This is a genomic window from Hymenobacter sp. (assembly GCF_035709525.1).
GTDB lineage: Bacteria > Bacteroidota > Bacteroidia > Cytophagales > Hymenobacteraceae > Hymenobacter.
On the sequence record NZ_DASTEP010000021.1, the window covers coordinates 1 to 54,331 of the forward strand.

General features: G+C 61.7%; 51 protein-coding genes. 27 read left to right on the plus strand and 24 right to left on the minus strand.

Going from position 1 to position 54,331, the window contains the following annotated elements:
* Positions 1–176 precede the first annotated feature (176 nt).
* From VFO93_RS01745 to VFO93_RS01755, 3 genes are all read left to right on the plus strand, one after another.
* Complete coding sequence (locus VFO93_RS01745; protein ID WP_325132583.1) at positions 177–2,294, plus strand: peptidylprolyl isomerase; 2,118 nt, start codon at positions 177–179, stop codon at positions 2,292–2,294.
* Between the two features lie 189 nt (positions 2,295–2,483).
* Complete coding sequence (locus VFO93_RS01750) at positions 2,484–3,122, plus strand: Uma2 family endonuclease (protein WP_325132584.1); 639 nt, start codon at positions 2,484–2,486, stop codon at positions 3,120–3,122.
* A 178-nt stretch (positions 3,123–3,300) separates the two neighbouring features.
* A complete protein-coding gene (locus tag VFO93_RS01755) occupies positions 3,301–5,163 on the plus strand; it encodes a tetratricopeptide repeat protein (protein ID WP_325132585.1) in 1,863 nt (620 codons plus the stop codon).
* 62 nt (positions 5,164–5,225) lie between these two features.
* Here VFO93_RS01755 and VFO93_RS01760 read toward each other — a convergent pair whose 3' ends face one another.
* Positions 5,226–5,777: a hypothetical protein gene (locus tag VFO93_RS01760; RefSeq protein ID WP_325132586.1), complete on the minus strand. Its 552-nt coding sequence runs from the start codon at positions 5,775–5,777 to the stop codon at positions 5,226–5,228.
* Between the two features lie 223 nt (positions 5,778–6,000).
* Between VFO93_RS01760 and VFO93_RS01765 the strand changes: the two genes are divergently transcribed.
* Positions 6,001–6,366, plus strand: a complete 366-nt coding sequence (locus VFO93_RS01765; protein ID WP_325132587.1) for a T9SS type A sorting domain-containing protein — start codon at positions 6,001–6,003, stop codon at positions 6,364–6,366.
* 31 nt (positions 6,367–6,397) lie between these two features.
* On the opposite strand, the gene VFO93_RS01770 is transcribed toward VFO93_RS01765, so the two are convergent.
* Positions 6,398–7,510 (minus strand): type III polyketide synthase, encoded by a 1,113-nt coding sequence (locus VFO93_RS01770; protein ID WP_325132588.1) that lies wholly within the window; start codon positions 7,508–7,510, stop codon positions 6,398–6,400.
* 301 nt (positions 7,511–7,811) lie between these two features.
* Entirely contained in the window at positions 7,812–8,966 is a 1,155-nt protein-coding gene (locus tag VFO93_RS01775) for an NAD(P)/FAD-dependent oxidoreductase (protein ID WP_325132589.1), read from the minus strand.
* 145 nt (positions 8,967–9,111) lie between these two features.
* On the opposite strand from VFO93_RS01775, the gene VFO93_RS01780 reads away from it, so the two are divergent.
* Positions 9,112–9,489, plus strand: a complete 378-nt coding sequence (locus tag VFO93_RS01780; RefSeq protein ID WP_325132590.1) for a T9SS type A sorting domain-containing protein — start codon at positions 9,112–9,114, stop codon at positions 9,487–9,489.
* A gap of 364 nt (positions 9,490–9,853) precedes the next feature.
* On the opposite strand, the gene VFO93_RS01785 is transcribed toward VFO93_RS01780, so the two are convergent.
* The gene (locus VFO93_RS01785; protein ID WP_325132591.1) at positions 9,854–11,233 is read right to left on the minus strand and encodes a sigma-54 dependent transcriptional regulator; all 1,380 of its coding nucleotides are present in this window, start codon (positions 11,231–11,233) and stop codon (positions 9,854–9,856) included.
* Between the two features lie 337 nt (positions 11,234–11,570).
* Between VFO93_RS01785 and VFO93_RS01790 the strand changes: the two genes are divergently transcribed.
* Positions 11,571–13,697, plus strand: coding sequence for a T9SS type A sorting domain-containing protein (locus VFO93_RS01790; protein ID WP_325132592.1), 2,127 nt, complete (start codon positions 11,571–11,573; stop codon positions 13,695–13,697).
* Between the two features lie 125 nt (positions 13,698–13,822).
* On the opposite strand, the gene VFO93_RS01795 is transcribed toward VFO93_RS01790, so the two are convergent.
* The 3 genes from VFO93_RS01795 to VFO93_RS01805 all read right to left on the minus strand — a co-directional run bounded on the left by VFO93_RS01795 (position 13,823) and on the right by VFO93_RS01805 (position 15,511).
* A complete protein-coding gene (locus tag VFO93_RS01795; protein ID WP_325132593.1) occupies positions 13,823–14,602 on the minus strand; it encodes an exodeoxyribonuclease III in 780 nt (259 codons plus the stop codon).
* 140 nt (positions 14,603–14,742) lie between these two features.
* A complete protein-coding gene (locus VFO93_RS01800) occupies positions 14,743–15,129 on the minus strand; it encodes a hypothetical protein (RefSeq protein ID WP_414653542.1) in 387 nt (128 codons plus the stop codon).
* Positions 15,119–15,511: a carboxymuconolactone decarboxylase family protein gene (locus VFO93_RS01805; RefSeq protein ID WP_325132594.1), complete on the minus strand. Its 393-nt coding sequence runs from the start codon at positions 15,509–15,511 to the stop codon at positions 15,119–15,121. The genes VFO93_RS01800 and VFO93_RS01805 overlap by 11 nt, the downstream gene beginning before the upstream one ends.
* A gap of 137 nt (positions 15,512–15,648) precedes the next feature.
* Between VFO93_RS01805 and VFO93_RS01810 the strand changes: the two genes are divergently transcribed.
* Positions 15,649–16,350, plus strand: a complete 702-nt coding sequence (locus VFO93_RS01810) for a ComF family protein (protein ID WP_325132595.1) — start codon at positions 15,649–15,651, stop codon at positions 16,348–16,350.
* Between the two features lie 293 nt (positions 16,351–16,643).
* On the opposite strand, the gene VFO93_RS01815 is transcribed toward VFO93_RS01810, so the two are convergent.
* The 3 genes from VFO93_RS01815 to VFO93_RS01825 all read right to left on the minus strand — a co-directional run bounded on the left by VFO93_RS01815 (position 16,644) and on the right by VFO93_RS01825 (position 21,282).
* Complete coding sequence (locus tag VFO93_RS01815) at positions 16,644–17,915, minus strand: SUMF1/EgtB/PvdO family nonheme iron enzyme (protein ID WP_325132596.1); 1,272 nt, start codon at positions 17,913–17,915, stop codon at positions 16,644–16,646.
* Positions 17,916–17,986: 71 nt separating this feature from the next.
* Positions 17,987–19,051, minus strand: a complete 1,065-nt coding sequence (locus VFO93_RS01820) for a PorP/SprF family type IX secretion system membrane protein (protein WP_325132597.1) — start codon at positions 19,049–19,051, stop codon at positions 17,987–17,989.
* 173 nt (positions 19,052–19,224) lie between these two features.
* On the minus strand, positions 19,225–21,282 hold the full coding sequence (locus VFO93_RS01825; RefSeq protein WP_325132598.1) for an OmpA family protein: 2,058 nt from the start codon (positions 21,280–21,282) through the stop codon (positions 19,225–19,227).
* A gap of 185 nt (positions 21,283–21,467) precedes the next feature.
* Here VFO93_RS01825 and VFO93_RS01830 point away from each other — a divergent pair, with 185 nt between their 5' ends.
* Entirely contained in the window at positions 21,468–22,670 is a 1,203-nt protein-coding gene (locus VFO93_RS01830) for an FAD-dependent oxidoreductase (RefSeq protein WP_325132599.1), read from the plus strand.
* Positions 22,671–22,808: 138 nt separating this feature from the next.
* Here VFO93_RS01830 and VFO93_RS01835 read toward each other — a convergent pair whose 3' ends face one another.
* Together VFO93_RS01835 and VFO93_RS01840 are read right to left on the minus strand one after the other, a co-directional pair.
* Positions 22,809–23,030: a DUF2795 domain-containing protein gene (locus VFO93_RS01835; RefSeq protein ID WP_068339058.1), complete on the minus strand. Its 222-nt coding sequence runs from the start codon at positions 23,028–23,030 to the stop codon at positions 22,809–22,811.
* 90 nt (positions 23,031–23,120) lie between these two features.
* The gene (locus tag VFO93_RS01840) at positions 23,121–24,443 is read right to left on the minus strand and encodes a DUF349 domain-containing protein (RefSeq protein WP_325132600.1); all 1,323 of its coding nucleotides are present in this window, start codon (positions 24,441–24,443) and stop codon (positions 23,121–23,123) included.
* A 258-nt stretch (positions 24,444–24,701) separates the two neighbouring features.
* Here VFO93_RS01840 and ettA point away from each other — a divergent pair, with 258 nt between their 5' ends.
* From ettA to VFO93_RS01865, 5 genes are all read left to right on the plus strand, one after another.
* The gene (gene ettA, locus VFO93_RS01845; protein ID WP_325132601.1) at positions 24,702–26,369 is read left to right on the plus strand and encodes an energy-dependent translational throttle protein EttA; all 1,668 of its coding nucleotides are present in this window, start codon (positions 24,702–24,704) and stop codon (positions 26,367–26,369) included.
* Positions 26,370–26,423: 54 nt separating this feature from the next.
* Positions 26,424–26,930 (plus strand): hypothetical protein, encoded by a 507-nt coding sequence (locus tag VFO93_RS01850; protein ID WP_325132602.1) that lies wholly within the window; start codon positions 26,424–26,426, stop codon positions 26,928–26,930.
* Positions 26,911–27,324: a helix-turn-helix transcriptional regulator gene (locus VFO93_RS01855; protein ID WP_325132603.1), complete on the plus strand. Its 414-nt coding sequence runs from the start codon at positions 26,911–26,913 to the stop codon at positions 27,322–27,324. Before VFO93_RS01850 ends, VFO93_RS01855 begins: the two co-directional genes overlap by 20 nt.
* Positions 27,324–27,818 (plus strand): hypothetical protein, encoded by a 495-nt coding sequence (locus VFO93_RS01860; RefSeq protein WP_325132604.1) that lies wholly within the window; start codon positions 27,324–27,326, stop codon positions 27,816–27,818. The genes VFO93_RS01855 and VFO93_RS01860 overlap by 1 nt, the downstream gene beginning before the upstream one ends.
* A gap of 186 nt (positions 27,819–28,004) precedes the next feature.
* Positions 28,005–28,910: a DUF6929 family protein gene (locus VFO93_RS01865; RefSeq protein ID WP_325132605.1), complete on the plus strand. Its 906-nt coding sequence runs from the start codon at positions 28,005–28,007 to the stop codon at positions 28,908–28,910.
* Positions 28,911–28,960: 50 nt separating this feature from the next.
* Here VFO93_RS01865 and VFO93_RS01870 read toward each other — a convergent pair whose 3' ends face one another.
* The 7 genes from VFO93_RS01870 to VFO93_RS01900 form a co-directional block, all read right to left on the minus strand.
* On the minus strand, positions 28,961–29,626 hold the full coding sequence (locus VFO93_RS01870) for a hypothetical protein (RefSeq protein WP_325132606.1): 666 nt from the start codon (positions 29,624–29,626) through the stop codon (positions 28,961–28,963).
* 72 nt (positions 29,627–29,698) lie between these two features.
* Positions 29,699–30,298 carry a response regulator transcription factor gene (locus VFO93_RS01875; protein WP_325132607.1) on the minus strand — a complete coding sequence of 200 codons (600 nt, stop codon included), beginning with the start codon at positions 30,296–30,298 and terminating at the stop codon, positions 29,699–29,701.
* Between the two features lie 206 nt (positions 30,299–30,504).
* Positions 30,505–30,810 carry a hypothetical protein gene (locus VFO93_RS01880; protein ID WP_325132608.1) on the minus strand — a complete coding sequence of 102 codons (306 nt, stop codon included), beginning with the start codon at positions 30,808–30,810 and terminating at the stop codon, positions 30,505–30,507.
* A 31-nt stretch (positions 30,811–30,841) separates the two neighbouring features.
* Positions 30,842–31,258: a carboxypeptidase-like regulatory domain-containing protein gene (locus tag VFO93_RS01885; RefSeq protein ID WP_325132609.1), complete on the minus strand. Its 417-nt coding sequence runs from the start codon at positions 31,256–31,258 to the stop codon at positions 30,842–30,844.
* A gap of 144 nt (positions 31,259–31,402) precedes the next feature.
* A complete protein-coding gene (locus VFO93_RS01890; RefSeq protein ID WP_325132610.1) occupies positions 31,403–31,906 on the minus strand; it encodes a GNAT family N-acetyltransferase in 504 nt (167 codons plus the stop codon).
* A 142-nt stretch (positions 31,907–32,048) separates the two neighbouring features.
* Complete coding sequence (locus VFO93_RS01895; protein ID WP_325132611.1) at positions 32,049–32,294, minus strand: hypothetical protein; 246 nt, start codon at positions 32,292–32,294, stop codon at positions 32,049–32,051.
* A 153-nt stretch (positions 32,295–32,447) separates the two neighbouring features.
* Entirely contained in the window at positions 32,448–32,891 is a 444-nt protein-coding gene (locus tag VFO93_RS01900) for a hypothetical protein (RefSeq protein ID WP_325132612.1), read from the minus strand.
* Between the two features lie 248 nt (positions 32,892–33,139).
* On the opposite strand from VFO93_RS01900, the gene VFO93_RS01905 reads away from it, so the two are divergent.
* The 4 genes from VFO93_RS01905 (at position 33,140) to pyrF (ending at position 37,449) form a co-directional block, all read left to right on the plus strand.
* Positions 33,140–34,468 (plus strand): carbohydrate porin, encoded by a 1,329-nt coding sequence (locus VFO93_RS01905; RefSeq protein WP_325132613.1) that lies wholly within the window; start codon positions 33,140–33,142, stop codon positions 34,466–34,468.
* Between the two features lie 44 nt (positions 34,469–34,512).
* Positions 34,513–35,109 carry a Uma2 family endonuclease gene (locus tag VFO93_RS01910; RefSeq protein ID WP_325132614.1) on the plus strand — a complete coding sequence of 199 codons (597 nt, stop codon included), beginning with the start codon at positions 34,513–34,515 and terminating at the stop codon, positions 35,107–35,109.
* Between the two features lie 79 nt (positions 35,110–35,188).
* Positions 35,189–35,977, plus strand: a complete 789-nt coding sequence (locus tag VFO93_RS01915) for a S1/P1 nuclease (RefSeq protein ID WP_325132615.1) — start codon at positions 35,189–35,191, stop codon at positions 35,975–35,977.
* Between the two features lie 716 nt (positions 35,978–36,693).
* A complete protein-coding gene (pyrF, locus tag VFO93_RS01920) occupies positions 36,694–37,449 on the plus strand; it encodes an orotidine-5'-phosphate decarboxylase (protein ID WP_325132616.1) in 756 nt (251 codons plus the stop codon).
* Positions 37,450–37,464: 15 nt separating this feature from the next.
* Here the strand turns inward: pyrF and VFO93_RS01925 are convergent, their stop codons facing one another.
* The gene (locus VFO93_RS01925) at positions 37,465–37,758 is read right to left on the minus strand and encodes a DUF7677 family protein (protein WP_325132617.1); all 294 of its coding nucleotides are present in this window, start codon (positions 37,756–37,758) and stop codon (positions 37,465–37,467) included.
* A gap of 85 nt (positions 37,759–37,843) precedes the next feature.
* Here VFO93_RS01925 and pyrE point away from each other — a divergent pair, with 85 nt between their 5' ends.
* From pyrE to VFO93_RS01975, 10 genes are all read left to right on the plus strand, one after another.
* Positions 37,844–38,467, plus strand: a complete 624-nt coding sequence (pyrE, locus tag VFO93_RS01930) for an orotate phosphoribosyltransferase (protein WP_325132618.1) — start codon at positions 37,844–37,846, stop codon at positions 38,465–38,467.
* A gap of 111 nt (positions 38,468–38,578) precedes the next feature.
* Positions 38,579–41,641, plus strand: a complete 3,063-nt coding sequence (locus tag VFO93_RS01935; RefSeq protein WP_325132619.1) for a phosphoribosylformylglycinamidine synthase subunit PurL — start codon at positions 38,579–38,581, stop codon at positions 41,639–41,641.
* 36 nt (positions 41,642–41,677) lie between these two features.
* The gene (locus VFO93_RS01940; protein WP_325132620.1) at positions 41,678–42,550 is read left to right on the plus strand and encodes a phosphoribosylformylglycinamidine synthase subunit PurQ; all 873 of its coding nucleotides are present in this window, start codon (positions 41,678–41,680) and stop codon (positions 42,548–42,550) included.
* 10 nt (positions 42,551–42,560) lie between these two features.
* Entirely contained in the window at positions 42,561–43,478 is a 918-nt protein-coding gene (locus VFO93_RS01945) for a phosphoribosylaminoimidazolesuccinocarboxamide synthase (RefSeq protein ID WP_325132621.1), read from the plus strand.
* Between the two features lie 7 nt (positions 43,479–43,485).
* On the plus strand, positions 43,486–43,956 hold the full coding sequence (locus VFO93_RS01950) for a DUF6985 domain-containing protein (protein ID WP_325132622.1): 471 nt from the start codon (positions 43,486–43,488) through the stop codon (positions 43,954–43,956).
* A 36-nt stretch (positions 43,957–43,992) separates the two neighbouring features.
* A complete protein-coding gene (gene purD / locus VFO93_RS01955) occupies positions 43,993–45,282 on the plus strand; it encodes a phosphoribosylamine--glycine ligase (RefSeq protein ID WP_325132623.1) in 1,290 nt (429 codons plus the stop codon).
* Positions 45,283–45,870 (plus strand): phosphoribosylglycinamide formyltransferase, encoded by a 588-nt coding sequence (gene purN / locus VFO93_RS01960; RefSeq protein ID WP_325132624.1) that lies wholly within the window; start codon positions 45,283–45,285, stop codon positions 45,868–45,870.
* 201 nt (positions 45,871–46,071) lie between these two features.
* Positions 46,072–47,568 (plus strand): amidophosphoribosyltransferase, encoded by a 1,497-nt coding sequence (gene purF / locus VFO93_RS01965; protein ID WP_325132625.1) that lies wholly within the window; start codon positions 46,072–46,074, stop codon positions 47,566–47,568.
* 150 nt (positions 47,569–47,718) lie between these two features.
* Positions 47,719–48,816 carry an AIR synthase-related protein gene (locus VFO93_RS01970; RefSeq protein ID WP_325132626.1) on the plus strand — a complete coding sequence of 366 codons (1,098 nt, stop codon included), beginning with the start codon at positions 47,719–47,721 and terminating at the stop codon, positions 48,814–48,816.
* A gap of 98 nt (positions 48,817–48,914) precedes the next feature.
* Positions 48,915–49,412, plus strand: coding sequence for a YrhB domain-containing protein (locus VFO93_RS01975; protein WP_325132627.1), 498 nt, complete (start codon positions 48,915–48,917; stop codon positions 49,410–49,412).
* A gap of 120 nt (positions 49,413–49,532) precedes the next feature.
* Here VFO93_RS01975 and VFO93_RS01980 read toward each other — a convergent pair whose 3' ends face one another.
* The 4 genes from VFO93_RS01980 to VFO93_RS01995 form a co-directional block, all read right to left on the minus strand.
* Complete coding sequence (locus VFO93_RS01980) at positions 49,533–50,153, minus strand: hypothetical protein (protein ID WP_325132628.1); 621 nt, start codon at positions 50,151–50,153, stop codon at positions 49,533–49,535.
* Positions 50,154–50,189: 36 nt separating this feature from the next.
* Positions 50,190–51,311 carry a type VI secretion system tube protein TssD gene (gene tssD / locus VFO93_RS01985; protein ID WP_325132629.1) on the minus strand — a complete coding sequence of 374 codons (1,122 nt, stop codon included), beginning with the start codon at positions 51,309–51,311 and terminating at the stop codon, positions 50,190–50,192.
* 261 nt (positions 51,312–51,572) lie between these two features.
* The gene (locus VFO93_RS01990) at positions 51,573–52,556 is read right to left on the minus strand and encodes a T9SS type A sorting domain-containing protein (RefSeq protein WP_325132630.1); all 984 of its coding nucleotides are present in this window, start codon (positions 52,554–52,556) and stop codon (positions 51,573–51,575) included.
* Between the two features lie 190 nt (positions 52,557–52,746).
* On the minus strand, positions 52,747–54,243 hold the full coding sequence (locus VFO93_RS01995; protein ID WP_325132631.1) for a nicotinate phosphoribosyltransferase: 1,497 nt from the start codon (positions 54,241–54,243) through the stop codon (positions 52,747–52,749).
* Between the last annotated feature and the right edge of the window lie 88 nt (positions 54,244–54,331).

The window sequence follows — 54,331 nt, forward strand, 5'->3', positions numbered from 1 at the left end:
GTTTGGGTTTACTGCGCCACGCGAGATGCTTCGCTGCGCTCTGCATGACAGCCGCTCTTAGGCGTCGCTTTGTTTGTCAGAGCCTTCCGAATGGCGGCGCAGCTTGGCACTTTCGGCAAATTGTGGTTATTTTGCGCCTCATTTGACTTGGTGCGCTTACATTTTTGAGTTTATAAATGGCTTTAATTAACACGATTCGGGAAAAATCGGGGGTAGCCGTGGGCGCCGTCGCCATCGGCATGCTGCTTTTCATCGTGGGCGGCGACCTGATTGGGGGCCGCAACCGCCTCTTTGGCCGCAACGACCAAGTAGTGGGCGAGGTAAACGGCGAGAAAATCGAGCTGCCCGAGTTCACGGCCGCGCTCGAGCAAGCCAAGCAAAACTTCACCCAGCAGCAGGGCCGCCCGCCCGACGACCAGGCCCTGAACTACCTGCGCGAGCAAACCTGGAACCAACTGCTGGCCCGCCGCGCCTACCAGCCCGAGTTTGAGAAGCTGGGCCTCACCACCTCCGACGAAGAGTTGATAGATTTGGTGCAGGGCGACAACATCACGCCCAGCCTCAAGCAGGCCTTCACGGACCCCAAAACCGGGCAGTTCGACAAGGCGCGCCTGATTGACTACCTCAAGAATCTCGACAAGCTGCCGCCCGAGTCGCAGGCTGCCTACCACAACTTCGAAACGGCGCTGCGCGACTTCGACCGCCCGCTCCAGAAGTACAACGCCCTGCTCAAAAACTCGGTGTATGTGACTTCGGCCGAAGCCAAGCGCTTCGACGAGGCCCAGAATGCCAAGGCCAGCTTCCGCTACCTGTTTGTGCCCTACAGCAGCGTGTCGGACTCGACCGTGAAACCCACCGACGCCCAGCTGCAAGACTACCTCGACCGCCACAAGGGCCGCTACAAGGTAGAAGCCGGCCGCAGCATCGAGTACATCGTGGTGCCCGAAGTAGCCAGCAAGGAAGACAGCGCTGCCATCCGCCAGAGCATGGACGCGCTGGCTCAGCAGTTCCGCACCGCGCCCAACGACTCGCTGTTTGCCAAGCAAAACTCGGAGCAGCCCTACAGCGGCGCTTACCTGACCACCACCCAGCTGCCGCAGCAGCTCACCGGCCAGCCGCTGGCCGTGGGCCAGGTCTACGGCCCGTTTGCGGTAGCCAATACGCTGGCTATCTACAAGGTAACCGGCGAAAAGCCCAAGCCCACGGTGCAGGCCAGCCACATCCTGTTCAAGACCGAGCCCAACATGACGCCCGACGCCGAAGCCGCCGTGAAAAAGCAGGCCGAGGAAGTACTGGCTAAAATCAAGGCGGGGGCTGACTTCGCGGCGATGGCCAAGCAGTACGGCAGCGACGGCACCAAAGACAAGGGCGGCGACCTCGGCTACTTCGACAAAACCAGCATGGTGCCCGAGTTCAGCAAGGCCGCTTTTGGCGCGCCCGGCTTGGGCTTGCTGCCTACGCTGACCAAAACGAATTTCGGCTACCACATCATCAAGGTGACGGGCAAGAAGTCGGAGAATACCTACCAGGTGGCCTCGATTCTGAAGGCCGTGCAGCCCAGCGAAGCCACCCAGAATGCCACCTACGAGCGCGCCCAGCAGCTGAAAGCCGACGCGCCCGACCTGGAGGCTTTCCGCCAGCTAGCCGCCAAAGACAAGACCCTGCAAAAGCAGGAAGCCAAAAACCTCGACGCCAACGCCCGCTCGGTGGGCAACATCCAGAACGCCCGCGAAATCGTGCGCTGGGCCTTTGGCTACGGCCCGGACGGCGGCAAGACCAACGTCGGCGACGTGCAGCTGTTTGACATCGGCGACCAGCACATCCTGGCGGCCCTCGTGGACACCCGCGAGAAAGGCACCGCCACCGTGGCCAGCATCAAGCCTGAGCTGACTGCCGCCGTGCGCAACGAGCTGAAAGCGAAGGAAATTATCGCCAAGCTGCAAGGCAAAAACGCCTCGCTCGAAGAGCTGGCCAAAATCGCCGGCAACGGCGCGGTGGTGCAAAACGCCGAAGGCGTAAGCGAGAGCCAGAGCACCATTCCCGGCGTAGGCTTCGAGCCCGACGCCGTGGGCCGCGCCTTTATCCTGAAGCCGGGCCAGAAATCGGCCCCCATCCAGGGCGAGCAAGGCGTGCTGGTAGTGGAAGGCACGAGCATCACGCCCGGCGCGCCCGGCGACGTGAAGGCTACCCGCCTGCAACTGGCCCAGCAGCGCCAGCAGCGTCAGGATGGCCTGATTTACGAAGCCATCAAGGCCCACGCCAACGTAAAAGACGACCGCTCGAAGTTCTTCTAAGCGCGGTTGAGATAAAGTAGAAGGCGGCGGCTTCCGAGAGGAGGCCGCCGCTTTTTTGTGGTAGTAGTTGCCTGCAACGCACTGTCATTGCGAGCGTAGCGAAGCAATGACAGTGCGTTGAGCCGCGCCGAATAGGTGCGATTGCTTCGTTGCGCTCGCAATGACAGGCGTTTTCGTAACTTGTCCACTATGTCCGCGATAGCCCAACCCAGCCCCCGGCCGTGCCGCCCCAGCGCCGCCCGCCGCGACCTGCTGCGCGAGCGCCTCGTGCGCGAAACGCTCGATGGCCGCCCGCTCTACTATGCTGATTACCAAACCGTGCTGGCCGGCCGTAAAACTGCCGAAGAAATTATGGGTTCCAGCTCGTTGCAGTGGGTGATTGTCAGCTACTTCATGCGCATAATGATGCGGCAGCTGGATGATAAAAAATACTGGTTTGCTACCAACGAAGCGGGCGTGCATCTCGACCACCGCAATAACTTGGCGCACGACGTGGCCATTTACGAAAAAGCCGTGCTACCGCCCACCCAGATAAATGCCCGCTACGTGCAGGTGCCGGCCAAAGTGGTCATTGAAATCGACGTGCGGATAGACTTGCAGGACCAGCGCGACAGCAACTACGTGAACCGCAAAACCCGCAAGCTGCTTGATTTTGGGACCGGAAAAGTCATCTGGATTTTCACCGACTCGCAGCAGGTGCTGGTGGCTGAGCGCGGTGCCGATGCCTGGCTGACGATGGACTGGCACCGCCCGCTGGAGCTGCTCGACGGGCAGTTTTTCAACGTGGGCCAGTACCTCGCCGACGAAGGCATCGCGGCCAGCCAGTAGCGCGAACTTTGTAGTTCGCGTTCGTTGGGGGTTCGTCTGGCTGCCCGCCTGCAAACGCGAACTACAAAGTTCGCACTACTGGCCGCGCTAACTTAGCCGCCCGGCCAAGTGCCGTTTGAACGGTTAGGCGGCCGATTGCCGTTTAGCCCCCAAACGCCGCGTGGCACCCTGTTTCTCTATGGCTATTTCTTCGATGCGTCGCTTTTCGCTGTTGCTGCCGCTGGGCTGGGCGCTGGCCGCGCCCCTGCACGCGCAGCCCACGCAAGGCGGGCCGCCGCGCCCCGGCGCGTGGGCGCCCGTGAGCGGGGCCACGCTGGCCAAAGACTACGCCCGCCGGGGCGAGTACGACAAGGCCGTTTTTCTCTTCGGCCAGCTTAAGGAAGCCGAGCAAATCAGCCCCGATGTGCTGCCCGATTACCTGGCCGCGCTGCAAGCCAAAAAACAGTACAAGGAGGCCGAAAAGCTGCTCAAAAAAGCCATCAAGCAGCACCCCGAGGAGGGCGGCTACGGCGTGCTGCTGGGCGGCGTGCTGGCGGCTACCGGCGACACGCTGGCGGCCAAAAAGCAGTACCAGAAGGTAATCGGCCAGCTAACCCCGCCGCAGGTGGGGCCGGTAGCCGCCGAGTTTGGCCGCCGCGATATGCCGCAGTGGGCCGAGCGCACCTACCTGCGCGGCCGCGAGCTGGCCAAAAACAATTCGGAGTACGCCCCGCAGCTCATCCAGCTCTACACCCAGGGGCAGCAGCAAGACAAGCTGTTGGCCGAAACCCTGCGCCTGGTGCAGCAGGACGAGCAGCAGCTGCCCTTCGTGCGCAACATGCTCCAAAACGCCCTGCGCACCGAAAAAGACTTCGACACCCTCGACAAGCTACTGCTCACGGCCGTGCAGGAGCACCCCGAGCAGGCCGCCTACAGCGAGCTGCTGCTGTGGCTGCAAGTGCAGCGCCACGACTTTGCGGGCGCGCTCATTCAGGCGCGAGCGCTCGACCGGCGGGCCGGCACCAAGGGCGAGCGCGTGCTGCTGCTGGGCAGCATCGCCGAGCGCAACAAAGACTACGAAAGCGCCATCGCGGCCTACGACTACGTGGTGCGCGAGCAGCGCCAGGGGCCGTACTTCCAGGTGGCGCGGCAGCGCCTGCTGCAAGCCCGCGAGGCCCAGGTGCGCGACACCTACCCCGTGGACCAGGCCAAGGTGCGCGCCCTGGCCACCGAGTACGAAAGTCTGCTCGCCGAGCTGGGCCGCACGCCCGACACCGCGCCGGTGATGCGCAGCCTGGCCGACCTCTACGCCTTCGTGCTCGATGATAAAACCAAGGCCATGAGCATCTTGCAGGAAGTGGTGGCCATGCCCCGCGCCAGCGCCGACGTAGTGGACGCCGCCAAAACCACCCTCGGCGACCTGTACCTGCTAAAAGGCGAGCCCTGGGAAGCCACCCTGCTCTACTCGCAGGTGGAGAAGGCCCACCCCGAGGCCCCGCTCGGCTACGAGGCCAAGCTCCGCAACGCCCGCCTGAGCTACTTCGCCGGCGATTTCAAGCTGGCGCAGAGCCACTTGGATATTCTGAAGGAAGCCACCACCCGCGAAATCGCCAACGATGCCATGCAGCTCTCGCTGCTCATCCAGGAAAACACGGCCGAGGATACCCTCGGCCTGGGCCTCAAAGCCTACGCCGCCGTGGAGCAACAGGTCTTCCAAAACAAGCTCGCCGAGGCCCAAGCCGGCCTCAACAACCTGCTGCGCAACTACCCCGGCCACGCCCTCACCGACGATGCCCTGTACCTGAAAGCCCAGCTGCAACGCCGCACCGGCGACTACGCCGGGGCCACCGCCACCCTCAAGCTGCTCACCGAAAACCCCAAATTCGACGTGCTCAGCGACGATGCGCTGTTTTTGCTGGCCCGCATTCAGGAGGAGGACGTGAAGGACCGGGCGCAGGCCCAAACGCTGTATCAGCAGCTGCTCACCAAGTACCCCGGCAGCATCTACGTGGCCGAGGCGCGCAAGCGGTTCCGCAAGCTAAGAGGGGATGCGGTGCAGTAGGGGGGATATTACTAGTTCGCTCGCTTGTACATATTCATTGTCGATAAAAGAGAATGAACAAGCTATGGCTTTATCGTGAGGGAATCGAAGAACTGGTGGCGCTGGGCATGGTCAACTAAACCTAGGCTATCAGAGAGGTCCGCAGGACGAAAAATAAGATTATAGCCGACAGAATCCAAAACAAGGCTGCGCATATAGCGAACTCTCTGGTGGCCTGTGCGAGCATCCGACGCGGTGTACTTAATCTCGATACCACTGTAGCCAGCCGTTTGGAAAGAAGTGCGCTTGAGCAGGTGAGCCTGTTTCTCCTCTGCTAATGCTCCCTTAACAACATTGTCATAGAAAAGCCGACGCTGTGCAGTGTCGTCTTTTTTAATTACTTGAGCTTTTGCCGTCGGAACGCGCATTATTACGCATAGCCCTTCTGATGCTCGCGCTATCCATGTCTGCGTATGTGCTGGAGCTTGACCAGCGGGTAGCAACTGACCAACAACTAATGCTGTCGCTTTACTCGGTAACTGGACGGTGAATCTTTTATCTATTGCGAAGGACTGCCAGGTATTGGAAGCTGTGAAAGCAAGCAGCGGTAGTAATGAGAGGCGGGTGAGCTTCATGCTCGCGAAGATATGGCTATTCGTCAGGCTGTACACCCAGCCGCAACTAGGGCTACCAATGAAAAAACACGGAGGCAACCCGTGGATAAACTCCAGGAAACACTAGTTACGGAATTTTGTGGCCGCATTTCGCCTCTTCCTCTGCTGCGGGCCGACAGGCTGTAGCTGCCGCGCCCACCGGCCCCGAACTACTTAGCATAGCGTCTCGCCCGGCGAGAAATTGATGTACGTTACCTCACCCGCCGCCCGCCCCAGCCAGCTCCTGGCTCGTACCACTACCCACGCTGCTGAACTAGGTGCTATGGTCTCGCTGGCCGCGCCCAGCCCCCGCTACACGCTGGCCGACCTCACGGTGCATCCCAGCCCCGCCGCCACCGAGTTTACCATCGCCCTCACCCACAGCCGCACCGAAAAAGCCACGCTGCAAGTAGTCAACCTGCTGGGCACCACTGTAGCCCAGCAAGCCGCCAACCTGCGCCCCGGCACCAACCGCCTGCCGCTGCCCGTGGGCCAGCTCCGCGCCGGCCAGTACTTACTGCTGGTAAAAACGGCCGGCGAGCTGACTACCCGGCACTTCACGAAAAGCTAGCTCGGCGCGTTGGCTGCCGGCCTGCGGGTAGCTACCCGCACACTTCCAGTAACATCGCCTCCAGCGTCAGGCCCGGCCCGAAGGCGCAACTGAGCACCTTGGCCCCGGCGTCGGCGGGCGTGAGGGTGGCCAGCAGCTCGCGCAGCACAAAGAGCACCGTGGCCGACGACATGTTGCCGTAGTCGCGCAGCACCTGATAAGCCAGGCGGTTGTCGTGCGGGCTGAGGCCCAGCGCTTTCTCAATGGCTTCCAGAATCTTGCGGCCGCCGGGGTGCAGGGCAAAATGCCGGATATCGGCCAGCTCGACCGGCAGCTCGTGCAGCAGCCCGGCCACCAGCGGCCCGATGCCCCGCTCGATGAGCGCCGGCACGTAGCCCGAAAGCGTCATCTCGAAGCCCGTGTCGCCGATGTGCCAGGCCATGTCGCGGGTGCCCTCGGGGGCCAGGCCGCAGTGGAAGGCTTGCAGCGCCAGGCAAGGCGCGGGGCCGGGCAGCGGCTGCCCCAGCACCAGCGCCGCCGCCGCCCCATCGCTGAAGAGGGCGTTGCTTACGAGGTGGTCGGCATCGTGGCTTTTCTGGAAGTGCAGGGTGCACAGCTCCACGCTCACCACCAGCACCCGCGCCGCGGGCTCGGCCCGCACGATGGTATCGGCCAGCCGCAGGGCATTCACGGCCGCGTAGCAGCCCATAAAATTGACGCAAGTGCGCCGCACGCTCGGGCGCAACCCCAGCGCCGACACCAGCTCGATATCCAGCCCCGGCGCGTACATGCCCGTGCAGCTCACCGTGATGAGGTGCGTAAGGCTCTCGGCCGCGATGCCGGGGGCCAGCGCCAGCGAGGCTTGGGCCGCCGCCACGGCCAGCGGCAGCGCCTCGCGCCGGTAGGCGGCCATGCGCGCGCTCACCGTCGGGAAGGGCTCCAGGCCGGGCGTATTGGGGTAAAACTCGTAGTCGCCCGCCGCCCGGCCGTAGTCCGGCAGCACTGAGTGGCGGTGCCCGATGCCCGAAGCCCGGTAGAGCGCCCGCAGCTTGCGCGTGCCGTCCGCGTCCAGCTCCAGGGCCTGCGCCATAAAATCGGCAATGACGGGCTGCGCCAGGCGGTGGGGTGGGGTAGCGGTGCCGATGGCACCCAGGTAGCTGGGCATTCGTTGGTGATTAAGGAGTAGTGACTAATGAATAACTGGTTGATGGTGAAGCCGCAGAGCTTATTCATCAATAATTGTTCATCGTCGTAGCGTTACTTACGCAGCCCGGCCGGTTTCAGCGCGCCGATGCCCGGATTTTACTGCAGAAGCGGGCCCTTTTGATTAGGGTTCCCGCAGGGTTTCGCAGGGTTAAATCGCAGCGTTTCGCAGGGTGTTTGGCTGGGTGTAGAGACGCATATTTGCGTCTCACGTCTGGTGAGCCGAACAACGACGAGACGCAAATATGCGTCTCTACACCCGCCTAAAACGCCTGCCCGTGCGTCTGCCGCATCAGCGCGCGCACGGCGGCCGGCCAGTGGCGCAGGCCGCCCACTACCAGCTCGCTCAGCACCGGCCCGCCAAAAAGGCGCTGCACCGCCCGCCCCACGTGCAGCCGCGCCCCAAAGGTGCGCCGCCACGCCTGGGCGTAGGCGGCCTCCAGGGCCGGGCGCGGCAGCTGCCCGCGCAGGTACTGGCTGGCGAGTGGGGCGGCCAGCGCCGCGCCGTGCAGCGCCATTGCCATGCCATTGCCGCAGAGCGGCGTGATGAGGCCGGCCGCGTCGCCGAGCATCAAAATATGCTGCTCCACGGGCTGCTTGGAAGCAAAGGAAATCTCGTTGATAACCTTGGGCTGCGCATACAGCCGCTCAGCGTGGCGCAGAATGTCGGCCAGGTGCGGGTTTTGGGCCAATACCGCGCTTTCCAGCGCCGCGATGGTGCCGTGGGGCTTGAGATTGTCGCGGGTGGTGAGGTAGCAAAAGCACAGCTTATCTTCTTCAATGGCCGAAATGCCCGCGTAGCCGTCCCGAAAATTGTGCAGCGCGATGAGGTCGCGCGGGAAGCCTGGCAGCCGCAGGTGGTGCTTCACGCCGAGGTAGGGCGAGCGCCGCTCGAAAAACGGCCGCCCGAGCTGCCGGTCCAGCGCGCTACGCTTGCCGTAGCTGCCCAGCACCAGCCGGGCCGCCAGCTGCCGGCCATCGGCCAGCGTGAGCAGGTGGCGGTCGGCGGCGGGGTCGAAGGCCACGTCGGCCACCGTGGCGGGCAGCACGAACTGCACGCCCCGCGCCCGCGCCAGCTGATACAGAAAATCATCAAGCGCGTGGCGGCTCACGCCGAAGCCGCCCAGGTCGAGCGGGCTGTCGAGAACGCGCCCGCCCGGCGACGACAGTTGAAACCGGCTAATCGTGGCCGGCCCCAGCGGCGCGGGGTCGGCCCCCAGCCGGCGCAGGTAGGGCAGCACCTCGTGGCTCACGTACTCGCCGCACACCCGATGAAACGGGTACTGCTGCCGCTCGATTACCACTACCTGGTGCCCGCGCCCGGCCAAGTCGAGGGCGGCGGCCAGACCGGCCAGCCCGCCGCCAATAACGGCGACATCGGCTAACCCCGAAAAAATATTATCCGTAAAAGCTACCACTTTACCGGGCTAAAATTGACTTCTGCCATTATATTGCGATTTCGCTTAGTTTATGCCGGCTTGGTTTTGTACTTTTGTAAAACCAAAGTCATAGCTAGCCGTAACTTTAATCCCACCCAGCTAAGCTATTCTGGTTGACAGTAATATGAAACAACGCTTACTATTCTTCGTGTTGACCCTGGCGGGCCTGAGCATGCTGCGCAGCGGCCAGGCAACGCCGGCGGTGGCGCTGCCACCCGTGCATCACCAGGCAGTAGTGCGCGCCGGCGACGAGCGCACGCTCGTGGTCTACCCCAATCCTAGCACGGGCATCGTGCACCTTACCATCAACGGCCTCGAAGGCCGCCGCGCCGAAGTTACCGTGCTCAACGTAATCGGCACCGTACTGTACCGCGAAACCCTCACCGAGCTAAGCGAGCGCTCCACCAAAACCCTGGACCTGAGTAAGTTCGCCAACGGCCTGTACTATGTGAAGCTGGAAGCTGATAACTCCAGCCAACTCTGCAAGCTCATCATTCGCTAGGTAATACTAGTTCGTGCCAGCCCCTGCTGGCCCACACAAAAAAAGCAGCCCTTACTAGGCTGCTTTTTTTGTGCGCGGCGGGCGGCTAGCGAGCGGCCACCGGCGCGGGAGTTACCAGATTGCGCACGCGGCGCGCTGTTTCGAGAGCCATGATAACCGTAGCGGCAACGATACCTAAAAGCAAGAACCACATAATAAAAAGCAAAAAAGGGTGGGTAAAAGCAGGTCAGCGCGGCTGCGCCGCCCACTTATTACTTTAACCTGCCAATCGCGGCCAGGGTTATCATAAAATTAGGGCATTTTGCCCCGCACCGGGCACGGGGACGAGTAGCGGGGCCGAATAATCAAGCGTGCAGGCTAGCAGCTACTTGGGAAGGCTGAGCTCGCCGCTTTGCAGCAGGCGGTAAAGGGTAGAGCGGCCCACGCGTAGGCGGCCGGCGGCGGCCACCACGTCGCCCTGCGTGCTGAGCAGCGCGTTTTGCATGATGGCCAGCGTTTGCTCGCGCAGCGAGGGGCCGGCGGCGGGGCTACCGGGCGCGGCCGGCAGCTCGGGGCTGGCCGACGGGCTTTGCAGCGAGGGCAGGTCGGTGGCCCGGATGTGCTTGCCCTCGGCCAGCACGGCCGCCAGCTCTACCGTGGCCCGCAGCTCGCGCACGTTGCCCGGAAACGAGTATGCCAACAGGCGCTTGCGGGCCTCGGCGTCGAAGCCGCGCACGGGCAGGCGGTTTTCCTCGCTGAATTTGCGCACGAAAAAATCGGCCAGCAGCAGCTTGTCGTCGCCCCGGGCCCGCAGCGGCGGCAGCTCGATGGGCAAGCCCAGCAAGCGGTAGTACAGGTCTTCGCGGAAGCGGCCGGCGCGGGCCTCGGCGGCGATGTCGCGGTGGGTGGCTACTACCAGGCGCACATCGAAGGGCACGGGCTTGGAGCCGCCCACCCGCATCACTACCCGCTCTTGCAGCACGCGCAGCAGCTTGGCTTGCAGGGGCAGCTCCAGGTCGCCGATTTCATCTAAAAACAGCGTGCCGCCGCTGGCCGCCTCAAAGTGCCCGATGCGCCGGCTCGAAGCGCCCGTAAAAGCGCCCTTCTCGTGCCCGAATAACTCGCTCTCCAGCAGCTCGCGCGGAATAGCGGCCATGTTCACGGCCACAAACGGTTGCTCGGCCCGCTCCGACTGCTGGTGAATGGCGGCGGCCACCAGCTCCTTGCCGGTGCCGGTTTCGCCGGTTATCGATACCGTGATGGTGGTGCGGGCGGCCTTGGCCACCAGCTCGCGCACGCGGTGCATACTGGCGTGCTCGCCCAGCAGGCGGCTGCTGGCTTGCGGGCAGGTGGGCTTGGGCGCGCGGGCAGGCGCGGCCGGCTGCTGCCGCAGCTGCGCCAGCAGCTGCCAGAGGCGGTCGGGGGTGGTGGGGTCTTTGACGAGGTAGTTGGTGGCGCCGTGGCGCATCAGCTCCACGGCGGTGCCCACGTCGTTTTGGCTCGACACGAGCAGCAGGGCGGCTTGCGGCAGGTGCTCGCGCAATTGCTGCACCGCCCGAAACACCGCCAAATCGGGCTTGGGCCCGCAGTCGAACACGAGGGCGTCGGGCCGCTCATCGGCCCGCGCCTGGGCCAGGGCCTGTGCCACGGTAGCAAAGCGCCGCAGCTGGTGGTCAGGGTTGCGCCCGAGTTGGTAGTCTAGGGTATTGAGATAGGCTTCGTTATCGCCTAGCAGCCATACAGTAAGAGAATCAGTTGTCGTCATAGAAGATGGTCAGGCCGCCACTACGGATGAGTAGGCCGCCCAATGATAATAGATTATGAATAATATTGGAAAGGTTATAATAATTTAAATAAAAATCAGCTTTTCTTCTTATACAAAAGTAAGTCATTTTTAGGGCATTACCCAATAGGAATGTCTAGTTAATGGAAAGCTGTGCCAGGATGGGAAAAAACGAGCGTAAAGCCTTTTTTGATTTTTATTGATAATCAAATAATTAATTTCATGGCAACATCATTGGGGCGAAATGGGGGTACTCACCCTTCTTTTTCCTTCGGTTATGTTAATTCTTGCAAAAGTACTATTGGGTTCCAGGCTACGCATGAGCACCTTTTGCTTGGTCTTGCTGATTTGGGTAGCCAGCATGGCGGGGTCGACGGCCCGCGCCGCCGACCGCGTCTATTACTCTACCGGCGACAGCATCAGCGTATCGAGCGGCAGCGGCCGGGTCAGCATAGCTAGCAAAGTCCAGGCTGGGGTGCTAAGCCTAGCGGCCAGCGTGCGCGCCCCCAGCCTGCTGGGGCCGGCGGCCACGGTGCGCCTGCCGCTGAGCGGCGTGGCCCCGGCCGGCTACCGCGCCGGCGTGCTCGTATCGACCAACAACACCGGCCTGCTGAGCACCCGCCTGCTCGAAACCGTGACGCTGCGCACCTACCTGCGCAACGCCCTGCGCGAAACGCAGCCCGTGAGCGCTACCGTGCTGCAACTGGCGCTGCTGGCCGCCGCCGGGCAGCCGCAGCAGTTAGAATTTACGACCAGCCTGAGCTTCGATAGGGTAGAGGTGAGTTTCGACCCCGGTGCGCTGTCGCTGAACTTGCTGAGCTACCCGACTACTAACATCTTGTATGCCTACGCCGTGGCGCCGGGCGTGCCCAAGCTTGTGACGGGCTACCTGTCGCAATTCGGCAGCGCTACCAATGGCCTCTACAGCACCGCCAACAGCGCCAGCCTGCCGGTGGCCGTGTGCGCGGCCAGCACGGTAGTGAACCCGCAGCATGCCGTTGACAACAGCCTGACCAACTACGCTGCCTTCACTACGCTGGCGGGCCTGGGTTGCGCCAGCACGCTGCAAGTGAAGCTGGCGGGCACCGTGCCCGGCCAGGGCTACCGGGCGGGCTTTGTGGTGGGCAGCGCGGGCCTGCTCGACGTGGGTTTGCTCAACGGGCTGCGCCTGCGCACGTTTTTGGGCGGGGCCGAGCAAGAGGCCTCGGGCGCGGGCAGCCTGCTGAATGTGCAGCTGCTGGCCGACGACCAAGCGTTCGTGAGCTTTCCGGCTACTAAGGCGTTTGATGGCGTGAGCATCGAGCGCAGCGCTGCCGTGGCGCTGGCCAACGACCTGCGCCTGTACTACGGCTTTGGGCTGGCCGAAGATGCCTTCACGACCAGCCCCATCGTCACGTCGTTTGATTTCAGCCAAGGGCGCTACACCAGCCGCCAGGGCGGCGTGGTGTGCGCGGGCTGCGGCAGCAACCTGGCCACGGCCGGGGGCCAGACGTATTTGCGGCTTAGCCAGGGCATCGCGGCGGGCGGCACCAATTCGGCGCGGCTCGAGCTGAACGGCCCCGGCCTGGCCGGCAACCGGGCGGGCATCGTGCTGGGCCAAAACACGCTGCTGAACCTGGGCGCGCTCGCCAACGTGGTGCTGGCAACCTACGACGCGGCCGGCAACGTGCTCGAAACGGCCAGCTCGCCTAACCTATTAAACCTAAGCGTGCTGCCCGACAGTCGCCAGGAAATCAGCTTCCACACCACGCGCAATTTCGCGCAGGTCGGCCTCATCATCAACCAGACGCTGGCCGCTTCCGCCGATGTCAACGTGTACTCGGCCTTCGCCGACGACCTGGGCTTGCTGCAAGTACAACCCGCCGCCGGGCCGCTGCCCGTGGTGCTCACCAGCTTTGGGGTGCGCCGCGCACCCGGCGGCCCCGCCGCCGACGTGGCCTGGGCTACCGCCAGCGAGCAGCGCAGCGCCTACTTCGTGGTAGAGCGGGCCACCCAGCCGCAGGCCGGCTTCGTGGCCGTGGGGCAGGTAGCGGCGGCGGGCAGCAGCGTCGGCCCTCGCCGCTACACCCTGCGCGATGCCGCCGCGCCCACCCGCACCACCAGCTACTACCGCCTGCGCCAGGTCGATGCTGACGGCACCGAAAGCCTGTCGCCGGTAGTGGCGCTGGCCCCGCTCGACGGGGCCGGCGCGGGCTTCGCGCTTTACCCCAACCCGTCCCCGGCCGGCGCGGTCACGCTCAGCTTCGACGGCCCCGTGGCCGAAGGCACGACGGCCGTTATTTATTCGCCGGTGGGCCAGGTGCTGCGCCGGCAGCCGGTGCGGGCGGCGGCCGAGCAGCCAGCCACGGTGTCTACGGCCGGGCTGCCGGCGGGCATCTACCACGTGGTGCTGCGCGATGCCGCCGGCCAGCCGCTGGGCACGCAGCGGCTGGTAGTCAGCAATTAGTAAGCGCTTCCTCTATACTTGTCCTTCATCCTTGTTTCCTTGATTATTAGGTGAATTAGCTTTTAATTGAAAGAGCCGCCCCGTAGCACGGAGCGGCTCTTTTGGTTTGGGCGCTGTGGCTGATTTTAAGTAGCTGCCGATAGCTCGACCCAGGCCGGACAGTGGTCCGAATGCACGGCATCGGGCCAGAGGCCGGCATTGTGCAGGCGCGGTAGTAGCGCTTGGTCGAGCAGCAGGTGGTCGAGGCGCCAGCCTACGTTGCGCTGGCGCGAGCCGGCCCGGTAGCTCCACCACGAGTACTGGCCGGTGGCCTCGGGGTGCATCTCGCGGAAAGAGTCGCGGAAGCCGTCGGCCAAGAAGTCCCGGAACCACTGGCGTTCCTCGGGCGTGTAGCCGGGGCTGTTCTGGTTGGCCTTGGGGTTGTGCAGGTCGATGGGCGTCTGGCAGCAGTTGTAGTCGCCGCCGATGATGAGCGGCCCTACAGCGGGGTCTTGCCGCAGCCGCGCCACGTAGGCCCGGAAGTAGTGGAGCCACGCCACCTTGAAGGCCTGCCGCTCGGGCCCGCTCGTGCCCGAGGGCATGTAGGTGTTCAGCACCGAAAAGCCTTCAAAATCTAGCCGCAGCACGCGGCCTTCGTAGTCGTACAGGCTTTCGCCGCAGCCCGTTACCACGGCCTTGGGCACGGTGCGGCTGAAGGTAGCCACGCCGCTGTAGCCCGGCTTTTGGGCGGGGTGCAGGTAGGCGTGGTAGCCCAGCGCCTCAAAGCCGCTCACGTCGAGCGGTGTGGTGCCGGCCTTTATTTCTTGCAGACACAGCACGTCAGGCCGCTCGGCGGCTACCCAGTCGAGCAAGCCCTTGCTTAGGGCCGAGCGCAGGCCGTTGACGTTGTAGGAAACGATTTTCAAGATAAGGTGTGTAAAATGTGGGAAATGAGCAGAATGTGAGAAATATGTATAATGCGGGGATGTGCTACCTAAATGCCGTTAAATCAATAATTAAGCATTCTGCACCTCCTCGCATTTCCACATTCTACACATCCCGCACATTAACTATCCTCGTCTTCCAGGTCGTCGAAGTATTCCAGGATGTGCCATTTCAGCATGCGCTCCTGCTCTTTGAGGTTGGCGAAGGGCACGGGGTTCAGCAGCTTGTAGTGCGGCCAGCCGTCGGCGTCTACCCGCGCCAGCTCGTAGTGGCCGCTGAGGCTGAAGAGCTTGCAGGTGGCAATGTGCATGAGGTCCTGCTTTTGCTCCTTGGTAAACTCGGCCACGCCCTGCCCCAGCTCCTGCACGCCGATAAGCAGCAGCAGGGCGTTGAGGTCGGGCCGGCGGCCGAAGCGCGCGTGCAGGTCGGCCATCAGTGCTTCCCAGCGGGCGTTGAACTCGGCCTCGCTCTCGGTCGAGTGGGTGTCGGCTAGGTTATTAGTGGGCATGGGGCGGCTGAGTAGGCGAGTGGTGCGCCGCGCCCAGGGCGGCCTCGGCGCGCAGGGTTTCCCAGTACTCAACGGCCCGGCGGAAGTGCGGAATCACGATGCTGCCGCCGATGAGGTTGGCGATGGAGAATATCTCAAACACCTCGTCGTCGGAGAGGCCTTCCTCGTGGCACTTGCCGAGGTGGTACTTCACGCAGTCGTCGCAGCGCAGCACCAGCGAGCAGGCCAGGCCCAGCATTTCCTTCACCTTCACGGGCAGCGCGCCCTCGGCGTAGGCGTTGGTGTCGAGGTTGAAAAAGCGCTTGATAACCTTGTTGTCGTAGGACATCACCCGCTCGTTCATGCGCTGGCGGTAGTCGTTGAAATCGGTGGTAAGGGACATGAGAATGTAGGGTAAGCTTTAGCTTGCCAACGCGGGCCACAATTGGGTCCGGCCCGGCAGGAATTTCTACTACAAAGAACGCGCTGCGAGGTTCGGCGCGCGTGCTACCTTGCGGCAAGCTAAAGCTTACCCTCCAGATGATGCTGCGCCCGTTGCTCACCGATTTACTGGCCTTGTTTTTTCCACACGCCTGCCTGGCCTGCCAGCAGCCGCTGGTAGCCGGCGAGCACCACCTTTGCACCGCCTGCCGCGCCGAGCTGCCCTACACCGACTACCACCTGCTGCCGCCCGCCCAAAACCCGCTCGGCCGGCGCTTCTGGGGCAAGCTGCCGGTGGCGCACACGCTCAGCTACCTGCGCTTTTTGCGGCATGGCCGCGTGCAGCATCTGCTGCACCAGCTCAAGTACCAGGGCCAGCAGGGCGTAGGCAAGGCGCTGGGCCAACTCTACGGGGCCGAGCTGGCCTCGGCTGGCCTGGCCCCGGCCTTTGACCTCATCGTGCCCGTGCCGCTGCACCGCCGCAAGCTGGCGCGCCGGGGCTTCAACCAGGCCGATGCTTTTGCCGAGGGCCTCGCCGCCGCGCTGCCCTGCCTCTGGAGCGCCACCGCCCTGCGCCGCACCGAGCACACCGCCTCCCAAACCCGCAAGAGCCGCGCCGAGCGCTGGCAAAACGTGGCTACCGTCTTCGAAGTAGCCCGGCCTGAGGCCGTGGTGGGCCGCCGCATTTTGCTGGTCGATGACGTGCTGACCACCGGGGCCACGCTCGAAGCCTGCGGCGCGGCGCTGCTGGCGGCGGGGGCTAAGGAGCTCAGCATCGCTACCATAGCCTGTGCGGAGTAGGAACACAGATTGACCGCAGATTAAAACGGATTTTTAAGATTTAACGGATACGCCTGCTGCGCAGGCTGACTATGCAGGATAAAGTAAAGAGCAAAGGGTAGTTGAGAGATAATTAAAAGAAGCGACTATATTGAGGAAATGACTAATAGTGACAGCAAATAAGAAAGGCCGCCCAAATGGGCGGCCTTTCTTATTATTTAAAGCAAACGAAGAGCTTAAAACTTAACCCGTATAGCCAGCCTGCGCAGCAGGCGTATCCGTTAAATCTTAAAAATCCGTTTTAATCTGCGGTCTTACTTGTTCGAGCCGGCGTTAATCATCGCGCAGCGGAAGCCAATCGTGGCCGTAGCCGAGTCCTCGGCCATGAAGCGGCGGGTACCGGGCGAGAGGTAGTAGGCCACATCGCGCCACGAGCCGCCTTTGTACACGCGCACGTGGTCGTCAATCAGCGACTGGTAGCCCTTCTTGTCGTACTTCGACTCGGGGTCACCTACGCCGTTGCGGCGGAAGGGGTTCAGGTCTTCTACGTCCTGGTACGAGAGGGGGCGGTACACGTCCTGCACCCACTCGTTCACGTTGCCGGCCATGTTATACAGGCCGTAGTCGTTGGGCGGGTAGGCGTACACGTAGTCCGTAATCATGGCGCCGTCGTTCAGGCTGCCCGCGATACCGGCGTAGTCACCCCGGCCGCGCTTGAAGTTAGCCAGGAACTGGCCCTGCTTCTTGCCGTAGGGGTTGCGGGTCGAGCGGCCATCCCAGGGGTAAATGCGCTTCACTTCCTGGTTTTCGTTGCCTACTTCCTGCACGCCTACGAGGGCTTGGGCGGCAAATTCCCACTCGGCCTCGGTGGGCAGGCGGTAGTTGGGTAGCGAGGTGCCGGCTTCGATAGACGGCGCGCCTTTGCCATTGGCAAGGGCACCGGCGGCGGCACCAGTACCACCTTCGGCGGCAGTGCCAGTATCACCTTTTTTCTTCTTTTTGCCAAACAACCCTTTTTTCTCGCCGTCGCCGCCTTTGGCAGCGAGGCCTTCGTTTACCTTGGCCGTGCGCCAGGTGCAGTAGCGGTCAGCTTGCAGCCAGTTCACGCCCACTACCGGGAAGAAGCGGAAGCCGGGGTAGCGCAGGTAGTAGGTTACGTAGGGGTCGTTGAACGACAGGTCGCGGGCCCACACCGTGGTGTCGGGCAGGGCGGCCTTGTACTGCTCCTCAGTCGAGTCTTTGCGCAGATAGTGCAGATACTCAAGCCAGTGGATGTTGGCCACCTCCGCTTCGTCCATGTAAAACGAGGCGATGGTCACCGTGCGCTCCATGTTGTCGTGGGTGTTGGTCACGTCCTCTTCGGTCGTGCCCAGGATGGTGCGGCCACCCTCGATGTACACCAGGCCCGGGCCCACGGGGGCTTTCTTGAAGTCCGATACCTTCATGCCCTCGTCGGTGTTATACTCGAGGCCGGTGGTCGAAGAGCTTTTGCCGGGGTTGTCGGCCGTGCCGAGAGTCTTCTTGTTGCAGCTGGCCAGGGCCAGGGCTCCAACAGCCAGCAGACTCATAGTGGAGGTGAACTTCATATACAAACTGGATGCTGGGCTAAAGTGCTAAATATAGATAGGCCTAATTTGGCTACAATATTACAAAATAATCAGAATGCCGGGCAAGGGGGCATCGGATAATTTTTTCGGCGTAGCCGCCGATAGGCATTTTCTTGCTTGTCAAACGCGCGCAGGCTAAGACTTATTTCGTGGGCACCGCCCAAATCCTTAGCTAGTTGGCTCAGGCCGGCGTCGTAGCTGTAGCCCACGCGCAGGCTGCCAAATTCCACGCCCACAACAGTAGCGAGCACGTGTTGAGTGCCCGTTTTTTCACTGAAATTCAGGTTGCGATACGCCGCGCCCAGCGAGATAGGCTGCGCGATAAAGTACAATCCAGCCTCCGAGCGCGCCGAGCCGCCCTGGCGCGTGTAGGAGGCCACGGGGGCAAAACTTATCTCGCGGGCATCGTTGGAGCCCCGCCCAAGAGTAGGTTTTTGCAGGAATAATTTGTAGCCCGCGCTCACATTCAGGCGCATGGGCAGTACGGCCTGGGTGGCAAAGCCTAGGTCGGGCTGATTGAGGTTCTGGCCCGATAAGCTCAGCCAGGCCTGCTCGGCGTATAGCACCGCTCCGAGGCCCAAGCTCAAGTAGTTGCGCGGGGGTAGGCCAGTCAGGCTTTCGGCCGAGGGCCCGAGCGCCGAGCCATCAGCCCCGAGCTGGTCGCCAAACACGAAGTTGTCGTAGCCCACGCGCTGGCGGCCGTAGCCCACGCTGGCCCCGCCGCTAAGGGCGAACACTTTGGTCAGGCGCGTGTGGTAGGCGTACTGCGCCGCCGCCTCGAAGCGCGTGTAGCCGGCCTCGCCGGCCCGGTCCTGGCTTAGGCGCAAGCCCACGGCGTGGTGCTGGCCTGGCCCTTGCAGGCGCAGCTCGCCCGCGAGCTGGGTGGTGAGGAAAGCGCCAGCCAGCTGCGGATACTGGTTGCGAAAGCTGAGCGTGGCGCTGCGGTCGTCGAGCAGGCCCGCGAAGGCCGGATTCAAGGCCTGCCGGTTAGCCAACGGCTGCGAGAAATACACGTCCTGCGCCCGCGCCGCCGGGTGCGCCAGCGCCAGCAGGCTCGTGGCCAGCAGCGCAAAAGGCCAGCGGGCAGCCAGGTTAATAGACGTATACTTCAGCAAAGCAATAAATTAAGGCGGCGGGCGGCGCAGGTGGCCGTAGGATTATAGCAGTTATTCTTTGCAAGTATGCGGTGAATTACCCGAATGCGCAAGCTAACGCTACCGGCGCAAAAAAGTCGGGCGGGCCGCTTCGCAAAGCAGCCCGCCCGACCTGAACGCCGCAAGTGGCGCGTTTATTTCTTGGTAATCGTAAACTCTACGCGGCGGTTGAAGCGGCGCGTTTCCTCCTGCTCGTTGCTGGCGATGGGCTGCGCGCCGCCAAAGCCCTGCGTCTTGAGGCGGTCGGCCGAAATGCCCTTGCTCACCAAGTATTTCTTTACCTCGGCCACGCGGTCCTCGCTCAGCTTCACGTTCAGGGCCGGGTCGCCTTGGTTGTCAGTGTGCCCGCCGATGAGGATTTCCAGCGTCGGGTACTGCTTCATGGTTTTCACGAGGCGCAGCAGCTCGGGGAACGAACTGGGCTGCAAGTAGAACTTGCTTTGCGGGAAGAAGATGTTGTTGAGGCGCACCTTCTGGCCCACTTTGAAGGGCACGAGGTACAAATCCTGGCTTTTCTCCGAGTATTTCTCGCTGGCTGCTACGTCGAGGTTGGCGTTTTCGGCCAGGTACTCGGGGGCCTCGGCGCGCATGCCGTACTGCACGCCGGCGGGCAGCACGATGGTGTACGAGCCATCAATCGGCGAGCTTTCGGCCACGCCGATTTCCTCGCCCGTAATCAGGTTTTCGTAGTGAATGATGGCCCGAATCGGCTTCTTGGTCACGGCATCCAGTACTTTGCCCTGCACCAGCGTCACCACGTCGGGCTTGAAGGCGGGCGCGAGCGCGATGCGGAAAATGTCCTTCGAGTTATCAATGCCATTGCGCGACGATACCAGGTAGGCGTCTTCGCCGGCGGCCGAGAGCGTGTAGTAGGCGTCAAAATCGGGCGAATTCACCACCGGGCCCAGGTTGCGCGGGGTGCTCCACTTGGTCCAGGTGCTGTCGAGGCGCTTCGAGTAGAAAATGTCGCTCTTGCCGTAGCCGCCGTGCCCGTCCGAGGCGAAGTATAGCGTCTTGTCGTCGGCCGCCAGAAAGGGCGCGAAGTCCGAGCCCGGCGTGTTAATGGTTTTGCCCAGGTTCAGGGGCTTAGTCCAGGTGATGGGGCGGCCGGGGCTGTCCTGCTCGCCCACCGGGATGGGCTTCGGAAAGCTCACGTACAAATCCTGCCCGCCCACACCCTCGGGGCGCTGCACGGCCATCAGCAGGGCCTTGCCCGAGGTGGCGATGAAGCCGTCGATGTGCTCGGGGTCGTCGTTGCGGTAGTTGTCAATCTGCACCTTCACCGGCGCGCTCCACCCGCCCGGCGAGCGGCGGCTGGTGCTGAAGCCCTTAGGCTCCATAAAGCCATCGACATACACGCCAATGAGCAGCGCCTGCTGCCCGTTGGCCGACACCGAGGCCAGGCCGTTGGGGTCTTCGGGGCCGTTGGGCGGGGTGCCCAGGTTTTTGGCGATGCCCCAGGTTTTGCGCTGCCCGCTTTCCAGCTTCGAATACCAGATGTCCTGCGGGTCGCGGCTACCGCCGCGGTTGCCGGGGTGCCCCTGCCGGGCAAAAAACAGCGTGCGGCCATCGGGCGAGATAACCGGGTGCGTGTCCACGTACTTGCTGTTTACGTTGGGCCCCAGGTTTTTAAGGGTCGAGTCCATCTGCACGGTTTCGACCTCCGAGGCGGCATTTTTGAAGTCCTGCTTCACAATCTGCACGTCCACGTTGGCTACCCCGATGGCGTCAATCTGGTTCACACCCTGCACCTTGGCCGTGTTCATGGTCACGCGCGCCCCGATGGTGAGGTATTTCTCGGGTTTGAATTTTACCTGGAGCGTGCGAAACGCCACCGGAATAGGCCCGGGGTTGTCATTCTTATACACCTCGTGCTTGTTGCCTTGGGTGTCGATGAGCTCGATTTTGGTAACGGAGCCGGGGTTGAAGTTCTCGATTACCGTTACCTGCTGGGCCTTCAACGAGCGTGCAAAGCGCACCTCGATAAACTCATTGGAGCCGTCCTTGGCCGGAATCCAGGCCTCGTTGTTGACCTCGCCGAGCGGTAGCGCGTTGGGCGCGCTCAGCACTTTTTCGGGCGAGTAGGGCTCTTTGCCCTTGGCTTTCTGGGAAGAAACGTCGACCACTTTGGCCGCCCACAGCACGGTTTGGGCCTTGGCGGCCGAGGCGGCTAGCGAGAGGCCGGCAACCAAAAATAACTTAGAAAAAGAAAGAGAATACAATTTCATAACCCGTAATTAATCGTTTTTAAAGGCTAAAATAATGTTGCAAGATAATATAATCCTATAATTTGTACCTTTGCTGCCTTGCCACTACGAACGTACTACCAAACGGACTAGTCTGCAAATGACCAGCTTGGCCGCCGCATATTTGCGCTATGAACACCTCTGCCCCGCTTGCCGTTTCCCACTACGACTACTTAATCGTGGGCGGTGGGGCGGCCGGCCTCAGCCTGGCCTACCACCTGGCCCAGGAGCCGCGCCTGGCCGGGCAGCGGGTGCTACTCATCGAGCCCGAGGCCAAAGACCAGAACGACCGCACCTGGAGCTACTGGTCGGCCGAGGCCGGTCCATTCGACCACTTGGCCGTGGGCGAGTGGGATAAAATCGCCTTTCGCAGTCCGGGCTTTGAACAGGTGCTGCAACTGCACAATTACCGCTACCGCACCATCCGCGGACTGGACTTTTACCAGTTTGTGCAGCAGGCGCTGGCGGCCCGCCCGGCCCAGTTTACCGTAGTGCGCGGCGCCGTGGCCGAGCTTACCGAAACCGCCACCGACGTAGTGGCCCGCACGGCCGCTGGCCCCGAATACCGTGCCCGCTACGCCTTCGACAGCCGCCCGCCCGCCATAGCGCGCCGGCCCGATAAGTACCGCTACCTGCTTCAGCACTTCGTGGGCTGGGAAATCGAAACCGACCACGACGTGTTCAATCCCGACGCAATGGAGCTCATGGATTTTCGGGGGCCGCAGCACCACGAGGCGCGCTTTATCTACGTGCTACCCTTTGGCCCGCGCCGGGCGCTGGTCGAGTACACGCTGTTTTCGGGCGAGGTGCTGGCAAAGGCCGAGTATGAAGCGCACATCCTTGACTACCTGCAAAATACGCTTGGCCTGGCCAGCCACCAGTACCGCATCACGGCCGAAGAAATCGGGGCCATTCCGATGACGAACCACCCGCTACCGGCCCGCGCCGGGGCGCGCGTTATCAACCTCGGCACCCGCGCCGGGCGGGCCAAGCCCAGCACGGGCTACGCCTTCCAGCGCATTCAGGCGCAGTCGGCGCGGCTGGTGGCGGCGCTGGCTACTACCGGCCACCCGCCCGCCGACCCCACCGGCGACCAATGGCAGTTTCACTGGTTCGATACGCTGCTGCTCGACATCATGCAGCGCCAAGGCGAAACCACCCGCGACCTGTTTGCCCAGCTTTTCCGGCGCAACCCCGTGGAGCGAGTGCTGCGCTTTCTGGACGAGAAAACCAGTTGGACCGACAACCTGCGAATTATGAACTCAGTATCGGCCGGGCCGTTTCTGTATTCCATCGCGCAGGTGCTACGCGGGCGCGCCAGCCGGCGGCGCTAGTGGGTTTTGAAAAGTTGGGACAGTACCAAAAGCCTACAAAGCAAAAGCCGCTGCCACAGTCCGTTAGGACTGTAGCAGCGGCTGCTTATCAGCAGCAATGAGCAACGATTAATTGCTCATTGTCAATTGTTTGTTGAATTAATACTCGTCCTCGTTGAACATGAAGTCCTCCTTGGTCGGGTAGTCGGGCCACACCTCTTCGATGTTCTCGTAGGGCTGGCCGTCGTCTTCCAGGCCCTGGAGGTTTTCCACTACTTCCATCGGGGCACCCGAGCGGATAGAGAAGTCGATGAGTTCATCTTTGGTAGCCGGCCAGGGGGCATCTTCCAGGTAGGAAGCGAGTTCGAGAGTCCAGTACATAGTAAAAGAAAAGAGAGTGCGTGAAAAAAGGTACGTAAATGTAAGCCGCCGGGGCGACAACGGCGGAAACCCGCCCAGGGTTAGCGGCGGCTAAGCTGCCGCGGTGGCACTAAAGATGGCAATGAGCTCAGTCTTAGTTTGAATCTTGCGCTCGAAGGTGCGAATTTTTCCTTGCAGCAGCTGCCGAAACTGGTCGTTGGCGGCGGCCGGGCTCAGTTTTTCGAGGTTGTCGCGCAGGGTTTCGAGCTCCTGCTTGTCGCTTTCGATAAACTTGCGCAGGGCCGTGGTGGCGGCCACGGCGCGTTCGTTGGTGGTCATGGTAGTGCCCTCGGCCTGGCGCTTGCGCAGGTAGTAGTCGAGGGCGCTCATCTCAAACACCTTATCGCAGGCCAGCATAAAGCGCTGCCACAGGCGGTCGCTTTCGGGGCCGCGCACGGCGCCGCTCTGCTTCCACTCGGCTTGCAGGGCCTTGGCCTGGGTCACGGCCTGGTTGCTGGGCGTGCCGAGCAGGGCTTCGGCGCGGTTGGCCAGCTCGCGCTTGCGCACCAGGCTTTCCTCGGCCGAGGAGGGCACCGTGGAGCGGCCCTCGCGGGCGGCGGCCACGCGCTGGCTTTCGATGTGGTTTTTGAGGCGCTCGAAGAAGTGGTTGTTCGCCGCCCTAAACTTGGTCCAGAGCTCGGCGGCCTGCTTTTTGGGCAGGTTGCCGTTGACTTCGCGCCAGGCGTTTTGCAGCAGCTTGAGCTGGCGCGAAGTCTGCTCAAACTGGTCGGAGTTTTTCAGGCTTTCGGCCTGTTGCACCAAGTCGCGGTAGCGCTCCACGGTGCGGCGGGCCAGCGTTTTGCGGTCAACCTGGAACGCCTTGCGGCGGTCGAAAAACAGCTGCACGGCGCTGTGAAAGCGGTTTTCCAGGCTTTCGGTCAGCTCCTTGTCCACGGGGCCGGTTTTCAGCCAGGCCTGGCGCAGCTCCTTCACCTTTTCGCTGGCTACTATCCAGTCCTCGCTGTCGGCAAGCTCTTCGGCCTGCTCGATGAGGCTGGTTTTGGTGGCCAGGTTTTTCTCGCGGTTGCGCGTCACCGACACCTTCAGGCCGTCTTCGGCCTCGTGCAGGCGGCGGTTCAGGCTTTCGTAGTCACCGAGGCCGTCGTGCTGCTTGGTTTGCTCCTGCAAGTGCAGGATTTTCATCAGGTAAGAGCCCTGATTTTCAGCGGTGGCCAGGCGGGCGAGCAGCTCCTCGACTTTGGCGCGGAAGGCCTCGTAGCGGCGGGCAAAGTAGCGCAGCGCGTCGTCGTCGGTGTCCTTCACCTGGCCAATGCGGCGGGCCGGCTGCCCCAGGGTCGGGCGCAGCCACACGCCCCCATCTTCCACGTAGCCATAGCGGCGGGCTTCCGTGAGCGGGTGGTCGGGGTGTTCCATGTGGAAGTAGGTGTAGTTCAGTAGGAAATCCGGGTGCAACAGAATTGGCTCCGGACTATGGAAAGAGAATGAAATACAAGTTTACGCGGAAATTCTATTGTTTGTCTTTTCCCACGTTTGGTTTTGGCCGCGAAGGCCCAAATGCCGGGTTTTTAAAACGTCGGAACGACCTTTGCCCGGAAAGGTTCGCCGGGCGGCGGGCGGCCCCTGGCCGGCCGGTCCGCTTACTTAGTCAGCTTCTCCAAACTCCATCATTCTATGTCCGACCAGCCCACCATTATTTTCAGCATGGCGGGGGTAAGTAAAATTTACCCGCCTCAAAAACAGGTTCTTAAGAATATCTACCTGTCGTTTTTCTACGGTGCCAAAATCGGCGTGCTCGGCCTCAACGGTTCGGGTAAGTCGAGCTTGCTCAAAATCATCGCCGGCGTCGACAAGCAGTTTCAGGGCGAAGTGGTGTGGTCGCCGGGCTACTCGGTGGGCTACCTTGAGCAGGAGCCCCAGCTCGACCCCACCAAAACGGTGCGCGAAGTAGTAGAAGAAGGCGTGGCCGAAACCGTGGCTTTGCTCAAGGAATTTGACGAAATCAACGAAGCCTTCGGGGCCGAAGATGCCGACTTCGACAAGCTGCTTGAGCGCCAGGGCACCGTGCAGGAGCGGCTGGACCAGCTCGATGCCTGGAACCTCGACAGCAAGCTGGAGCGCGCCATGGACGCCCTGCGCACCCCGCCCGAAGAAGCCATCATCGGCAACCTCTCGGGCGGCGAAAAGCGCCGCGTGGCGTTGTGCCGCCTGCTGCTGCAAGAGCCTGACGTATTGCTGCTTGACGAGCCTACCAACCACCTCGACGCCGAAAGCGTGTACTGGCTCGAGCAGCACTTGCAGCAGTACAAAGGCACCGTTATCGCCGTCACCCACGACCGCTACTTCCTCGACAACGTGGCGGGCTGGATTCTGGAGCTTGACCGCGGCAGCGGCATTCCGTGGAAAGGCAACTACAGCAGCTGGCTGGAGCAGAAAACCCAGCGCCTCGCCAAGGAAGAAAACGCCGAAAGCAAACGCGCCAAAACCCTTCAGCGCGAGCTCGATTGGGTGCGCATGTCGCCCAAAGCCCGCCAGAGCAAGGGCAAGGCCCGCCTCGCCAACTACGACAAGCTGGTGAGCGAGGAAGCCAAAGACAAAGAGCAGAAGCTCGAATTGTTCATCCCCGACGGCCCGCGCCTGGGCGCCCAGGTCATCGAGGCCGAAGGCCTGCGCAAGGCGTTCGGCGACAAGCTACTGTTCGAGAACCTGAGCTTTGCCTTGCCGCAGGGCGGCATCGTGGGCATCATCGGGCCCAACGGCGCGGGCAAAACCACGCTCTTCCGCCTGATAACCGACCAGATGCAGCCCGACGCGGGCACCTTTGAGGTCGGCCCCACCGTACAAACCGCCTACATCGACCAGCAGCACGACACGCTCGACGGCAGCAAGTCGGTGTTTGACACTATTTCGGGCGGCACCGAAACCATGCTCATGGCCGGCCGGCCGGTGAACTCGCGGGCCTACGTCAGCAAGTTCAACTTTGCGGGCGGCGACCAGGAGAAGAAGGTCGGTAACCTCTCGGGCGGCGAGAAAAACCGCGTCCACCTGGCCATGACCCTCAAGCAGGGCGCCAACCTGCTGCTGCTCGACGAGCCTACCAACGACCTGGACGTGAACGCCATCCGGGCGCTGGAAGACGCGCTGGAAAACTTCGCCGGCTGCGCCGTTATCATCAGCCACGACCGCTGGTTCCTGGACCGGCTGGCCACCCACATCCTGGCCTTCGAAGGCGACTCCGAGGTAGTGTGGTTCGAGGGCAACTTCTCCGACTACGAAGAAGCCAAGCGCAAGCGCCTCGGCGACGTGGAGCCCAAGCGCGTGCGGTATAAGAAGCTGGGGTAAACTAAGTCAACTGACTTATGCGGAATTTTCCTGTACCTTTGCCTTAACTTTTAAGTGAAGATTGAAGTCGAAGTAGTAATGTTTAGCGCTGGGTTAAAGGCCCGGCTATATACGGTGCGTCTGCCTGGGCAGGCGGAAGCCGAAACTACCCGCTTTTTCAATCGGATGCTTACTGATGTGCGGTACAAATCAGATAAACGCTTTGGAACGGCTCTACGGACACTGCTTGATTGGCTGGACCGAATCGCCCGCCTGGAAGGGGCTTTGTTGCGGCTTTTTCGGACCGGAGAAGGCTACGGACAAGCTTTACCTATCGATAAAGGGCCCCTGCGTTTATACTGCTATCGGTTTGATGACCGAAACCTACTGGTATGCGGCGGCGGTATAAAGACCGCGCAAACGGTACAGGACAGTCCCGATTGCCTACCACACTTCAACCTGATGAACCACGTGGTGAAGGCGCTACGCCGCCAACATGTAGGGCCGGAGAGGTTGCCTACCAACGCCGAACAGGCGTACATTCTCGAAATAGACATTCCTGATGATGAATACCCTGGCTGATTTGCTGGCTAAAGCTCCCGCCCGTGAAGACGAAAAACGCTTTGTAGATAAATCATTACAACTGGCTGGCCTCATTGCTGAAGCTATGCTGCGGCAGGGCCTCTCGCAAAAGGCGTTGGCCGATAGGTTGGGTAAGCAAGAGTCGGAGGTCAGCCGCTGGCTTACCGGCTTGCACAACTTCACACTCAAGACGTTGACTCGACTGGAGGCAGTGCTTGAAGAAGACCTCGTGCTGACCTTTCGCGACCAGGCAGTGCCGACAGTGCCGAAAGCAACGGTGGCGGAAAGCGGCTGGGCGGCCCCAGGCGCAGCCTGGCAGACTGGCCGTACTGCGTCTTCGCAACGAGCTTCATCTGTGAAAGCGGATAGTTATGACCTTCTACAAGCTGCCTAATGCCTGAGCATACTGCTAAATCTGCTCCACCTTTTGCGGTTGATGCGCTCACGCTACATGAAACGCGTCTGTTGCAACTGACGCTTACCGATGTGTTCCCAGCACCGGCTACGCCATTGGTGTATACTGTCTCCTCAAAGGCTGAGGTACTGTTTAATGCTCAGTTGGATGATAGTATGCGAGTAGATGTGCACGCTACTATCACGGACAAGGCGAAGGCTAAGCGGGGTAGCAACAAGCTGCGCGTCCAAGTACAGTTAGCAGTATTGTTTCACTACACTGGTCTGGGTGAGCTGCGGCGTAGCAATACCTTACCGTTGCCGCTGGCCTGGACGGCTGTGAGCATCGCCTATTCTACTTTGCGGGGTATGCTGCAAGTAAAGTTGGCTGGCACTTCCTTCGCACATGTGCTACTACCTATTATCAATCCACAGCAGTTGTGGCAGCCCGTCACGTCTTCGCAAGTAGACCCGGACGATGCCGCCAGCGATTGAAGAAGTAAACGACATAGCAATTGACCATGTGAATGACGGTAATCTGAACTAGCCCCCTTGGCTTAAAAAGCCCGCTTGACACTATTGCCGAGCGGGCTTTTTACTAGTAGTACGATGAGCTTTGGGTATGGTAACGCCAATAGCCAGCGTATAGCTCAAGGTATGCTCAACGTTAGTTTCGTGGCTATGACCGCCACCATCCTGTCCGAAACCAGCCTGCCGCGCCTGCCCTCCGCCTCGGGGGTAGAAATTATTGGCCCTACGGCCTACGTGGTGAGCGACGACGCCCCGTTTCTCTACCTGCTCGACGCGGCCACGCTGGCGCCCACTGGCCAGGTACAGCTCTTCGAAACCAGTGAGTTTGGCACCGGCCGCATTCCCAAAGCCAGCAAGCCCGACCTCGAAAGCATGGCCGCCATTGCGGGGCCGGGTGGCGCGGCCGGCCTGCTGCTCTGCGGCTCGGGCGCGCTTCCGAGCCGCGAAGTTGGCTACTTCGTGAGCTTGCCGGCGGCCGGGGCCAGCTGCGCGCCGCGCGTCCTGCAGCGTCTCGACCTGGCCCTGCTCTACGCCCGGCTGCGGGCGCAGCTGCCGCCCGGCACCACGCTCAACATTGAGGCTGCCGCTACCAGCGCCACCGAATTGCTGCTACTCCAGCGCCCGGTGGGCGGCGGGCCGGCCGTGCTGTTTGCTCTGCCGCTGGAGGCGCTCACGCACCTCTTCGAGCCGCGCTGGGCGGGGCCGGGGGCAGTGCGGATGCTGACGTTTGAGCTGCCAAAGCTGAATGGCTACGCGGCCGGCTTTTCGGGGGCTACGTTTGTAGAGGATAGGCTTTTTGTCAGCGCTTCGGTAGAGGCCGCCCCCGATGCCGTGGCCGACGGCGCGGTACTGGGCTCTTTTGTGGGCGTGGTGGAGTTGGCCGACCAAAAAGCTACCTTTGCCCGCCTCGCCTGGGCCGGTGGCCGCGCCTACCTCGGCAAGGTAGAAGGCCTGGCCGTGCGCCGCACCCTGGCACCGGGCCGGCTGGAGCTACTGCTCGTGACCGACGACGACCAGGGCGGCAGCACGGCGCTGGTGGCCGAAGTGCAGCTGTAAAGCGCCCGGCCAAGCTGGGCAAAGCCTATGCAAACCGGGCCCGGTGACCTTTATGCTACCTGCACCTCGTAGCTGATTTCAGCGCTCCGGCTGCTTTGGTTGATGAGGCCGTAGCGGGTGCCCAGGTCGTCAAACGTATTGGAAAAAGAACCCTGCACAAGCAGCAGCTGGTCGTTTTTATCGGCTTGGAGTACGCGCGTTATAATGTTCAGCGTAAGGTCGGTAGCCGCCGTGATGAGCGCGGCCGGCGGAGCCGCCACGGCAGCGGCCGTGAGCAGGGCAGCCTGAAACTGCTCAAACTGCGTGTCTTGCCGCACGGCATCCAGCACGGCCCCGGCCTGGCGCACGTCCTCATCCAGCTCCACGATGAGAATGCGGTAGTCCAGAAACTCGGGCACCTTGCCCTGGCTGGTGCGGTAGAGCGCCAGGCCGCCCGGCCCCAGCGGCAGCTCAGTTTTGCGCCGGATGCCCTCAAAGACCTCGCTGCGCAGCTGAATAGGCTCGGCCGATACACCATCGGTCACGACGCTGATAATCTGTATCTCACCCGGCCCCAACAAGTCGCTTTTGCGCTTGATGAAAACCCGCCGCAAACTCATCAGCACCTCGGTAGTAGTAGCGGGCAGGCGCAGGCTGGCCAACTGGCCTAAGGCCTCGGCTTGGTGCAGGGCCAGCGAAGGAGCAAAAACAGCGTCGGGTGTGAGTAGGGTAGCCATTGGGAGAAAGAGGGAAAAGATACAGAAGTTTATCAGCTAAAAATAGCATGAGCCGCAAGCCGGTGCAACCCACTACGCCACCATGCCCTCGCGCAGGGCCCAGGCCACCAGCCCGGCCAGCGTGCGGGTGCCCGATTTCTGGAGCAGTGCCCGGCGGTGGCTTTCCACGGTGCGAACGCTGAGGAAAAGCCGGTCGGCGATTTCCTGATTGCAGCGGTCGTCTACCACCAGGCGCAGCACCTCCAGCTCGCGGCGGCTAAAGCGGGTGGGGGCGGGGTGCGGCGCGCGCAGTGGCTGGGGCTGGCAGGGCGTCTCGTCGAGCCAGGGGGCCAGAGTAGCGGCCAGGTGGCTGGGCGAGATGTGCCGGGGCACCAGCAGTTGCGGCGGGGCCGCCAGGGTTTTAGCACCATCTGTGGCCAGCACCAGCAGGCGCTGCCCCGGCCGGGCCTGGCGCAAGTGGTGCAGCAGCGCCGGCAGCTCGCGCCCCGGCAGGCCGCCATCCAGTATCAGCACCCGAAAAAGCTGGGCGCGCACCAAATCCACGAGCTGGCCGGCATCGGCGGTGAGGGTGAGGGGTAGCGTGGGCCACTGCTGATGCAGCAGCGCCACCAGGCCCGCGCGGTACAGCGTGGGCTCGGCGGCTACCAGTACGGCGGAGGGCGAGGCTGTCATGGGCTGGAAGAAAGCTGGTTGCGGGCGGCAGCGGCCTGGCCAGGGCGGCCAGCCAGGGCTTTTTTAGCGGGGTGAATAGCCAAATTTACTTTTTAAGATAATTAATTCAACGTTTGCAATATTAATTAAGCAAAATATAATAACCTGGCCTACGAAAAAGCCCCTGTCTCCCAAGGAGAAAGGGGCTTTAAACCTAACAGCCGCCGCTAAAACAACGGCGGCACTACGGCTTCCAGCCGCAGGCGAGTGCCAGCGGGTAGTGGCCCGCCGGGGTCAAAGTCGAGTAGCAGGGTGCGGCGCGGGGGCTGGCCCTCGTGGGTTAGCTCCTCAATGGTGCCGGTGAGGGCCAGGGGCGGCTGACCCTCTGCTAGCAGCCTGAGAGCCAGCGCCGTGTGCAAGGCATGAGCCGCCAGGCTGGTGGCGGCCGGGCCAGCGGCGGGCACCACCAGCACGCCCAGCCCCGGCACCCGGAAGCTGGTTTCTACCACTAGCGTGGCCAAGTTCTCGGGCATGGGCGTAGCGCGCTGGTGTTCAAGAAGCAACTTACTCCTTGCCTACTTCTTTGATGAAGCCCTTGTGCCGGCCGCGCTTTTTGATGCGCGTGCCTTCCAGCATTTGCAGCTCTATCTCCATCGGCGTGCAGCTGGTGATGAGAAAATCCTGCGGCGCGAAGCCGGCCGAGCTCACCTGGAGGCGCGGGGCCACGGTGGGCGCGGCGGGCAGGTCGAAGGTAAAGTAGCCTTCGTCGTTGGTGGTGCGGGCCACGTAGGTGCCTTTCACCAGCACCGTGGCGCCCACCAGCGGCGTGCCGGTAGTAGACTTGATGTGGCCGCTAAACGAGCGGCACGACAGCTGCACCGGCGTGGGCTGCTGGCTGCTGGGGGCGGGCGTTTGGGCGGCGGCCGGGCGCGTGGCCAGCAGTAGGCCGCAGGCGGCGGTGAGGAGGAGCGAGTAGTTCATCAAGTAAATAATAAAAGGAAGATAATGAAGTGGAGTAGCGGCCCGGACTGGCCGGCGTGCCACCCTGCTATAACAAGTATGCTGCCAATTATTTGGCGAAGCAAAAGTGGCGCTTAATACTGCGTTTTTGCTTAAAGATAAGGCTTATAAGCCAGTGGCTGCCGCGCTCACCTCATACGCCGCGAGTTGTGCAGCCGAGAGGTTGCCGTTCAGCCACTCGGGGTCGAGCTCAGCTCCGAGCTTTTTATAAAACGTGATGGCCGGCTCGTTCCAGTCGAGCACCTGCCACTTGAGGCGCTGCGCGCCGGTGCGGCGGGCCTCGGCCACTACGGCATCGAAGAGCAGGCGGCCGTAGCCACCGCGCCGGGCGGCCTCGGTCACGACCAGGTCTTCGAGGTACAGCATGCGGCCCTTCCAGGTCGAGTAGGCGGTGTAGTAGAGGGCCAGGCCCAGCAGCTCGCCGCCAGTGCCTTCGAGCACGAAAAAGCCGAAGATGGGGGCCGGCCCGAAGCCATCGTGGCGCATCATTTCCAGCGTGTTGGTTACGGCTTCGGGGGCGCGCTCATACGCGGCCAGCTCCTGGATGAGGGCCAGCACGCGGGGCAGGTCGGCTTCGCGCCCGCGGCGCAGGAGGGGAAGGTCAGGCATTGGAAATGGGTGAATTTCAAATAGGTATGTCATGCAAAAGCCTGCCCGCCAGAGTAATTATAAACCCTTAGCGCGCAGGCTTTTGCAAAAAGAAGACGGTGCTGCCAACCGGGAGGCCAAAGTGGGCCGCACCGGGCGCGCCTTACATCTGCGGCTGCATTTTCTTAATGTCTTCGGTGGCGTTCTGGGCATTCAGCTCGCGGTTGGGGTCGTTGGGAGCGGGCGCGGCGGCCTGGGCACCTTTGGTGGTGTCGGGGGCGGCGGGCAGCGGGGGCAGTGGCGTGGTAGCCACGTCCTCGTCGGTGTCGTTGGCGGGGCTGCAGGCGGGCAGCGAGAACAGCAGGGCCGCCGAGGCGAGCAGCGCGGGCAGGAAGCGTTTGGTCATCATAAAGAAGAAAGCCGGAATTAAGGCCGCAAGTTACGCAAGGGGGTAGTAGGTTTTTGGTATTAGGTATTGAGTGGTGGGTAGTGGGTATTAGGAAATCAAAGGCCATGATACCCAACACCCAGTACCCAACACCTAGCACTTAACTCCCAGTACCTAATACCTGACACCCAACACCAGCGTTGCCAGCAACACAGTGCGGGCCGTCCAGGCCAGGGTGCGCAGCCAGTTGGTGCGGGTGAGGCCGTCGAGGGCGACGTAGTTGTAGCCATTGACCGCCAGGCGATTGTGAAAGGGCACGCTAATCAGGAACGTAACCAGCCATACTACCAACACCAACGCCAGCTGCCCCAGCGCCCGGCCCGCGCCCCAGGCGGGGTAGGCCACCCAGGCCAGCCAGGCGGCCAGCCCCAGTTCCAGCACCATGGGCGCGCCCACCACCCAGCCCATGCGGCGGGTGTGGGCGGCGTGGTAGCGGGCAAACTCGGGCGCGCCCACCAGCATCAGGGCGGGGTAGATGACCAGCTGTACCGCCCAGCACACGCCCGTGAGGTAGGCGGCCAGCAGCAGATTGAGCAAAACGAGTGTGGGTAGTGGCATAAGCACAAAGCCCGGAAAGGACTACTTGCGCTTACGCAAACCAGCGGCGCTTGGCCGCGCCTACCGTTGAGGTAGCCGCAGCTAGCGGCCAGGTGCAAGCTTAATGAGAAACTCATGAAAGCCAGGGACGGAGGCGGTACTTTTGCAAACTTTTTGGTAACGCCTTTTTAAGCTCTTTTTTTCTGAAACGCTCTCTCTTCACTTTCGGCGCGCTGCTGCTGGCTGGCCGCGCCCTGGCCCAGGGCGGCGTGACGCCGCCCGTAGGCACGCTACCCGCCCGGCAGCCGGCCGCGGCCTCGGCCCAAACGCCTGTGCACTACGACCACGACGCGGCCAGCAAGTGGAGCGTGCATTTCCAGCAAACTGTTATCCAGCAGTGGCACAATAACTTCACGCCGCGCTACGCAGGCGATTTTAGCTTGCAGGCCCGCGAGCAGGCCAAGCTGTCGCTCACCACTACCGCCTTCATCGGGCGCAAGCTGTGGAAGGGCGCGGCCGTGTATTTCAACCCCGAGGTGGCGGGCGGCAGCGGCCTGAGCGGGGCCACCGGCATCGGGGGCGCGCCCAACGGCGAAACGTTTCGCATCGGCGACCCCGCGCCGCAGGTGTATCTGGCGCGGCTGTATCTGCGCCAGCTGTGGGCGTTGAGCCCGGAAACCGAGCAGTTTGACGACGACAACAACCAGGTGGCCGGCCCGCGCCCCACGCGCTACCTGGCTTTGAACGTGGGCAAGTTCAGCATTGCCGACTACTTCGACCAGAACAGCTACTCGCACGACCCGCGCACGCAGTTTCTCAACTGGAGCCTGATGAGCGCCGGCGGCTGGGACTACCCCGCTAACACGCGCGGCTACACCGTGGGCGCGGTGCTCGAATACATATCGCCGGCTTTTGCCCTGCGCGGTGGCCTCTCGGCCATGCCCACCGATGCCAACGGCCCGGTGCTCGACTTCCACTATGGCAAGGCCCAAGCCATTACCCTGGAGCTGACCAAGCCCTACACCGTGGGCGGCCACCCCGGCGCGGTGCGCCTGCTGGGCTTTCGCAACCAAGCCGCGATGGGCAACTACCGCCTGGCCGTGCGCCAGGCGGGTATCGATGGCCCCGACGTTACGGCCGTGCGCGCCGAGCGCCGCACCAAATACGGCGTGGTGCTGAACGCCGAGCAGGAACTGACGGCTAACGTGGGCGTATTCGGCCGCCTCAGCTACAACGACGGCCACAACGAAACCTGGGCGTTCACCGAAATCGACCACAGCCTGAGCCTAGGCGTCACGAGCGCGGGTACTCGTTGGAAGCGGCCCACCGACCGCCTCGGCATCGCGGCCGTGGCCAACGGCCTCTCGCCCGAGCACCGCGCCTACCTGGCGGCGGGCGGCTCGGGCTTCATATTGGGCGATGGCCGGCTCGACTACGGCCTGGAGTACATCGGGGAGGTGTACTACAGCATTGATTTTCCGCGCTACCACGCGGCGCTAAGCCCTGATTACCAGATTATTTTTAATCCAGGCTACAATACCAGCCGCACCTCGGGACCGATACACGTGGTGGCCTTGCGGGTGCACGTCGAGTTTTAGGGCGGCGGGCTACCTTTATACTGACTATCAAAGAGAGCCCGATTATGGAACCCATCACGCAGTTTTCGCAGCTCGACCTGACCAAAACGTACACCTACGCCGATTATCTGACGTGGAAGTTTGATGAGTTTGTTGAGCTTATCAAGGGTAAGGTAATGTTGCCGATGGCCGGGCCAAACCGGCGGCATCAGCAACTGTCGAATCGGCTAGAGCGGCCCATTGCCAATTTTCTTTATGGCAGCAGTTGCGAGATGTATCACGCGCCTTTCGATGTGCGCCTGGCTACGGCCGGGGCCAACGGCAATGCCCAGATACGCACGGTAGTACAGCCTGATATCTGCGTGGTTTGCGACCAGAATAAGCTTGATGACCAAGGCTGTATAGGCGCCCCCGACTGGATTATCGAAATAGTATCGCCTGGCAATACCGCCCGCGATACTAAAATCAAGTTCGACCTTTATGAGGAAAATGAGGTGCAAGAGTACTGGATAGTGTACCCCGGCCACAAAACTGTATCGGCTTTCGTGCTCGAAGACGGGCAGTATAAGATAGCTGGCGAATACATCGAACCTGGCCCAATGCCCGTAGCTACGCTGCCCGGCCTGAGTCTGGAATGGGCCGAAGTTTTTGCCGGAAGCTAGTGACCCGGCAGCCTGGTTCCTTCATGCAACTTCCAGACCGGCAGGGCGTCCTTGCCGGTCTTTTGCTTTTTATAGAATAATGAAAAAAGTATTGTTTGCGCTAGCCCTGTTGGCCGCGCTGCCGCTCACCGGCTGGGCCTGGGGCGTGGATGGCCACCGGGCCGTGGGCCTCATCGCCGCCAATCATCTGAGCGCCAAGGCGCGCGCGCAGGTAGCCGCCCTGCTCGGCACCCAGACGCTGGCCCTCGTGAGCACCCAGCCCGACGAGATGCGCTACCTGCCCGAATTCAAGGAAACCGGCCCCTGGCACTACGTGAACACAGCCCTGGGCCTGGGCCACGACCAGTACCTGCAAGCCGTGAAAGGCCAGGTCAACCCCAACGCCTACAACGTATTACTGTCCAAAATAAAGGAGATGCGCGACCCGGCCAGAACCCAGGCGCAGCGCGCTGAGGCCCTCGTATTCGTGGTGCACATCGTGGGCGATATGCACCAGCCCATGCACACCGGCCGCGCCGAAGACAAGGGCGGCAACGACATCAAGCTCACCTACCGCGGCAAGGATACCAACCTGCACAGCCTCTGGGACAGCGGCCTCATCGACTACCAAGGCCTCACCTACACCGAGATGGGCCAGCAGTACGACGCGGCCCTGCCCGCGCCGCTCGTCAAAACCTGGCAGGCCAGCACCGACCCTGCCGAGTGGCTGTTTGAGTCGTACACTGCCGCCACCCAGCTCTACGCCGAGGCCGCTCAAAATGCTAACCCTGACTACCGCTACTACCCCGCCCACGCCGATTTGATGAAGCAGCGCATTCAGCAAGCGGGCATCCGGCTGGCGGCCGTGCTAAACGAGGCGTTTAAGTAGCATAGCGCGCGAAATTTCAGGCCGCGAGTACCTCGGTACGACTGCGAACTCCAGTATCTGCGCTGCCCTAAAAAAGCCCCGCCACTCCTGACCGGAGCAGCGGGGCTTTTTCGGGCGCAAAAGATTCAAGCTGAAGAACTAGCCACTAGAATACCTTGCGAAATAAACGGTCAAAGTTACGGCAAGCTTACCCCGAGGGGCAAATAGTAGGGCAGAGACAAACTTTTTTTAATCTCTTAAAAACTCCCTAAACGCCTAGCGTAGCGCAGAAAAGGCGAGCCAAGAAAACCCGCTAAAAGGTTTTTTGCAAAACATAACCTTGCGCCCAAAACAAGAACTGGTAATTTTGCACCGTGAACGCAAGCAACCACCAGTGGATGAAGCAGGCAACGGCTACTCAAGCTGTGCTGCGGAAAGCCCAGCCGGCTGCCGCCGTTTGCCATTTGCCCTGCGATTCATTTTTTGCTTCGTCTCTCCAATTGCCGCCCCATTTGCTTGAGGCGGTTTTTTTGTGTCCGGCCGGTGCTCGTACTCACGTGAGTGCAACCAGCGTCTGCAAAAACGCTGGCCGAGTGAGCCACAAAAATATCATCTAAGCTATTGACTATGAAGCGCCCGGTTCTGCCGGGCGCTTTTATTTTTACTCGTTTTACTTGTCGTCTGTTGTCAGGCAATGGGTTGAAAAAGCACTGACCACTAGCAACCGCCAACTGAATATGCAAAAGCTCCTCACCCGCGTTGCCCAGGCCAATACGTTGCTGTGCGTGGGCCTCGACCCCACCGGCTCCGACGAAGACGTGACGCGCCGCCTGCCGCAGGTCATCGCCGAAACCGCGCCCTACGCCGCTGCCTTCAAGCCTAATCTGGCCTTTTTCCTAAGCCGGGGCAATGGCACGCAGCTGTTGCGCCAAGTGGTGGCCGCCGTGCCCGATGGCATCCCGGTTATCCTGGATGGCAAGTTTGGCGACATCGCCAACACGGCCATGCACTACGCGCAGTTTGCCTACGACGTAGTGGGTGTCGATGCCGTGACGGTGAACCCCTACATGGGTGCCGATGCGGTGGTGCCCTTCGCCCGCCCCGGCAAGTTTGTGTTTGCCCTAGCCAAAACCTCGAACCAGTCGCCCATTCAGGAAGCGGAGTTAGCCAGCGGCGAGCCCGTGAGCGAATTCACCGCCAAACTGCTCGCTGACCTCGACGCGACGCATGGCAACATTGGCCTCGTGGCCGGCGCTACCGACGCGGCGGCCCTGGGCCGCCTGCGGCAGTTGTGCCCCACGCAGTGGTTTCTGGTGCCCGGCATCGGCGCGCAGGGCGGCGACCTAGCTTCGGTGATGAAAGCGGGCCTGCTAGCCGACGGCGGCGGGCTGCTGATTAACGCTTCGCGTAGCATCTGGCAAGCTGAGGATTCGGCGGCGGCAGCGCGCGAGTTAATGAATGAGATTAACGAGTATCGCTCAGTAACGGCGTAATCACAAGCTAACTAATTAGTGTAACGCCAACTCCCAATCAGCAAAAGGTGGCTCTTCTTGGAAGGTATCGTCTAGGTAGCTGCGGATGTATTGGGTAGCGCGCTGCGTAGCATAATCGTTATTTGTAACGGTACCCAGTTCATCAAATTCTAGTACGTTGGCAAAAATGGCATATGCCTGCTCGATTGCGCTAGGCTCATTCCCATATAATGACAGACAATCAACGCCTTCCAAGCCACGGCAGGTGCCGCTAGCCATAAAGTATGCAAACGTGCGCAGCGCGCCACTGACAGAGTTACTGAGTTTCATAACCGCTTTTATAAGTAGTAGATAGGCGCAAATTACTTAGCCTACCCACTCGCGGACTCGCAGAGTCCACGGTACATTTTAAGACATGACCAACCAACTCACCCCCGACCTCCCTGCCGCCGAAGTCGCCACCATCCTTGAAGCGCAATTGCGTGAGGAGGATGCGCTCCTGAACGGGCACTTCAAGCTCTCGTCGGGGCTGCACTCGGATACCTACGTGCAGTGCGCCCGCTTTCTGCGCAAGCCCGACCTGGCCGCGCCCGCGATGGCGGTGCTGGCCCAGCGCCTGCGCGACGCCGGCCTGGTGCCCGACACGGTGGTAGGCCCCGCGATGGGCGGCGTGGTGGTGAGCTACGAGCTAGCCCGGCAGCTGGGCGTGCCGTCGCTTTTTACCGAGCGCGATGCGAACGGCGAAATGACCTTGCGGCGCGGCTTTACCCTGAGCCCCGGCGAGCGGGTAGTAATTGCCGAAGACGTAGTTACGACTGGCAAAAGCACCCTCGAAGTAGCCCGGGTGTTGAAGGAAATGGGGGTCGAAGTGCTCGCAGTAGCCTCTTTAATTGACCGCACTAGTGGGAAAGCTGGCCTTCCCTTCCCGAACTTTGCGCTGTTGCCGGTGCAGGCGGCCGTGTTCGCGGCCGATGCCGTGCCGGAACACTTGGCCGGGATTCCGGCCGTGAAGCCGGGCAGTCGGCCCGACGCTAAATAATCCAGTTCCACCTGTCATCCTGAGCCTGCGAAGGACCTTATCACATTCGCAACGCTTGGGTAAAGCAAAACCTGGGGCAGGCAGCAGTGATAAGATGCTTCCTCCGTCAGCATGACAAAAGTTAATTTGGAAACCAACCAGCATTCCATCCTCCTCAGTCTCCAACCCGGCCGGCACGACGGCGATGGCCAGCGCGTGGCCGCCGACGCAGCCCGCCACCTCGGGCTGGCCACCGGCCAGGTGCGCAGCGCGGCGCTCTACGCCGTGCGCTACCCCGGCCTCACCGAAAAGCAGCTGGCCGACTTCGCCGCCGCTTGCCTGCAAGACCCTGTACTGCACACGGTCGCCATCGACCAGGTGGCCGCGCCGGAGGGCTTCCAGAGCTACATCCTGGTGGCCAAAGGCCCCGGCGTGACGGACGACGAGGGCACCTCGGCCCAGAATGCGCTCGGCGACTTCCTCAACGAGCCCATCGACACCCGCACCCAGCACATTTTCTCGAAGCGCCTGTACTTCGTGGAGAATGACATGCCCGCCGCCGACCTGCGCCGCCTGGCCGAAGAGCTGCTGGGCAACAAGCTGATTAACCGGTTTGAAGTGGGCGCGGTGGCCGATGGCATCCGCGACTTCACGCCGCGCCCCGGCGGCGGGGCCGATGCCCGCACCGAAACCATTGCCCTAGGTGGCCTGGCCGACGAGCAGCTGCTGCAACTCAGTAAGGACAACGTGTACGCGCTCAACCTGCCCGAAATGCAGGCCATCCGCGACTACTTCGGCCAGGGCAGCGTGCGCGAGCAGCGCCTCGACCTAGGCCTGCCCGCCGACCCTACCGACTGCGAAATGGAGATTCTGGCCCAAACCTGGTCGGAGCACTGCAAGCACAAAGAATTCAGCGCCGTTATCCAGTATAAAAACCACGAAACGGGGGCCGAGGAAGAGATTGACGGACTGTTCAAAACCTTTATCAAAGGTGCTACCGCTGAGGTAGATAAGCAGCTGCGGGCCAATGGCAACGACTGGCTCATTAAGGTATTCTCGGACAACGCTGGCGCGGTGCGGATTAACCCCGAGTCGCTGTTCGTGTGGAAGGTCGAGACGCACAACTCGCCCTCGGCCATCGACCCCTACGGCGGGGCCATCACGGGCATCCTGGGCAACAACCGCGACCCGCTGGCTACCGGCATCGGTGGCGCGCGCTTGCTGTTCAATACCAACGTACTGTGTTTTGGTAACCCGGATTACGACGGTGAGTTGCTGACTGGCCAGCTGCACCCGCGCCGCATTTTTGAAGGCGTGCGCAAGGGCATCGAGGACGGCGGCAATAAGTCGGGCGTACCGACCGTGAATGGCGCCATTGTATTTGACGACCGCTACCGCGGTAAGCCGCTCGTGTACTGCGGCACCGGCGCGGTAATGCCGATGCAGCTAGCCGGCCAGGACAGCTGGGAAAAAGTGATTCTGCCCGGCGACCGTATCATCATGGCCGGCGGCCGGGTGGGCAAGGACGGCATTCACGGCGCGACCTTCAGCAGCATCGAGCTGGACGAAGCCGCGCCCGCCACGGCCGTGCAAATCGGCTCGCCCATCACCCAGAAGCTGGCGATGGACTTCCTCATCCTCGCCACGCGCCGCGGCCTCGTCCGGTGCAGCACCGACAACGGGGCAGGCGGCCTCTCGTCGAGCATCGGCGAGCTAGCCACCATCTCTGGCGGTGCCGTGGTAGAGCTCGAAAAAGTACCCTTGAAGTACCCTGGCCTGCGTCCTTGGGAGATTTTCCTGAGCGAGTCGCAGGAGCGCTTTACACTGGCCGTAGAGCCTAGTAAGTTGGACGAACTGCTGGCCCTAGGTCGCGAAATGGAGGTCGAACTGACCGATATCGGCTTCTTCAACGCCGAAGGTTCGCTCGATGTCCTGTACGATAATAAGCCGATTGCCGGCCTCTCGCTGGAGTTCTTGCACGACGGTGTGCCGCGCAAAACCCTGCTGGCCGAGTACGTGAAGCCCGAGGTCCAGGAACCCGCGCTGCCCGCTAGCCTCGATTACAACGACGTGCTGCTCAAGCTGATGGGCTCGCTCAATATCTGCTCGCGTGAGTCGGTAATTCGGCAGTACGACCACGAGGTGAAGGGCCGCACGGTGGTGAAGCCCCTGATGGGGGCCACCGGCCAGACGCCGCAGGATGCCGCCGTGGTGCGCTTCAGCTTCGAGAGCTGGGAAGGCGTGGCCGTGAGCAACGGCATTTTGCCCCGCATGGGTGACCTAGACGCCTACCACATGTCGGCCGGCTCGTTTGACGAGGCCGTGCGGCAGATTATCTCGGTAGGCGGCAAGCTGCCCAACCTCACGCCGGGCGATGGAAATTTCTGGTCGGTAAACGACAATTTCTGCGTGCCCGACTCGGTCTACGACCCCACCATCAACCCCGACGGCAAGCAAAAGCTCGCCAAGCTGGTGCAGATGTGCCAGGCCCTGCGCGATGCCTGCGCGGCCTACTGCATCCCGCTGACCTCGGGCAAGGACTCGATGAAGAACGACTTCAAGGCCGACGGGGTGAAAATCTCGGTGCCGCCCACGGTGCTCTACTCCATGACCGCCAAGGTCGAGGACGTGCGCCAGGTCGTGACTTCCGACTTCAAGCAGGCCGACGACGTGATTTACCTGCTCGGCGAAACCCACGACGAGCTAGGCGGCTCGGAGTTCTACCAGCTCTACAACGAGCTGGGTGCCAACGTACCAAAGGTTGATTTTGCCAAAGCCAAGGCGCTGTATACGCTGGTGGGCGAGGCCAACGCGCAAGGCCTCATCCAGAGCAGCCACGACCTCAGCGACGGCGGCCTGGCCGTGGCGCTGGCCGAGTGCACCTTCGGCCGCGACGGCCTAGGGGCTAGCCTCACGCTGCCCGAAACGGGCTTGTCGCCGGTGGCGCAGCTGTTTTCGGAGTCGCACTCGCGCTTCGTGGTCACGGTGGCCCCGGAAGACGTGGTGGCCTTCGAAAGCATCCTGAACGACCGCGCCACCCGCCTGGGCGTCGTAACCAACGACGGCCAGCTGCACGTGCAGCACGGCGGCCGCGAGCTGCTGCGCGCCAGCACCCTCGCCCTGCGCACCGCCTGGACCAACGGCCCAGTCAACCAAACCATCGGCCTGGAGCCCGCCGAGGCGCTTCATCACTAATTCGCAGTGCGCAAGGACCACGTGACAACTACTAACATGGCAGACCTAGCTCAGGCCCCCAAAGCCCTCATCCTGACCGGCTTCGGCATCAATTGCGAAGAGGAAATGGCCGCCGCCTACCGCCTGGCGGGCGGCGAAGCCACCATCGTGCACCTCAACGAGGTGCTGCACGGCCGGGTGAGCATCCACGATTTTGATATTCTGAATTTTCCGGGCGGGTTTTCGTTCGGCGACGACCTAGGCTCGGGCGTGGTGCTGGCCAACAAGCTGCGCTACCGCCAAACCGGGGCCGACGGCCGCACGTTGCTCTCCGACATCCGCGAGTTTGTGGCCGCTGGCAAGTTTGTGCTCGGCATCTGCAACGGCTTCCAGGTGCTGGTGAAGCTTGGGCTGCTGCCCAACCTAGGCGGCGATTTCCAGCCCGAAGTAACGCTGACCCACAACGCCAGCGGCCGCTACGAAAACCGCTGGGTGCGCCTCAAGGTGAATGCCCAGACCAAAACGCCCACGCCCTTCCTGAGCGCCCTCACGACGTTTGAAGTGCCCGTGCGCCACGGCGAAGGCCGCCTGGTAGTGCCCGACGCGGCCACCCGCGAGCGCATCAGCTCGCTAGGTCTCAACTGCCTGACCTACGCCGATGGCGACGACCAGGAAACCGGCACCTACCCCCTCAACCCCAACGGCGCCGACCTCAACTGCGCCGGCCTCACCGACCCCACGGGCCACATTTTCGGCCTCATGCCGCACCCCGAGGCCTACCTGGCCGGCTGCAATCACCCCGACTGGGGCCTGAAAAAGCGCCGCGGCGAGCTAAAGGAAGAAGGGGAGGGCCTGGCGATTTTCAAGAACATTGTCACGCATCTCACCCGCCGGACCCAGGAAGCCAGTGCGCCTGCCACCCACGCGTAAGTTATTCGGTATGAACACGCTCCCGCAATTCGCTACCCCCCAGCTCCAGTTGTTGCACCGCGGCAAAGTCCGCGACAGCTTCCGCATCGACGACAGCACCCGCCTCATCGTGGTGTCGGACCGCCTCTCGGCCTTCGACTCGGTGCTCGAAACGGCCATCCCCAACAAAGGCGCGGTGCTGAACGGGCTAGCCAACTTCTGGTTTGAGAAAACGGCCCACATCATCCCCAACCACGTGAAGGACATGGTGGATGCCAACGCCATGTTGGTGAAGGAGGCGCAGCCCATTAAGGTGGAGATGGTGGTGCGCAACTACCTCACCGGCTCGATGCTGCGCGGTTACCAGAGCGGCCAGCGCACGTTTTCGGGCGTGACCGTGCCCGATGGGCTGACCAAGCATCAGCAGTTCCCCACGCCCATTGTGACGCCGACCACCAAGGAGGAGTCGGACCGCGAAATCACTCCCGAAAATCTCGTGCGCGAGGGCTGGGTGAGCCAGGAGCTCTACGATAAGATGGCCGAAAAGGCGTTGGAGCTGTTCAAAGTCGGCTCCGATTTGCTGGCGGCGCAGGGCATCATTCTGGTCGATACCAAGTACGAATTCGGTCTGCTGGACGGCGAGCTGATTCTGATTGACGAAATCCACACGCCCGATTCGTCGCGCTTCTGGAGCGCCGCCGACTACGCCCAAAACCCCGAGGGTGCCGAGCAGATGGACAAGGAGTACATCCGCCAGTGGCTGATTGCCAATAAGAAGGATGGCGCCTACCCCCGCGCCCTCACCCCCGAGGTAACGCAGGAGGCCGTCAACCGCTACCTAGATATCTACCAGCGCGTCGTAGGCCAGCCCCTGGCCACCGCCGGTGATAACGAGGACGTAACCGAGCGCCTGACCCGCAACCTAGTGAAAGCTGGCTTACTAAAGTAGCAATACTATGAGCGAATGGCAGGATACCTTGCGAGTTAGTGAGTATGAAGGAGTACTGGCAGAAGTGCCCCTTCTATTCCTGCACCATGAGGGCTTAGTAAGAATACTCTTCAATGTTGATACGACTACAGTAGAAGAAGCGAGACAGGTTGAAGGCTTTGTAAATCAGATACTAAGTCGGCTGCCTTCTTTGCAGGAAACCGTAGCGACAGCATCTTTTAAGTATTACCTATTTCTCGTAGAAGCGTTTCGCAAAAGCTATGGGGATGAAGTGCAACTGCCAGTCGCAACTGATGCGGAGTCACTCAAGCAATTTTATAAGCTTACCACCATCTACTTACCTAATGAATTTGAGGCAGGCTATTTTGGCCTAGGCTTCGAATGTGAGTTTGAGATAGAGCATGGCCTAGGAATACGCTTTCGCAATTGGCAAATTGAGGAAGTAGGAGATGAGGAAGAGGGATTCTCATTAGACTAAAATCTGTCACCTCAATAGTTCTTATAAAGTTTATTCGTGGCTACCAATAAAAATCTCGTCCTCCTCGGCTCCGGTGCCCGCGAGCACGCCCTAGCTATCAAGCTTCGTCAGGATGGCGCGACCGTGCACGTGCTGCCCGGTAACGCCGGCATCCCTGGCAGCGTGGCTAGCATCAGTGCCACCGATTTTCCGGCTATTCAGGCTTTCTGCAACGAGCAGAACGTCAAGCTCATCGTGGTGGGGCCGGAAGCGCCGCTGGCGGCCGGCGTGGCCGATTATTTCCTCGATACCGACATCCGCGTATTCGGCCCGCGGCGGCAGGCAGCCACGCTCGAAAGCTCGAAGGTGTGGAGTAAGGACTTCATGCGCCGCCACGGCATCGCCACGGCCCGCGCCTGGAGCTACCGCAGCGACCAGTTTGCCGAGGCGCAAACCCAGGCGGAGGAACTGGCTGGCCACGTGGTAATTAAGTACGACGGCCTGGCCGCCGGCAAGGGCGTGTACGTGTGCAGCTCGGTAGCAGAGGCCACGGCCGCCCTCACCGAACTGCGCAGCCTGCACGAAGGCTGGTTTAGCTTCCTGCTCGAAGAGAAATTGACCGGCCCCGAGGTGAGCCTCATCGGCCTCACCGATGGTGTGGAGGTTCGCCTGCTGGCTCCGGCCCAAGACCATAAGCAGCTGCTAGCCAACGACGAAGGCCCCAACACGGGCGGCATGGGCGCCTATTGCCCGGTGCCCTTCCTGGATGATAACTGGTTGGCTGCTATTCGCAAAGACATCATCGACCCCACGCTGCGCGGCCTGCAAGCCGAGCCGTTCGATTTCGTGGGCTTCCTCTACTTCGGCGTGATGCTGACGCCCAGCGGCCCCAAGCTGCTCGAATACAACGTGCGCCTCGGCGACCCCGAGGCCGAGGTTATCCTGCCCGCCTTGGAAAGCAGCCTGCTGGAGCTGATTGAAGCCACGCTCGACGGCACCCTGGCCCAAACCGTGACGCGGCAGCGCCCCGGCGCCTTCGTGGGCGTGGTGCTAGCCTCGGGCGGCTACCCGGCGGCGCAATTTCCGACGGGCTTCCCCATTCATGGTATCGGCAATCAAGGCCAGGATACCCAAGTGTTTGTGGGCGGCGTGAAGGCGGGCGCGCAGCCCGGCGAGCTGCTCACCAACGGCGGCCGCGTGGCGGTAGTGGTGGCCCACGGCCCCGACCTGCCCACCGCCGTGCAAGTGGCCTACGCCGAAGCCGAACTGGTTTATTTTCAAGATAAATACGTGCGCCCCGACATCGGCCAGCGCCCCGCGCCGCTGCTGGAAACCAGCGCTTACTAAATGACTGACCAACGTCCGGCCCGCTTGGCCATCCTGCTTTCTGGCCGCGGCTCCAACATGCTGGCGCTAACCGAAGCCGTGCAAACGGGCGTGCTGCAAGGCCTGGCAGAAATAGTTGTGGTGTTCAGCAACGACCTTGCTGCGCCGGGTATCGACTCGGCCGCCGCCCTAGGTCTGCCCACCGACAGCTTGAGTTCAAAAGGCCGCAAGCGCGAAGAGTTTGACCGCGAGGTAGTGGCCATCCTGCAAGAATACCGGCCCGATTATGTGGTGCTGGCGGGCTACATGCGGGTGCTCTCGCCCACATTTGTGCGCGCCTTCGCGGGCCGCATCATTAACATTCATCCCGCCGATACGCATCAGCACCAGGGCCTGCACGCCTACGAGTGGGCCTTCGATAACCGCTTGACGGAAACCAAAATAACCGTGCATTTGGTTGACGAAGGTCTGGACACAGGGCCAGTTTTGGCGCAGCGGGTTGTAAATTTGGTAGGGGCTGATACCCTGGCCGAAGTGCAACGCCGTGGTTTAGCTGTCGAACACGTCTTGTACGCGGAAACACTTCGGAAACTGATTAAAGAATCCTAATCGTCATGCGGAGCGCAGCGTAGTCGAAGCATCGCTACCGCTTCGTTGCTGCTGTCAAAAGGTAGTTCATCAGTAGAGATGCTTCGACTTGGCTGCGCTCCGCTCAGCATGACAAACGATAGAAGATACCAGCTACCTCGCGTTACCCTTCCTTCCCAAATTACTAACTCATAACTTTTAACTCATAACTCTTAACTGATTATGTGTGGCATTGTAGGTTTTCACGGCCCCGAGCGTGTGGTAGGCGATATGATTATCGGCCTCACCGCCCTTCAACATCGGGGGCAGGATGCCGCCGGCATTGCGACGTTTGATGGCGACGCCTTTCACCTGCACAAGGGGCAGGGGCTGGTCAACGACGTTTTTAAACCCAAGCATACTAAGAAGCTGACTGGCAACACCGGCATCGGGCACGTGCGCTACACCACGCAGGGCGCGAATGACTCCGATTTGGCGCAGCCCTTCACCACGAGCTACCCCTTCGGGCTGGCCATGGTGCACAATGGCAACGTCATCAACTTCCGCGACGTGTCGAAGCTGCTGCACGACAAGTACCACGTGCTGCCCAAGACGACCAACGACTTGGAACTCATCATGTACACCTTCGCCTCGGAACTGCGGGTGAAGGACCTGGACCGGATTTCGGTGGTCGATATTTTCGATGCCGTGGAGACGACTCAGGAGTTGGTGAAGGGCGCGTATGCCACCGTTACCATCATTGCCGGGCAGGGGCTGCTGGCCTTCACCGACCCCCTAGGTATCCGCCCGCTCGTGATGGGCCGCCGCGACACGCCCGAAGGTCCCGTGTACGCCTTCGCTTCGGAAAGCACCTGCTTTGATTACCTCGACTTTGAGTTTATCGAGAACGTGGGGCCGGGCCAGGCAATTTTTATTGACAACAACTTCCAGGTTCACTACAAAAACCAGCAGGAGCTGCCCAAGGCCTTTTGCGTGTTTGAGCAGATTTACTTTGCCCGCGAAGACTCTACCATTCACGGCCGCCTGGTGGCCCGCGAGCGTGTGCGCCTAGGTAAGATTATCGCCCGCAAAGTGGTCGATGCCGGCCTTAAGCCCGACATGGTGATAGATGTGCCATCGTCGGGCTACTTCTCGGCCTCGGGCCTGGCCGAAGCCATCGGCGTGCCCTACCGCCGCGCCATGGTAAAAAACAACCACATGGGCCGCTCGTTTATCGTGCCGACCCAGGCCGGCCGCGAAGACGTGGTGAAGAAGAAGTTAAACCCCATTCGCGCCTTCGTCGAAGGCAAAAAAGTGGCCGTAGTGGACGACAGCATCGTGCGCGGCACTACGTCGCGCCGCATCGTGCGACTGCTGCGCGAGGCGGGGGCTAGTGAGGTGTACTTCATTTCGAGCGCGCCGCCGCTGGTGTCGCCCTGCATCTACGGCATCGACATGGCCATGAGCACCGAGCTGATTGCGGCCAACTATACGGAAGAGGAAATCTGCCGCTACATCGAGGCTGATAAAGTTATCTACCAAGATTTGAGTGACTTGCAAGACCTCTTTGCCGAGGAGCGCGGCCACGGCGGCTCGTGCTTCGCGTGCTTCACCGGCAAGTACCCCACGGGCGATGTAACGCGCTATCTGCGCCACATCCAGGAGGAGCGCCAGAGCCACCGCATCGTGGACAAGGTGCCTTCGGTGAGCGCGAAAGCGCCACTGCCGACGGAGCATTAGCCTTTCACTTTGTCATGCTGACGAAGGAAGCATCTTATCAGGGTTGCTCACCGCTGCTTTCGTCAACACTATTACTACCTACAGCGGCGCGGACGTGATAAGGTCCTTCGCAAGCTCAGGATGACAGACGATTTTAGACTGCTACCCGTAATGAACAACGCCCAAACCCCCGACGCCGGCTACTCTATCGACCTTGGCAACGCCGCCTCGAAAAACGCCTATAATTGGTCGAAAAAGACGTTTGCCACCCGCGCCGGCCTGCCCGGCGAGCCCGCCCGCGACCTCGACGGGGGCTTTAGCAACGAAATTCGCTTCGGCCAGGAGCGCCTGGGTATCAGCTCGGACGGCATCGGCACCAAAATCGAGTTGGGCGAGCGCCTCGACAAATACGACACCCTAGGCTACGACTTGGTGGCCATGACCGCCGACGACCTTATCGCGGCCGGCTTCGTGCCAACCAACATCTCGAACATCATCGACGTGAATACCCTCGACTACGATGTGGTAGATGAGATGATGCGCGGCCTGCACGACGCCTGCCAGTTTGCGAAAATCGCCATCACCGGCGGCGAGATTGCCGAACTGGGCAACCGCATCGGCGGCTTCCCCGGCGCCCGCATGAACTTCAACTGGTGCTCCACGGCCATCGGCGTGCTGCACCCCAGCCTCGAAAAGCCTCTGAGCGGCACCACCGCCCAGGCCGGCGATGCCGTGGTGGCCCTGCGCTCGCCCTCGTTCCGCTCCAACGGCTACTCGCTGGCCCGCAAGACCTTGCAGCGCCTGTTTGGTGACAACTGGCACACCCAGCCCTACGACGGCACCGACGCCGACCAGTACGCTACCTGGGGCGAGGCCCTGCTCGCGCCCTCGCTCATCTATGCGCCCGCCCTCACGGCGGTGCTCGACGCCGGCCTGCCCCTGCGCGGCGCGGCCCACATCACGGGCGGCGGCGTGGCCGACAACTTCAAGCGCGTGCTCAAAAACAACCTAGGCGCGGTGCTCGACAACCTTTTCGTGCCCCTGCCCGCCATGCAGCGCCTCTGCGAAATCGGCGGCATCAGCCCCGAAACCGCCTACCTCTACTGGAACATGGGCAACGGCATGCTGCTCGTAGTAGCCCCTGAAGCCGCCGAAGCCACCGTGCAGCAGCTCGCCCAAAGCGGCTACCAGGCCCAGGTGGCCGGCTACCTCACCGCCGAGGCAGGCGTGACGCTGCGCGTAGCGGCGGGGGAGCTGAAGTACGAGTAAAAGGTCAGTTCGCAATTCATTAAGGTGTACTTGTTCGCCCACTTATACTGCTGGTTGGTAACTAGCAGTATAAGTGGGCGATTTCTTGATAAGCAGTTATGGTAACCCGGGCAGAAGCTTTAGCGATAGCGCAAGCGAGATTAGCAACATGGGGATTTGATAGAGAAGGCGATAGTCTTATTATAGTTGAAAGAAAAACGATAGAAACACCTTATGCCTGGGTCGTTTTTTGGACTTCCAAGCGTTGGTATGAAACCGGGGAGTTACGCTATGCTATGGCCGGTGCAGGGCCGTTTATCATCTCTAAGCAGACGGGTAGTGTAACTCAATACTCATCTGCCTACGGGTATGAATCAGCATTAGAGATGTATGAGGAGGAGCAAAAACTATATGGCCTCCGAATAACGGCTGATTTGACAGAAATGAGTACTAAGCTGCTTGTGAAAAGACTACTGCCTATTTCAAACCAAGACTTATTGCACTTAGTCAGAGAGCCAGCTACTATAGTCGCACAAGGCGCTAAAGAGCGGCTGCAAAAGCTACAGCAAGAATGGTCTGCGCAGGGATTAGTATCTGAAGTAATCGCTTGCTTTTAGCTGTATTGTAGCTACGCCGGCCGCACCGGCCGTCTTTCCAGCATCAGCCGCGTGCGGAACTTGTGTAGCCTCTGCTCCAGGCCCACCGGATACATGTGCGGATTGGGAGTCGCGGCAAGGTTAGCCCCAGGGCGTCCACTGCGCGGGGCTGGAGGCGGGGGCTGGCGCGCGGCTAGGAGTAGCATTGGCTACGGGCACCAGCTCCTGAAAAGGGCCGACTGTTAGCACTTGCTGCTCTTGGCTGTGTGAGGTCGCAATCTGATAAATGTTTGCGGCTACTTCAGAAGCAGTTATGCCGTCACCGCCCTTGAAATAGCCTAGCGAGAACAGCACGGGCAAGCGCACGGGCGGCGCCTGCTCCGGCCGGCCGCCGAGCGCCCGGTAGGGTAGGAGCGGCACGGCCAGGCTAAGGGCCTGCGCATGCGACTGGCCCGGCAATACCTGCGTGAGGAAAGGAATATCCAGTACCCGAATGCCGTCGCGGAAGGATAAGTCCATCAAAGCTTTATCGAGGTGCACGCCGGCTGGCTCTACCTGGACGTGCACCAGGTTGTGATTGATAGGTGGTGGCGGGCCGGCAGCGTCGGCAGCCGCTGGCTCGCTCAGCTGATGGCAGACGTAGAGGGTCAGCGGGCCAAGGTTTTGTACTTCGTAGTGCAGGCCGAGCGCCCCGCCTTCCTGATAGGTAGCCGTGACCGTGAGCTGGCAGTCGGCGTTGCGAGTAGTTAAGGTTTCATTCATTGGAAAGCGTCGGGAAGAAGAGAAGGCCTAAGCCGCTTAGTAATAGTCGCGCCGGCCCTGAGGCGGGTTCCACTCGGCCCGAATCTTATTTTCGGTGAAAGCATAGTCATGCTCGGGGTGCACGCCGATGGTTTCCAGCTCATAATGGGGCACTTGCAGCGGCTTATTGGGGTTGCGGGCGTCGGGGCCGCCGGGGTTGGCGGTGTCGAAGCGCCGCATCCGGCCATAGGCCGCCTGCTCGGCGTGGATGAGCTCGTGGGCCAGCCCAATGCCCGGCGGCCTCGCGTTCCAGGGCAGCTCACCGGCTTTGGCCAGGGTGGGGTTGTAGTTGACCCCTACCCCCAGCCCCGCGCCGGGCGTCACGCCATCAAGGTCATAAAATGCGCGGGTCCAGGTCTGGCTATTCAGTTCAATCGAGTTTTTGGGCGCGTAGTGAATGTATATTTTTTTGCCCGAAGCGTGGAGTGAATCGAGGAGCTGCCGGCCAGTTGGCGTGTCGTAAATGGCCTGTAAGTCGGCGTGCACGGCGTTGGCAAAATTGGCCGGGCCGTCGGGGCCAGCGTGGGCCGCTACCTGGATAGTAGTGCTGAGGATAGCTGCAAGGGCCGGGCTTAGCGTTGGCGCGGCGTCGGTGCGCGCTATCAGGTGTGCTGCGCCTTGTTCGGCCGCTGGGGTGGCTTCGCGCAGCACGATAGCGGCTGGCGTTGCCTCAGGGGTGCTGGCGAAGCTAGTCGCTTGCTGAAGTATTCGCGTGGCGCTAGCAGTTGCTATCCCCGTGGCCGGGCCGCCCGCGCGCAGCTCAAAGCTGCTGGCCGTGATGGTGAGGCGGCACACGTAGGCCCCGTCGCCGGTGGCACTGCTGGCAAACTGCTCGGCATACTGCACGCACTGGCCATCGGTGAAGGCGATGGTTTCGTGCGCCACCTGGGCCACTACGTCGTAGAACACGACCTGGCCCGCCAGCGGTTTGTGAGCGGCGGCTGCCCAGGCTGCCAGTTGGTCATCGTCGGGCACGTCGAGCACCAGCTCCAGCGGGCTGTGCCGCACCTTGGCCTGCACCCGGCCGCGGGCGTCGGTAGCCTGGTGGCAGTTGTAGGCGCAATGCACCACCCGGTAGGAACCGCCTTCCAGGTGTAGCTCAGCATAAAAGGAAGCCATGCGCAAACCAGTCAAAAGGTAAAGCAAGTCAAGTTACGTGCTATGTACGCGGTGCGCCGCCAAAGGCTACCATTATGCCGGCCGCACCGGCCGCTTCGCTAGCATCAGTTGCGTGCGAAACTCGTGCAGCCCCTGCTCCAGGCCCACCGGATACACGTGCGGGTTGAGGTAGCGCCGAATGCTGCTTCGGCTACTTATAAGAAAAGCCTCCTCGGCAGTTGCATCAACTGCCGAGGAGGCTTTTCTTATAAGTAGTTGAGGCTACTCTTTTACCACGCGCACGTGGTTATTGCCCTCGGCGGAGGTGACGGAGAGCATATATACCCCAGCTGCTAGCGCATTCATCGGCACCGAGATGCTGGTGCTGCGGGCGGCAGCCTTGCCAGCCCACACCTGGCGACCCATTGCGTCGAGAAGGGCGAGCTCACTGGCACCCCGGGTTTCCGCAAAATCTACGCGCAGGTTGTCGGCAGTCGGTACGGGGCCTACGCGCAGGGCGGGGCCGTTGTTGGCACTGGCCGTAGCCGTCACGGTCGCATCGTTGACGATATAGGGAAAATCAAGCGTGACGTCGGGAGCCGTGGTGGGGTTGCCGTCATCAATTACGGCTCCCCATGAGGAGTTAGCATTGCTGTAAGACAAGGCGTTGGCCCCGGCGACCTGGCGAGTGCCAGCCACCGTTACCGGCACGTAGAAGTGCCCCAGGGTACCCGATACCGTAGATGCCCACTCAATCCAGTACGTGCCAGGGGCCAGGGTAAGGGCGGGCGAGATGTTGGCCCGCACTTTCCAGATGAGGCGGGTAGTACCCGGCGTGCTGGGGGAGGGGTAGAGCGAGTTGAAAATGCGGTAGGTAGCCGTGCTGGTAGCGGCAGCTAGCCGGTTGGTGGTAAGGTCGCCAAAAACAACCGTTGAGCCCGCCACAGCCGGCGAGCCTTGCCAGATGCGCACATAAAGGGCCGTGAAAGGCGATGTAGTGCCCGTGTAGCCGCTCTGGTAGCTGAAGAAGGAAATGTTGTTGACCGTCCGGGTCTGGCCGGCGGGTACTACGTAGTCGTCGGCCAACGAAAAGCTGCCAAGAGTAGCGCCAAAACCGGCGTTCGTATTGGCATAAGTCGTAACGCCGGTGTCGTTCGAGGCTTCGCTCCAGGTAGCGCCGGCGGGTGCTGCCACGCCACTCAGCGACTGCGCACCCGTCGAGAAAGTGCCATTGATGTACTGTTGCGCACGCAGCGCGCCAGGCATTGCCAGGCTGCCCAATACTAAAGCTGAGCAATAAAGTAGAATCTTGTTCATCAGTATGATGGGGTTAAAGGTGATTACGCTATATGTAAACGAAATCGTCCCATCAATGGCCGAAATTCCTATGAAATTTTGATTAAAAACATATTCTGGTTATAATTTAAATTGTTGATATGCAATTATTTGTGAGAAATCAAGCCGGCCGCACCGGCCGCTTCTCCAGCATCAGCTGCGTGCGGAACTCGTGCAGCCCCTGCTCTAGGCCCACCGGATACACGTGCGGGTTGAGGAAGCGCCGGATGCTAGGGTCGAGGCTATTGACTTCTTGGCGAGCCAGTTCCCGGCTCTCCGCTAGCGTCGGTAGCGGCTGCACTAACTGGCCCTGGCGCAGCACCGGGGCCAGTAGGTCACGGAAGGGCGCGCCGGGGTGCACGGGGCGGCGGCGGGTAAGGTCGGCGGGGTCGATGAGGACGGGCGCGGCGGGTAGGGCGTCAGTCGCGGCCACGTTGTAAATCATATCGGCGCGGGGCTGGTCGTGGTCGCCTAGGTAGCGGCGCACCTGCAAGATGCCGGGGATGCTGGTTTTGGCCTGTTGCTCGGAGAGCTTGAGGGTGAAATCCCAGCCCTGGCCATCTTCGGTGCGTAGGGCGGCGAGCTTGTACACGCCCCCCAGGGCGGGCTGGTTGTAGGCCGTGACGAGCTGCGTGCCTACGGCCCACACGTCGATGCGCGCGCCCTGCTGCCGCAGGCTGGTGATGAGGTTTTCTTCTAAATCATTGCTGGCCACGATGCGAACGTTCTCCAGGCCAGCGGCGTCGAGCAGATTGCGGGCTTCTTTGGAGAGATAAGCCAGGTCGCCCGAGTCGAGGCGGATGCCGCCTAGCTCGTGGCCTTGCTGGCGCATGTTGAGGGCTACTTCGATGGCGTGGCGCACACCGTCGAGGGTGTCGTAGGTATCGACCAGGAACACCGAGTCGTCGGGGAAGGCGGCGGCGTAGGTGGCGAAGGCCTGCTTTTCATCGCCGAAGGCCTGTACCCAGCTGTGGGCATGCGTGCCGCGCACCGGGATGCCGTAGAGCCGGCCGGCCAGCACGTTGCTGGTGCCATCGGCCCCGCCGAGGTAGGCGGCGCGGGCGGCACCCAGGCCGCCATCGGGGCCCTGGGCACGGCGCAGGCCAAACTCCAGCACCGTGGCCTCGGGGCCGGCGGCGTCGCGCACGCGGGCGGCTTTGGTGGCGACGAGGGTTTGAAAATTGATAACGGTGAGCAGGGCCGTTTCGACCAGCTGGGCTTGCAGCAGCGGGCCTTGCACGCGTACTAGTGGCTCATTGCCAAATACTACCGTGCCCTCGGCCACGGCGTCTACGTCGCAGGTGAATTTTAAATCCCGTAGATAAGCCAGAAAATCGTCAGAGAACAGGTGGGCGTCCTGGCTGCCTTTCAGGCTGGCCAGGTAGGCGATATCCTCGTCTTCAAAACGTAGGTTTTGCAGATAATCAACGGCCAGTGCCAGCCCGGCCGCCACCGCGTAGCCGCCCTCGAAAGGCGCTTTGCGGAAATAGAGGTGAAACACAGCTTCGCGCTCGTGTAGGCCGGCCCGCCAGTAGCCGTAGGCCATCGTGAGCTGGTAGAGGTCGGTGAGCAGGGCGAGCGAGGGGCGGTAGAGGCCGGTGAGTGGGGTAGGGGACATGGGAGGTAGAGACGCATACTTGCGGCTCGGCGTTGTTTTCGTCAGGTGCTCGCATAGTCAAGCAGCGCCCCCGTCCGTCATGCTGAGC

What these genes read in the sequence shown, in the direction of transcription:
- VFO93_RS01745 (WP_325132583.1), top strand. Translation starts at nt 177, where the DNA reads ATGGCTTTAATTAACACGATTCGGGAAAAATCGGGGGTAGCCGTGGGC.
- VFO93_RS01750 (WP_325132584.1), top strand. Translation starts at nt 2,484, where the DNA reads ATGTCCGCGATAGCCCAACCCAGCCCCCGGCCGTGCCGCCCCAGCGCC.
- VFO93_RS01755 (WP_325132585.1), top strand. Translation starts at nt 3,301, where the DNA reads ATGGCTATTTCTTCGATGCGTCGCTTTTCGCTGTTGCTGCCGCTGGGC.
- VFO93_RS01760 (WP_325132586.1), bottom strand. Translation starts at nt 5,777, where the DNA reads ATGAAGCTCACCCGCCTCTCATTACTACCGCTGCTTGCTTTCACAGCT.
- VFO93_RS01765 (WP_325132587.1), top strand. Translation starts at nt 6,001, where the DNA reads ATGTACGTTACCTCACCCGCCGCCCGCCCCAGCCAGCTCCTGGCTCGT.
- VFO93_RS01770 (WP_325132588.1), bottom strand. Translation starts at nt 7,510, where the DNA reads ATGCCCAGCTACCTGGGTGCCATCGGCACCGCTACCCCACCCCACCGC.
- VFO93_RS01780 (WP_325132590.1), top strand. Translation starts at nt 9,112, where the DNA reads ATGAAACAACGCTTACTATTCTTCGTGTTGACCCTGGCGGGCCTGAGC.
- VFO93_RS01785 (WP_325132591.1), bottom strand. Translation starts at nt 11,233, where the DNA reads ATGACGACAACTGATTCTCTTACTGTATGGCTGCTAGGCGATAACGAA.
- VFO93_RS01790 (WP_325132592.1), top strand. Translation starts at nt 11,571, where the DNA reads ATGAGCACCTTTTGCTTGGTCTTGCTGATTTGGGTAGCCAGCATGGCG.
- VFO93_RS01800 (WP_414653542.1), bottom strand. Translation starts at nt 15,129, where the DNA reads ATGCCCACTAATAACCTAGCCGACACCCACTCGACCGAGAGCGAGGCC.
- VFO93_RS01805 (WP_325132594.1), bottom strand. Translation starts at nt 15,511, where the DNA reads ATGTCCCTTACCACCGATTTCAACGACTACCGCCAGCGCATGAACGAG.
- VFO93_RS01810 (WP_325132595.1), top strand. Translation starts at nt 15,649, where the DNA reads ATGATGCTGCGCCCGTTGCTCACCGATTTACTGGCCTTGTTTTTTCCA.
- VFO93_RS01815 (WP_325132596.1), bottom strand. Translation starts at nt 17,915, where the DNA reads ATGAAGTTCACCTCCACTATGAGTCTGCTGGCTGTTGGAGCCCTGGCC.
- VFO93_RS01830 (WP_325132599.1), top strand. Translation starts at nt 21,468, where the DNA reads ATGAACACCTCTGCCCCGCTTGCCGTTTCCCACTACGACTACTTAATC.
- VFO93_RS01835 (WP_068339058.1), bottom strand. Translation starts at nt 23,030, where the DNA reads ATGTACTGGACTCTCGAACTCGCTTCCTACCTGGAAGATGCCCCCTGG.
- VFO93_RS01840 (WP_325132600.1), bottom strand. Translation starts at nt 24,443, where the DNA reads ATGGAACACCCCGACCACCCGCTCACGGAAGCCCGCCGCTATGGCTAC.
- ettA (WP_325132601.1), top strand. Translation starts at nt 24,702, where the DNA reads ATGTCCGACCAGCCCACCATTATTTTCAGCATGGCGGGGGTAAGTAAA.
- VFO93_RS01855 (WP_325132603.1), top strand. Translation starts at nt 26,911, where the DNA reads ATGATGAATACCCTGGCTGATTTGCTGGCTAAAGCTCCCGCCCGTGAA.
- VFO93_RS01860 (WP_325132604.1), top strand. Translation starts at nt 27,324, where the DNA reads ATGCCTGAGCATACTGCTAAATCTGCTCCACCTTTTGCGGTTGATGCG.
- VFO93_RS01865 (WP_325132605.1), top strand. Translation starts at nt 28,005, where the DNA reads ATGACCGCCACCATCCTGTCCGAAACCAGCCTGCCGCGCCTGCCCTCC.
- VFO93_RS01870 (WP_325132606.1), bottom strand. Translation starts at nt 29,626, where the DNA reads ATGGCTACCCTACTCACACCCGACGCTGTTTTTGCTCCTTCGCTGGCC.
- VFO93_RS01875 (WP_325132607.1), bottom strand. Translation starts at nt 30,298, where the DNA reads ATGACAGCCTCGCCCTCCGCCGTACTGGTAGCCGCCGAGCCCACGCTG.
- VFO93_RS01880 (WP_325132608.1), bottom strand. Translation starts at nt 30,810, where the DNA reads ATGCCCGAGAACTTGGCCACGCTAGTGGTAGAAACCAGCTTCCGGGTG.
- VFO93_RS01885 (WP_325132609.1), bottom strand. Translation starts at nt 31,258, where the DNA reads ATGAACTACTCGCTCCTCCTCACCGCCGCCTGCGGCCTACTGCTGGCC.
- VFO93_RS01890 (WP_325132610.1), bottom strand. Translation starts at nt 31,906, where the DNA reads ATGCCTGACCTTCCCCTCCTGCGCCGCGGGCGCGAAGCCGACCTGCCC.
- VFO93_RS01895 (WP_325132611.1), bottom strand. Translation starts at nt 32,294, where the DNA reads ATGATGACCAAACGCTTCCTGCCCGCGCTGCTCGCCTCGGCGGCCCTG.
- VFO93_RS01900 (WP_325132612.1), bottom strand. Translation starts at nt 32,891, where the DNA reads ATGCCACTACCCACACTCGTTTTGCTCAATCTGCTGCTGGCCGCCTAC.
- VFO93_RS01910 (WP_325132614.1), top strand. Translation starts at nt 34,513, where the DNA reads ATGGAACCCATCACGCAGTTTTCGCAGCTCGACCTGACCAAAACGTAC.
- VFO93_RS01915 (WP_325132615.1), top strand. Translation starts at nt 35,189, where the DNA reads ATGAAAAAAGTATTGTTTGCGCTAGCCCTGTTGGCCGCGCTGCCGCTC.
- pyrF (WP_325132616.1), top strand. Translation starts at nt 36,694, where the DNA reads ATGCAAAAGCTCCTCACCCGCGTTGCCCAGGCCAATACGTTGCTGTGC.
- VFO93_RS01925 (WP_325132617.1), bottom strand. Translation starts at nt 37,758, where the DNA reads ATGAAACTCAGTAACTCTGTCAGTGGCGCGCTGCGCACGTTTGCATAC.
- pyrE (WP_325132618.1), top strand. Translation starts at nt 37,844, where the DNA reads ATGACCAACCAACTCACCCCCGACCTCCCTGCCGCCGAAGTCGCCACC.
- VFO93_RS01935 (WP_325132619.1), top strand. Translation starts at nt 38,579, where the DNA reads ATGACAAAAGTTAATTTGGAAACCAACCAGCATTCCATCCTCCTCAGT.
- VFO93_RS01940 (WP_325132620.1), top strand. Translation starts at nt 41,678, where the DNA reads ATGGCAGACCTAGCTCAGGCCCCCAAAGCCCTCATCCTGACCGGCTTC.
- VFO93_RS01945 (WP_325132621.1), top strand. Translation starts at nt 42,561, where the DNA reads ATGAACACGCTCCCGCAATTCGCTACCCCCCAGCTCCAGTTGTTGCAC.
- VFO93_RS01950 (WP_325132622.1), top strand. Translation starts at nt 43,486, where the DNA reads ATGAGCGAATGGCAGGATACCTTGCGAGTTAGTGAGTATGAAGGAGTA.
- purN (WP_325132624.1), top strand. Translation starts at nt 45,283, where the DNA reads ATGACTGACCAACGTCCGGCCCGCTTGGCCATCCTGCTTTCTGGCCGC.
- purF (WP_325132625.1), top strand. Translation starts at nt 46,072, where the DNA reads ATGTGTGGCATTGTAGGTTTTCACGGCCCCGAGCGTGTGGTAGGCGAT.
- VFO93_RS01970 (WP_325132626.1), top strand. Translation starts at nt 47,719, where the DNA reads ATGAACAACGCCCAAACCCCCGACGCCGGCTACTCTATCGACCTTGGC.
- VFO93_RS01975 (WP_325132627.1), top strand. Translation starts at nt 48,915, where the DNA reads ATGGTAACCCGGGCAGAAGCTTTAGCGATAGCGCAAGCGAGATTAGCA.
- VFO93_RS01980 (WP_325132628.1), bottom strand. Translation starts at nt 50,153, where the DNA reads ATGAATGAAACCTTAACTACTCGCAACGCCGACTGCCAGCTCACGGTC.
- tssD (WP_325132629.1), bottom strand. Translation starts at nt 51,311, where the DNA reads ATGGCTTCCTTTTATGCTGAGCTACACCTGGAAGGCGGTTCCTACCGG.
- VFO93_RS01990 (WP_325132630.1), bottom strand. Translation starts at nt 52,556, where the DNA reads ATGCCTGGCGCGCTGCGTGCGCAACAGTACATCAATGGCACTTTCTCG.
- VFO93_RS01995 (WP_325132631.1), bottom strand. Translation starts at nt 54,243, where the DNA reads ATGTCCCCTACCCCACTCACCGGCCTCTACCGCCCCTCGCTCGCCCTG.